Source organism: Endozoicomonas sp. 2B-B (assembly GCF_053470045.1).
Window position 1 is genome coordinate 230,685 of record NZ_JBLZMU010000001.1, and the last position, 57,426, is coordinate 288,110.

Annotated in this window: 57 protein-coding genes (2 of these 57 running past the window's edge); 31 read left to right on the plus strand and 26 right to left on the minus strand. The window is 48.6% G+C overall.

Translation table 11 applies throughout. The annotated features are described in order from the left end of the window. Positions 1-315, plus strand: partial view of a type II toxin-antitoxin system ChpB family toxin gene (locus tag ACOMHB_RS00855; RefSeq protein WP_448215116.1) — the 3' portion only. It extends 27 nt beyond the left edge of the window; only the last 315 of its 342 coding nucleotides appear in the window; the start codon falls outside the window, past its left edge; it ends in the stop codon at positions 313-315. A gap of 159 nt (positions 316-474) precedes the next feature. Then, positions 475-1,140, plus strand: coding sequence for a YiiX/YebB-like N1pC/P60 family cysteine hydrolase (locus ACOMHB_RS00860; protein WP_448215117.1), 666 nt, complete (start codon positions 475-477; stop codon positions 1,138-1,140). A gap of 12 nt (positions 1,141-1,152) precedes the next feature. Here the strand turns inward: ACOMHB_RS00860 and speB are convergent, their stop codons facing one another. From speB to speE, 4 genes are read right to left on the minus strand one after another with little or no spacing between them, the layout of a single operon-like run. Beyond that, positions 1,153-2,079, minus strand: coding sequence for an agmatinase (speB, locus tag ACOMHB_RS00865; RefSeq protein WP_448215118.1), 927 nt, complete (start codon positions 2,077-2,079; stop codon positions 1,153-1,155). 4 nt (positions 2,080-2,083) lie between these two features. Then, positions 2,084-3,013, minus strand: coding sequence for an adenosylmethionine decarboxylase (locus ACOMHB_RS00870; protein WP_422136102.1), 930 nt, complete (start codon positions 3,011-3,013; stop codon positions 2,084-2,086). Then, positions 3,013-4,995 (minus strand): biosynthetic arginine decarboxylase, encoded by a 1,983-nt coding sequence (gene speA / locus ACOMHB_RS00875; protein WP_448215119.1) that lies wholly within the window; start codon positions 4,993-4,995, stop codon positions 3,013-3,015. Before speA ends, ACOMHB_RS00870 begins: the two co-directional genes overlap by 1 nt. Continuing rightward, positions 4,988-5,866: a polyamine aminopropyltransferase gene (speE, locus tag ACOMHB_RS00880; protein WP_422139410.1), complete on the minus strand. Its 879-nt coding sequence runs from the start codon at positions 5,864-5,866 to the stop codon at positions 4,988-4,990. The genes speA and speE overlap by 8 nt, the downstream gene beginning before the upstream one ends. A 466-nt stretch (positions 5,867-6,332) precedes the next feature. Here speE and ACOMHB_RS00885 point away from each other — a divergent pair, with 466 nt between their 5' ends. Continuing rightward, positions 6,333-7,598, plus strand: coding sequence for an ATP-binding protein (locus ACOMHB_RS00885; RefSeq protein ID WP_448215120.1), 1,266 nt, complete (start codon positions 6,333-6,335; stop codon positions 7,596-7,598). A 72-nt stretch (positions 7,599-7,670) separates the two neighbouring features. On the opposite strand, the gene ACOMHB_RS00890 is transcribed toward ACOMHB_RS00885, so the two are convergent. Beyond that, positions 7,671-7,826 (minus strand): hypothetical protein, encoded by a 156-nt coding sequence (locus tag ACOMHB_RS00890; protein WP_422136106.1) that lies wholly within the window; start codon positions 7,824-7,826, stop codon positions 7,671-7,673. Positions 7,827-7,904: 78 nt separating this feature from the next. On the opposite strand from ACOMHB_RS00890, the gene ACOMHB_RS00895 reads away from it, so the two are divergent. Next, on the plus strand, positions 7,905-8,387 hold the full coding sequence (locus tag ACOMHB_RS00895; RefSeq protein ID WP_422136107.1) for a DUF29 domain-containing protein: 483 nt from the start codon (positions 7,905-7,907) through the stop codon (positions 8,385-8,387). A 47-nt stretch (positions 8,388-8,434) separates the two neighbouring features. Here the strand turns inward: ACOMHB_RS00895 and oppF are convergent, their stop codons facing one another. The 10 genes from oppF to ACOMHB_RS00945 form a co-directional block, all read right to left on the minus strand. After that, on the minus strand, positions 8,435-9,460 hold the full coding sequence (gene oppF, locus ACOMHB_RS00900; RefSeq protein WP_448215121.1) for a murein tripeptide/oligopeptide ABC transporter ATP binding protein OppF: 1,026 nt from the start codon (positions 9,458-9,460) through the stop codon (positions 8,435-8,437). After that, a complete protein-coding gene (gene oppD, locus ACOMHB_RS00905; RefSeq protein ID WP_448215122.1) occupies positions 9,457-10,452 on the minus strand; it encodes an ABC transporter ATP-binding protein in 996 nt (331 codons plus the stop codon). The genes oppF and oppD overlap by 4 nt, the downstream gene beginning before the upstream one ends. Before the next feature lies 1 nt (position 10,453). Then, positions 10,454-11,374: an oligopeptide ABC transporter permease OppC gene (gene oppC, locus ACOMHB_RS00910; RefSeq protein WP_448218587.1), complete on the minus strand. Its 921-nt coding sequence runs from the start codon at positions 11,372-11,374 to the stop codon at positions 10,454-10,456. 42 nt (positions 11,375-11,416) lie between these two features. Further along, a complete protein-coding gene (gene oppB, locus ACOMHB_RS00915) occupies positions 11,417-12,343 on the minus strand; it encodes an oligopeptide ABC transporter permease OppB (RefSeq protein ID WP_448215123.1) in 927 nt (308 codons plus the stop codon). Between the two features lie 176 nt (positions 12,344-12,519). Beyond that, positions 12,520-14,157, minus strand: a complete 1,638-nt coding sequence (locus ACOMHB_RS00920; RefSeq protein WP_448215124.1) for an ABC transporter substrate-binding protein — start codon at positions 14,155-14,157, stop codon at positions 12,520-12,522. A 662-nt stretch (positions 14,158-14,819) separates the two neighbouring features. Next, a complete protein-coding gene (locus ACOMHB_RS00925; protein ID WP_317144210.1) occupies positions 14,820-15,410 on the minus strand; it encodes a YhgN family NAAT transporter in 591 nt (196 codons plus the stop codon). Between the two features lie 157 nt (positions 15,411-15,567). Further along, a complete protein-coding gene (locus ACOMHB_RS00930) occupies positions 15,568-16,041 on the minus strand; it encodes a hypothetical protein (RefSeq protein WP_448215125.1) in 474 nt (157 codons plus the stop codon). A gap of 66 nt (positions 16,042-16,107) precedes the next feature. Further along, the gene (locus ACOMHB_RS00935; RefSeq protein ID WP_448215126.1) at positions 16,108-16,329 is read right to left on the minus strand and encodes a hypothetical protein; all 222 of its coding nucleotides are present in this window, start codon (positions 16,327-16,329) and stop codon (positions 16,108-16,110) included. A gap of 118 nt (positions 16,330-16,447) precedes the next feature. Beyond that, a complete protein-coding gene (locus ACOMHB_RS00940) occupies positions 16,448-16,987 on the minus strand; it encodes a gamma carbonic anhydrase family protein (RefSeq protein ID WP_448215127.1) in 540 nt (179 codons plus the stop codon). Continuing rightward, a complete protein-coding gene (locus ACOMHB_RS00945; RefSeq protein WP_448215128.1) occupies positions 16,984-17,274 on the minus strand; it encodes a DUF2442 domain-containing protein in 291 nt (96 codons plus the stop codon). The genes ACOMHB_RS00940 and ACOMHB_RS00945 overlap by 4 nt, the downstream gene beginning before the upstream one ends. A 277-nt stretch (positions 17,275-17,551) precedes the next feature. On the opposite strand from ACOMHB_RS00945, the gene prlC reads away from it, so the two are divergent. Both prlC and ACOMHB_RS00955 read left to right on the plus strand, forming a co-directional pair. Then, the gene (gene prlC, locus ACOMHB_RS00950; RefSeq protein WP_448215129.1) at positions 17,552-19,600 is read left to right on the plus strand and encodes an oligopeptidase A; all 2,049 of its coding nucleotides are present in this window, start codon (positions 17,552-17,554) and stop codon (positions 19,598-19,600) included. A gap of 116 nt (positions 19,601-19,716) precedes the next feature. After that, positions 19,717-19,974 (plus strand): YheV family putative zinc ribbon protein, encoded by a 258-nt coding sequence (locus ACOMHB_RS00955; RefSeq protein WP_422136118.1) that lies wholly within the window; start codon positions 19,717-19,719, stop codon positions 19,972-19,974. Between the two features lie 135 nt (positions 19,975-20,109). On the opposite strand, the gene ACOMHB_RS00960 is transcribed toward ACOMHB_RS00955, so the two are convergent. Next, positions 20,110-20,760, minus strand: a complete 651-nt coding sequence (locus tag ACOMHB_RS00960) for a hypothetical protein (RefSeq protein WP_448215130.1) — start codon at positions 20,758-20,760, stop codon at positions 20,110-20,112. Positions 20,761-22,023: 1,263 nt separating this feature from the next. On the opposite strand from ACOMHB_RS00960, the gene coxB reads away from it, so the two are divergent. Genes coxB through ACOMHB_RS00980 form a run of 4 tightly spaced genes read left to right on the plus strand, consistent with a single transcriptional unit; the run spans position 22,024 to position 26,297 of the window. Then, on the plus strand, positions 22,024-23,208 hold the full coding sequence (coxB, locus tag ACOMHB_RS00965; protein WP_448218588.1) for a cytochrome c oxidase subunit II: 1,185 nt from the start codon (positions 22,024-22,026) through the stop codon (positions 23,206-23,208). A gap of 11 nt (positions 23,209-23,219) precedes the next feature. Next, positions 23,220-24,821, plus strand: a complete 1,602-nt coding sequence (gene ctaD / locus ACOMHB_RS00970; protein ID WP_448215131.1) for a cytochrome c oxidase subunit I — start codon at positions 23,220-23,222, stop codon at positions 24,819-24,821. Continuing rightward, on the plus strand, positions 24,821-25,390 hold the full coding sequence (locus ACOMHB_RS00975) for a cytochrome c oxidase assembly protein (RefSeq protein ID WP_448215132.1): 570 nt from the start codon (positions 24,821-24,823) through the stop codon (positions 25,388-25,390). The genes ctaD and ACOMHB_RS00975 overlap by 1 nt, the downstream gene beginning before the upstream one ends. Before the next feature lie 10 nt (positions 25,391-25,400). Next, the gene (locus ACOMHB_RS00980) at positions 25,401-26,297 is read left to right on the plus strand and encodes a cytochrome c oxidase subunit 3 (protein ID WP_448215133.1); all 897 of its coding nucleotides are present in this window, start codon (positions 25,401-25,403) and stop codon (positions 26,295-26,297) included. Positions 26,298-26,347: 50 nt separating this feature from the next. On the opposite strand, the gene ACOMHB_RS00985 is transcribed toward ACOMHB_RS00980, so the two are convergent. Then, positions 26,348-26,563 (minus strand): twin transmembrane helix small protein, encoded by a 216-nt coding sequence (locus ACOMHB_RS00985; RefSeq protein WP_422136123.1) that lies wholly within the window; start codon positions 26,561-26,563, stop codon positions 26,348-26,350. Positions 26,564-26,702: 139 nt separating this feature from the next. Here ACOMHB_RS00985 and ACOMHB_RS00990 point away from each other — a divergent pair, with 139 nt between their 5' ends. From ACOMHB_RS00990 to ACOMHB_RS01030, 9 genes are all read left to right on the plus strand, one after another. Beyond that, positions 26,703-27,485, plus strand: coding sequence for an SURF1 family protein (locus ACOMHB_RS00990; protein WP_422136124.1), 783 nt, complete (start codon positions 26,703-26,705; stop codon positions 27,483-27,485). Next, on the plus strand, positions 27,482-28,642 hold the full coding sequence (locus tag ACOMHB_RS00995) for a diacylglycerol/lipid kinase family protein (protein WP_448215134.1): 1,161 nt from the start codon (positions 27,482-27,484) through the stop codon (positions 28,640-28,642). The genes ACOMHB_RS00990 and ACOMHB_RS00995 overlap by 4 nt, the downstream gene beginning before the upstream one ends. Positions 28,643-28,797: 155 nt before the next feature. Then, positions 28,798-30,135, plus strand: a complete 1,338-nt coding sequence (locus tag ACOMHB_RS01000) for a diacylglycerol/lipid kinase family protein (protein WP_448215135.1) — start codon at positions 28,798-28,800, stop codon at positions 30,133-30,135. Positions 30,136-30,287: 152 nt separating this feature from the next. Then, positions 30,288-31,466 (plus strand): diacylglycerol/lipid kinase family protein, encoded by a 1,179-nt coding sequence (locus ACOMHB_RS01005; protein ID WP_448215136.1) that lies wholly within the window; start codon positions 30,288-30,290, stop codon positions 31,464-31,466. A gap of 194 nt (positions 31,467-31,660) precedes the next feature. Next, positions 31,661-32,869: a diacylglycerol/lipid kinase family protein gene (locus ACOMHB_RS01010; RefSeq protein WP_448215137.1), complete on the plus strand. Its 1,209-nt coding sequence runs from the start codon at positions 31,661-31,663 to the stop codon at positions 32,867-32,869. Positions 32,870-32,896: 27 nt separating this feature from the next. Continuing rightward, the gene (locus ACOMHB_RS01015; RefSeq protein WP_448215138.1) at positions 32,897-33,502 is read left to right on the plus strand and encodes an SCO family protein; all 606 of its coding nucleotides are present in this window, start codon (positions 32,897-32,899) and stop codon (positions 33,500-33,502) included. Positions 33,503-33,518: 16 nt separating this feature from the next. Continuing rightward, a complete protein-coding gene (locus ACOMHB_RS01020) occupies positions 33,519-34,604 on the plus strand; it encodes a COX15/CtaA family protein (protein WP_448215139.1) in 1,086 nt (361 codons plus the stop codon). Further along, complete coding sequence (gene cyoE, locus ACOMHB_RS01025; RefSeq protein WP_422136131.1) at positions 34,601-35,518, plus strand: heme o synthase; 918 nt, start codon at positions 34,601-34,603, stop codon at positions 35,516-35,518. The genes ACOMHB_RS01020 and cyoE overlap by 4 nt, the downstream gene beginning before the upstream one ends. Before the next feature lie 92 nt (positions 35,519-35,610). After that, a complete protein-coding gene (locus tag ACOMHB_RS01030; RefSeq protein WP_422136132.1) occupies positions 35,611-36,273 on the plus strand; it encodes an SCO family protein in 663 nt (220 codons plus the stop codon). 49 nt (positions 36,274-36,322) lie between these two features. On the opposite strand, the gene znuB is transcribed toward ACOMHB_RS01030, so the two are convergent. The 5 genes from znuB to ACOMHB_RS01055 all read right to left on the minus strand — a co-directional run bounded on the left by znuB (position 36,323) and on the right by ACOMHB_RS01055 (position 40,730). After that, complete coding sequence (znuB, locus tag ACOMHB_RS01035; protein WP_422136133.1) at positions 36,323-37,105, minus strand: zinc ABC transporter permease subunit ZnuB; 783 nt, start codon at positions 37,103-37,105, stop codon at positions 36,323-36,325. Continuing rightward, positions 37,098-37,955, minus strand: coding sequence for a zinc ABC transporter ATP-binding protein ZnuC (znuC, locus tag ACOMHB_RS01040; RefSeq protein WP_448215140.1), 858 nt, complete (start codon positions 37,953-37,955; stop codon positions 37,098-37,100). Before znuC ends, znuB begins: the two co-directional genes overlap by 8 nt. Continuing rightward, positions 37,952-38,437, minus strand: coding sequence for a Fur family transcriptional regulator (locus ACOMHB_RS01045; RefSeq protein ID WP_422136134.1), 486 nt, complete (start codon positions 38,435-38,437; stop codon positions 37,952-37,954). Before ACOMHB_RS01045 ends, znuC begins: the two co-directional genes overlap by 4 nt. Positions 38,438-38,506: 69 nt before the next feature. Then, complete coding sequence (locus ACOMHB_RS01050; RefSeq protein ID WP_448215141.1) at positions 38,507-40,051, minus strand: C2H2-type zinc finger protein; 1,545 nt, start codon at positions 40,049-40,051, stop codon at positions 38,507-38,509. 268 nt (positions 40,052-40,319) lie between these two features. Next, positions 40,320-40,730, minus strand: a complete 411-nt coding sequence (locus tag ACOMHB_RS01055; RefSeq protein ID WP_422136136.1) for a DUF2782 domain-containing protein — start codon at positions 40,728-40,730, stop codon at positions 40,320-40,322. 158 nt (positions 40,731-40,888) lie between these two features. Between ACOMHB_RS01055 and polA the strand changes: the two genes are divergently transcribed. Continuing rightward, positions 40,889-43,627: a DNA polymerase I gene (polA, locus tag ACOMHB_RS01060; protein ID WP_448215142.1), complete on the plus strand. Its 2,739-nt coding sequence runs from the start codon at positions 40,889-40,891 to the stop codon at positions 43,625-43,627. 808 nt (positions 43,628-44,435) lie between these two features. On the opposite strand, the gene yihA is transcribed toward polA, so the two are convergent. Further along, the gene (gene yihA / locus ACOMHB_RS01065; protein WP_422136138.1) at positions 44,436-45,059 is read right to left on the minus strand and encodes a ribosome biogenesis GTP-binding protein YihA/YsxC; all 624 of its coding nucleotides are present in this window, start codon (positions 45,057-45,059) and stop codon (positions 44,436-44,438) included. Positions 45,060-45,659: 600 nt separating this feature from the next. Here yihA and ACOMHB_RS01070 point away from each other — a divergent pair. From ACOMHB_RS01070 to ACOMHB_RS01100, 7 genes are all read left to right on the plus strand, one after another. Continuing rightward, positions 45,660-46,268 (plus strand): c-type cytochrome, encoded by a 609-nt coding sequence (locus ACOMHB_RS01070; RefSeq protein ID WP_422136139.1) that lies wholly within the window; start codon positions 45,660-45,662, stop codon positions 46,266-46,268. A gap of 318 nt (positions 46,269-46,586) precedes the next feature. Then, positions 46,587-47,282, plus strand: a complete 696-nt coding sequence (locus ACOMHB_RS01075) for a thiol:disulfide interchange protein DsbA/DsbL (RefSeq protein WP_448215143.1) — start codon at positions 46,587-46,589, stop codon at positions 47,280-47,282. Positions 47,283-47,347: 65 nt separating this feature from the next. Beyond that, a complete protein-coding gene (locus tag ACOMHB_RS01080) occupies positions 47,348-48,220 on the plus strand; it encodes an endonuclease/exonuclease/phosphatase family protein (RefSeq protein ID WP_448215144.1) in 873 nt (290 codons plus the stop codon). Continuing rightward, a complete protein-coding gene (locus ACOMHB_RS01085; protein WP_448215145.1) occupies positions 48,217-48,780 on the plus strand; it encodes an adenylyltransferase/cytidyltransferase family protein in 564 nt (187 codons plus the stop codon). The genes ACOMHB_RS01080 and ACOMHB_RS01085 overlap by 4 nt, the downstream gene beginning before the upstream one ends. 8 nt (positions 48,781-48,788) lie before the next feature. Beyond that, complete coding sequence (locus tag ACOMHB_RS01090; protein WP_448215146.1) at positions 48,789-49,403, plus strand: NUDIX domain-containing protein; 615 nt, start codon at positions 48,789-48,791, stop codon at positions 49,401-49,403. After that, positions 49,375-49,974: a hypothetical protein gene (locus ACOMHB_RS01095; RefSeq protein ID WP_448215147.1), complete on the plus strand. Its 600-nt coding sequence runs from the start codon at positions 49,375-49,377 to the stop codon at positions 49,972-49,974. Before ACOMHB_RS01090 ends, ACOMHB_RS01095 begins: the two co-directional genes overlap by 29 nt. Before the next feature lie 10 nt (positions 49,975-49,984). Continuing rightward, positions 49,985-50,326 carry a hypothetical protein gene (locus tag ACOMHB_RS01100; RefSeq protein WP_448215148.1) on the plus strand — a complete coding sequence of 114 codons (342 nt, stop codon included), beginning with the start codon at positions 49,985-49,987 and terminating at the stop codon, positions 50,324-50,326. Between the two features lie 5 nt (positions 50,327-50,331). Here ACOMHB_RS01100 and def read toward each other — a convergent pair whose 3' ends face one another. Then, entirely contained in the window at positions 50,332-50,940 is a 609-nt protein-coding gene (gene def / locus ACOMHB_RS01105) for a peptide deformylase (protein ID WP_448215149.1), read from the minus strand. A gap of 160 nt (positions 50,941-51,100) precedes the next feature. Here def and ACOMHB_RS01110 point away from each other — a divergent pair, with 160 nt between their 5' ends. The 3 genes from ACOMHB_RS01110 to ACOMHB_RS01120 all read left to right on the plus strand — a co-directional run bounded on the left by ACOMHB_RS01110 (position 51,101) and on the right by ACOMHB_RS01120 (position 54,778). Beyond that, the gene (locus tag ACOMHB_RS01110; protein ID WP_448215150.1) at positions 51,101-52,690 is read left to right on the plus strand and encodes an FGGY-family carbohydrate kinase; all 1,590 of its coding nucleotides are present in this window, start codon (positions 51,101-51,103) and stop codon (positions 52,688-52,690) included. Positions 52,691-52,722: 32 nt separating this feature from the next. Further along, entirely contained in the window at positions 52,723-54,372 is a 1,650-nt protein-coding gene (locus ACOMHB_RS01115) for a hypothetical protein (protein ID WP_448215151.1), read from the plus strand. Positions 54,373-54,508: 136 nt separating this feature from the next. Then, positions 54,509-54,778, plus strand: a complete 270-nt coding sequence (locus tag ACOMHB_RS01120; protein ID WP_422136151.1) for a hypothetical protein — start codon at positions 54,509-54,511, stop codon at positions 54,776-54,778. Between the two features lie 68 nt (positions 54,779-54,846). Here the strand turns inward: ACOMHB_RS01120 and znuA are convergent, their stop codons facing one another. Together znuA and ACOMHB_RS01130 are read right to left on the minus strand one after the other, a co-directional pair. After that, positions 54,847-55,839 carry a zinc ABC transporter substrate-binding protein ZnuA gene (znuA, locus tag ACOMHB_RS01125; RefSeq protein WP_422139433.1) on the minus strand — a complete coding sequence of 331 codons (993 nt, stop codon included), beginning with the start codon at positions 55,837-55,839 and terminating at the stop codon, positions 54,847-54,849. Between the two features lie 257 nt (positions 55,840-56,096). Then, positions 56,097-56,276, minus strand: coding sequence for a hypothetical protein (locus tag ACOMHB_RS01130; protein ID WP_317144168.1), 180 nt, complete (start codon positions 56,274-56,276; stop codon positions 56,097-56,099). A gap of 280 nt (positions 56,277-56,556) precedes the next feature. Here ACOMHB_RS01130 and uvrD point away from each other — a divergent pair, with 280 nt between their 5' ends. Continuing rightward, positions 56,557-57,426 carry the 5' end (the start) of a DNA helicase II gene (gene uvrD / locus ACOMHB_RS01135; protein ID WP_448215152.1) on the plus strand. 1,284 nt of this gene lie beyond the right edge of the window, so the window shows 870 of its 2,154 coding nt (coding positions 1-870); the start codon lies at positions 56,557-56,559; its stop codon lies beyond the right edge, outside the window.

Genomic DNA, 57,426 nt, shown 5'->3' on the forward strand with positions numbered 1-57,426 from the left:
GTCCGGGTGAATCTAAACCCAGTGTCGGGATCTGAAGTGCAGGGAGAGAGCCGACCTTGTCTTGTACTCTCCGTAAACGCATTTAATCGCTTGGGCTCTATGCTGGTTGCCCCAATTACCCAGGAAGGTAATTATTCCCGTGTGCAGGGTTTTACTGTTCCATTGATGGGAACGGGAACAGAGACTCAGGGAGTGGTGCTCATTAATGGTGTGAGGATGATTGATCTTGGGGCAAGGCAATCAAGGAAGGTTGAGAGCGCCCCTGAAACACTGGTTAATGAAGTCCTGGCAAAGCTTCAAACTGTTATTGAGTAGCGTCCTGTGACAAAACGAATCAGAAATAGAAGGACGGATCATCCAGGGAAATTGTAAGGTTCTGTGTTCTGGAGCTTATGAATCTTTCGGCGGCTGAGGCTGCAGAAAACCTGAATATTTCCAGAAATCTCTCATCAGGTTTCATGAGGATTTTGATAAATGACTGAGCAGCCAAACGCAATTTCCATTCCAGAACTGCAAAAAGGCGACCTTCTGTTTCAACTGCGCAAGGGAGGAGAGCTGGAGTGGGTTATCAGCAGACTGTTTGCCGGTTACAACGGCATGGCTCTGAATCATGTCGCCATTGCTATGGAAGGCGGGGAGCTGGTTGAAGCGGTCATGCCAAAGGTTCAGACAGTAAGTCTGAATCAGTTTATCGACAAATCCGTATGTGATGGACTGGGGCGGCCTTGCATTCTGATGGCTCGTCTCAAGTCTCCATGGCTTGCTTTAGTTGATGAAGCGTTGGCCTTTGCTGATGAGCAATTGCACTCGCCCTATAACAGAAACTTCTCTCCGGAGGGTCATGCTCAATCCGATATCAGTGACCGAGCCTGGTACTGCAGTGCTCTTGTTTTGGAAGCGTTCAGGTCTGCCAACAAGGGAGAGCCGGTATTTCCGGAAACCCCCATGGGGTTCCGTGATCTGGAAACCGGAGAAATATTCCCCTACTGGATAGACTTCTATCAGAAGATGGGACAGCCGATACCTGAAGGAGAGCCAGGCTCACACCCTGCCCTGCTGTCATGTTCCGATAAGCTTGAAGTGGTCAGAGTGGTAGGACAACTCCCTGCCAGGCAGAGCACCAACGGGCAGCTTGCCTGAGCCGGATGGTTGTCAGGTGGCTTTTGATTGGGCTGCCTGAAGATAAAGCATCTCGAGAGCAATCGTAGCACCAGCCAGAGCGGTAATATCGGCGTGATCGTAAGCCGGCGCGACTTCAACCACATCCATGCCCACAATATCCAGACCTTCAAGACCTCTGAGCAGCTGTAAAGCCCGGTCCGAGGTCAGGCCGCCACAAACCGGGGTTCCGGTTCCCGGAGCAAAAGCCGGGTCCAGGCAGTCGATATCAAAGGTCAGGTAAACACGGCGATTACCTGTTCTTTTACGTATATTGTCAATTATCTCTGCCACTGAGGTAATGTTGACGTAACTGGCATCCAGAATATTGAAGGGGGTGTTCTTGTGATCGTAATTGGTTCGAATACCCACCTGGGTCGAAGCCGAGGTATCAATCAACCCTTCAACCTGGGCATGATAAAACATGGTTCCGTGGTCGAACTTACCACCCTGGTCATAGTCGTCGGTATGAGCATCAAAGTGAATCAGTGCCAGAGGTCCATAATGTTTGGCGTGGGCTCTGAGCAAAGGCAGGGTAATAAAGTGATCGCCGCCAAACGTCAGCATACGTTTGCCAACAGACAATAACCGGTCGGCATGTTGGAACAGGGTATCGCTCATATCCTGTGCGTTGCCGCATTCAAAGACCAGATCACCGCAGTCAGCCACAGAAAGATGATCTTTCAGGCTGAAGAACCAGGGCCAGCGTTTGCCCTCCCAGGTCAGGTTGACTGAAGCCTTGCGAATAGCCTCAGGACCAAAGCGAGCGCCGCTGCGCCCTGTAGTCGCCAGATCAAACGGAACACCGGTAATGATCAGGTCTGTACCAGACTGAACAGGGTTGAAATCCATTGGCAGCCGCAGAAAGCCAAAGGCATTAGCGTAAAGGGAGTGGTCTTCCTTCTTTGTCAGCGTAGTCATGATCTTATCCCGTCAGCTCCACGGCCTGCAGTGAGCGCTGCTCTGTGTGCTGGTAATGATTAAAACTCATTTCATAGCCACAGGCCAAAGGCAGAAGGCATTCTGTCAGGCAGCTGAACTCGCCATTTTCCCGCAGGGGAGCTGGTGCATTAAAGCCAATCAGGTCCCAACTGCCCGGGCGCAGGGCTTCCAGCAGACTTTCCAGAATAGCAGCGTCTTCCATATTCAGGTTGGTCTCAAAACTGACATAGGAGCTGTCTTCCTGAGGTGTGATATGGAAAGTGGCGTAACGATCACCTCTGATGGCGTTGAGAGAATAACCAAAAGGTTCAAAAAGCCAGTCACTCAGATCAAAACCGGGCAATATTTCTTCCAGTCTGAGTAGTTTTCGGATACCTTCAATCGTTTGCCCTTCACCGCGCAGATATTGAGCGCTCTCACCTTTGATGTGATACATCAGTAACTCACTGGTCTGGTCATCGGCCCTGGGCTGGTAGGGACGATTCAGATGGAAGATATAGTTGTGATGACTGTCCAGACTGCCAATACGAAAAGCACTACCTTTCAAATCAGATTGAATCCGGTGAATATCCTCTTCAAAAGAGGTTTTCTGCAGATGTGAAAGGTACTCATTTTTGCGCTGAAAGCTGGCAAACAGAATGTGTTCGTCAGCCACATGTTCCAGAAAAAACAGGAAGGCATCGACCAGAGTTGTGGTTCCACAAGTCAGCATCAGGAAGCGGTCTTCCCAGACAAAGAGGCTGGATTCAGACAGCAGGTAAGCGTCGCAGTAGTCATTGCTCAGGGTCGTCAGAATGTCCGCCTGAGCCTTGGCTACCATATCGGACCAGAAGTTTTTGCCCAGCCCACGCAGCGAACCGGCTTCAGTCGCTATAATGACTTCTACTTTTTTTTCAGAGCCTTCGAAGAACATCACAGCTCAATTCCTCCCAGGTGTTCAAGGTAGGTGTAACCCTTCAAGCCCGCTTCCAGCTCTGCCAGCACAGAGGCCCGGCTGGATTCCGGCAGATACTCTTCCACCAGTTTCTTGTAGGTATGCAGGAAGCTTTCCGGCTTCAGATTGACGTACTTAAGAACATCTTCCACTGTGTCTCCGGTCTGGAAATCAAACATCTCGACTAATCCCAGTTCCGTGACACGAACAGATACCGTGTCGGTGTCGCCAAATAAGTTGTGCATATCACCCAGAATTTCCTGATAGGCGCCAATCAGGAAAATACCAATCATATAAGGCTTATCCGGGTGCCACTCAGGTACCGGCAGAGTGGTTTCAATGCCCTGACCATCAACGTACTGGTCGATGGTGCCATCGGAGTCACAGGTAATATCCAGCATAACGGCCCGCTTTTCCGGCGGACGGTTCAAGCCGGAAAGTGGCAGCACCGGGAAAACCTGATCAATCCCCCAGGCATCGGGTAGAGATTGAAACAGTGAAAAGTTGACATAGAATTTGTCAGCCAGTTTTTCACTCAGCTCATCAATCAGAGGTCTGTGAGAGCGGTTTTTATGAGACAGACGTCTGGACAGCTCATAACAAATTCTCAAATTAATACTTTCTGCCCAGGCTCTTTGCTCAAGATCCAGCAGACCGATTCCGAACTGTGTATGAACCTCTGAAAGGTCACTCTGAGTGTCGTGGAACAGCTCAACCAGTGCCCGTTGCTCAACACCTTTCACCAGATCTTGCCAGGAGCGCCACATGTTATGGAGAAGTTGTGGGGCCTCTTTGCCCGGTGCATCAGGTTCTTCCGGCTCGTAGCTTTCAACACCCACTACGTCGGTGATCAGGACGGCATGGTGAGCCGTCAGGTTTCTACCCGACTCGGATATAATCCTGGGTACAGGAATGGCCTGTTCGGCGCAAAGGTCTCCCAGGGTATAAACGATATTGTTCGCATATTCCTGGAGGCTGTAGTTCATGGAGCAGTTACTCTGGCTTCGGGTTCCTTCGTAGTCCACAGCCAGACCGCCACCCACGTCCAGACAATGGATCGGTGCACCCAGGCGATACAGTTCTGCATAAACTCTCGCGCATTCGCTGATGCCCTTGCGTATATCACGAATATTCGACATCTGGGAGCCCAGATGGAAATGCAGCAGCTGCAAAGAGTCCATGTTGCCACTGTCTTTTAGTCGCTTGATGACATTCAGTACCTGGCTGGCAGACAGACCAAACTTGGATTTCTCGCCACCACTGGCCTGCCATTTTCCCTTACCCTGGGAAGCAAGGCGAACACGAAGCCCCAGTCTTGGGGTGACACCGAGTTCTTTGGCTTCTTTCAGAACCATTTCCAGTTCGGTGATTTTTTCCAGAACGATATAGACCTGATGCCCCAGTTTTTCACCAATCAGTGCCAGACGAATGTATTCCCTGTCTTTGTAGCCATTGCAGACAATGACAGAGCTGGCACGCTTGGCCATGGCCAATACCGCCAGCAACTCAGGTTTACTGCCAGACTCAAGACCCAGTTGGCGATCCTGCCTGGCGGCCTGGCTTTCCAGAATCTCTTCAACCACGGCTCGCTGCTGATTCACCTTGATGGGGTAAACCGCAAGGTAATCATTGCGATAGCCATATTCTCCAATGGCCTGGTTAAAGGCGTCACACAGTGTGTTAACCCGATCGTGGAGAATCTCCGGGAAACGTACCAGGATCGGTAATGATGCACCTTTGCGGACCAGTTGGGCGGCAATATTATTGAGACTGACTGCCGGTCTGCCCCTGGGCAGATAAACGACTTCACCATCGTCGTTAATATCGAAGTATCCCTGGCTCCAATAGCGGGCGTTGTACGTGGAGCGTGAGGCTTCAACGCTCCATCCGCTTTCTCTGATCACCGCGTCAGGGTTGTTTATCGGGCCTTCCGGAAAGCCGGGCATCACTGGGTTAGTCATTGACCTTCTGTATCGCCTTTTCTACGTATCCGGGCAGAGCAAAAGCTGCCTTGTGGATAGCGGGAGTGTAATAATGTGTTTCGACACCGCAGGCTTCAAAACGTTCAGTCACCGTTGCCAGAGAAACGTGACGGGCTTCGGGATTGTCGGAGCCCCAGGCAAAGGTCATGATACCACCTACATAAGTGGGTACAGCGGCACTGTAGAAGTAGCAGTCCTTCATATAATGGCCCAGACGACGGCTGGTGGTCTCTACTTCATCCAGTTGCATAAAGCAGACGCCGTTCTGAGCGACAAAGATGCCACCTTCTTTTAGCAGACGTTTGCAGCCAGCATAAAACTCTGTAGAGAACAGCACTTCACCGGGACCGATGGGGTCTGTACAGTCAGAAATGATGACGTCAAAGCTGCCGTCAGGTGTTTTTTCACAGTCACTGACAAAGTTGATGCCATCGTCAATCACCAGTTGGGCCCGTGGGTCTTCGTAAGCGCCAGCGGAGTGATCAGGCAGCCATTTTTTACACATATCGACCACTGCGCCATCAATCTCAACCATAGTGACGTGTTCAATGCTTTTGTGCTTGAGCACTTCACGCAGGATACCACCGTCACCACCACCGATGATCAGAACACGACGGACGTTACCGTGAGTCAGGATCGGCACATGGGTCATCATTTCGTGATAGATAAACTCATCTTTTTCTGTAGTCTGGATAACACCGTCCAGTGCCATCATGCGACCAAACATCTTATTGTTGAATATGACCAGATGCTGGTGTTCGGTTTTTTGTTCGAACAACATCTCATCGACGGAAAAGCTCTGGCCGTAGCCATTATAGAGGGTCTCAAGGTATGTGTTGTCTTTTAGCATGATGCCTTTCCTTTTAAAACCAACCTTCAATAACGGGAAGGTCCAACCAGCCAGTCAGGACAGGGATAGAGAAACTGGAAATTAAGAACCAACAGTGAATGGGAAGCACTTATTAAGCGTTTCACTCTGCCGGAAGGCTCGATCGTTGATCAAGCTCAGGGCTGTTTAGAATGCGCGAATTAAACCCTTGAAATGCCCAGATGACAACCCCTGAAACATAATTAATCAGTACGCTTCAGGGGTGATGTCGGGTTTTCAACCATTCAGTCTGACCGGCTTGCGGAGCCATGGGCTTCGTCCCAAACCAGCTGACAGGCAATATGACTGAGTGATTTAAATTCATTATATCTTTATTGGAAATCCATTTTAGTCTTAACTAAAATCCATAATAGTCTTAAATGAAATCCATTTTAGTCTTAACTAAAATCCATAATAGTCGGGTTTAAAATCCATTTTGGTCGAAAATATGCCCTACATTACCAGAGCTCTTGAACGGTACCTTCAGGAATGTCTGACTGATACACCCGTAGTGGTGATAACCGGCCCAAGACAGTCTGGAAAGACTACTCTGAGCAAGCATCTTCTGGAGCTGCCCGAGCTAATAGAAAAGGGTAGTTATCTAACTTTGGATGACGAGAATATTCTATCCATTGCCCGTGATGATCCTATTGGCTTGCTGCGTCATCAATTACGCCCTGTCATTATTGATGAAGTTCAGAGGGCTCCTGAACTGGTACGTACTATCAAATTGTTAGTAGATGAAGATCGTCAGCCTGGTTCTTTTATTCTGACCGGCTCTGCTGATCTTATGACGCTGCCCACACTGGCAGATTCTCTGGCTGGTCGAGTTGAGTTCGTGACCCTGTATCCGTTCAGTCAACCTGAGCTGCAACAGTCTTTATTCAGCAGTGATGAAAACGATATTATTAAACAACTCTTGTCTCCAGATTTTGTTCCAAAGCCCTTGATTTCTTTTGGATACGATGACGTTATCCCGGCGATTGTCTGCGGCGGTTATCCTGAAGTTCAGCAACGTTCACCAGGACGGAGGGCTCGTTGGCATCTTTCCTATAGCGATGCCATTGTTCGGCGAGATATCAAAGAAGTGTTCCAGCTGCAAAAGCTGGATGAAATGGCTCAACTACTGAAACGGTTAGCCTCTATTTCATCAAATGCTTTGAACTATGCCAGTCTTGGAAAGGCTGTGCAGATGGATATTAAATCGGTACAGAAGTATGTTTCGGCATTGGAAAATCTTTATCTGGTGAAGCGAATTCCCGGTTGGCATCGCAATGAGCTGAAACGAAGTGTCAAGCAGGCCAAAATACATTTTGTGGACACTGGACTGCTTTGTGCGCTGAGAGGTATCAATGAAGATTCGCTTCAGGCTGATAAAAACCTGATGGGTCCAATGATGGAAACCTGGGTTTGCTCAGAATTGCTAAAAGCTATCGTTGTCAGTGATGAGGACTGTCAATTGTTCCATTACCGTGACAAAAACAAGCGAGAGGTGGATTTTATTTTGTCCGGACGTAGCGGACGAGCGACAGGTATTGAAGTGAAAGCAGGCTTAACGATTAAGAAGGAAATGTTTGCGGCTCAGGAAATGCTGATAAAAACAGGATGTATTCAACGAGGTGTTATCGTCTATAACGGAGACAGGGTACTACCCTTCTCGGATCAGCTAGTGGCTGTGCCAGTCAGTTACCTGTTTTGTTCTGCAGGTTTATGAGAAAGGGAGCCATATCTGCGTCAGCAGATATGGCAAGAAGTAAAGATTCAGGCCTTGGGACAGGCACCGCAGTCAGCAGCGCTTTAGTGTAAGGATGACGGGGGCGACATATATCGGCTCGGCTTTGGCGGTCTCTACTTCATTACCCAGGTACATCACCAGTACCCGGTCACTGATGTGCTTGACTACGCCCAGGTCATGGGCAATAAAGATCAGTGACAGCCCCATCTGTAGGAATCTTTCTTCAGTTCGCCTTTGCTCCCCTTTTTGTTTTTGCCTAAAGTGGAAGAGCAATGGAGGTAGCTTATGGAAAACCTGTACGAAACTGACTTTTATCGCTGGAAAGAGCAACAGAAAGATCACTTGATCAACCGGCGCTTTGATCAACTTGATCTGGAGAGAGTCATTGAGGAGTTTGATGATATGGGCAATGATCGAAACACCCTTCGATCCAGGCTAACGACTCTCTTGCTGCACTTGCTCAAATACCAGTACCAGACTCAAGTCATTAATCCGGTGCTTCCAGAGCCTTATAACTGCCGTAGCTGGAAAGGCACTATCCGGGAACAGAGGGAACAGCTGGTCATTCTGCTTCAGGACCGTTCCCACTTGAATCATAAAGTCTGTGAGGTATTTGACGACGCTTACGCCAGTGGTAAGAAACTGGCTATTCAGGCCATGAATGATTACGTCCAGCCCCATCAGAGACTGGATGAGAGCAGTTTTCCAGAGAGCTGTCCCTGGGATTTTGAGCAAATCATGACAGAGAATTGGTTGCCGGAAGGCTAACTGCTCACCTGTCTAATGGCAGGTGAGTCGTCTTGCCGTTCAGTTAATCAGGCTTTGGGACAGGCCGCAAAATGCTGGTTGCCAACATCCATCAGTTTTGGACGATGCTCGGCGCAGCTGGCTTCTGCTATCGGGCAGCGGGTCCTGAAGACACAGCCGCTGGGTGGGTTGATAGGCGATGGCAGTTCACCTTCCAACAGTTCAATCTCCTTCTCTTTTTCCATTTTCGGATCAGGGACAGGCACCGCCGACAACAAAGCTTTGGTGTAAGGATGACGGGGGGCATCATACATCGGCTCGGCCTTGGCGGTCTCTACCTCATTACCCAGGTACATCACCAGTACCCGATCACTGATGTGCTTGACTACGCTCAGGTCGTGGGCAATAAAGATCAGTGACAGTCCCATCTGTTGCTGAAGCTCTTTCAGCAGGTTAACCACCTGTGCCTGGATGGACACGTCCAAAGCACTTACCGGCTCATCACAAATCACCAGTTTCGGCTTGAGAATCAGTGCCCGGGCAATACCAATACGCTGACACTGACCACCAGAGAACTCGTGGGGATAACGGTTAATAACATTAGGCAGCAGGCCCACCCTGGTCATCATTTCACGAACCCGGGAAAGAATCTCATCTTTCGAGAGATCCGGGTAATAGTTGTGAAGAGGCTCGGCAATGATATCGCCTACGGTCATTCTCGGGTTCAGTGACGCCAGAGGGTCCTGAAAAATCATCTGGATATCCTTGCGGATACTTTTCATGGCTTTTTCCGGTAGCCCGGCAATATTGTCGTCCTGCCAGAGAATTTTACCCTCCGTAGCCTTCACCAGACCAATGATCGAGCGGGCCAGTGTTGATTTGCCGCAACCGGACTCACCTACGACACCGAGGGTTTCTCCTTCGAAGAGATCAAAACTGACACCATCAACGGCTTTGAGGACCGGGGATTTCTCCCAGGGCCAGTTTTTGGCTTTATGAATCGGGAAATGAACCTTAACATCCCGAACTTTCAAAATAGGCTGAGGGCTCTCTATAGCTTGCTGAGGGCTTTTTATAGCTGGCTGAAGGCTCATGCTGCCACCCCCCTGCCGGAAGTATTTACGGGGTTGTCGGGTGTCCAGAAACAGGCTTTTTGACGACCTTCGCCAAAGCTCTCCAGTGGCGGCGCTTCCTGCTGGCAACGTGGTATGACGTGGGGGCAACGCTCCTGGAAAGGACAGCCCTGTGGAAGGCTCAACAGGTTCGGAGGATTGCCCGGAATAGTGGGCAGAGTTTCACCCTCTGTATCCAGTCGTGGAATCGCACCCAGCAGGCCTCGGGAGTAAGGATGACGAGGATCATAGAAGACCTCGTTGGTGGTGCCATATTCCATGGTACGGCCGGCGTACATCACCAGTACCTTGTCACAGATGCCGGCCACAACCCCCAGGTCGTGAGTGATCATAATGATGGCGGTGTTAAACTCGGTCTTCAGCTCATTCAACAGCTCCATGATCTGGGCCTGAACGGTGACGTCCAGTGCGGTGGTCGGTTCGTCAGCAATCAACAGTTTGGGACGACACAGCAACGCCATGGCAATCATAACCCGCTGACGCATGCCGCCTGAAAATTCATGGGGATACATATTCATTCGCTTGCGAGCCTCAGGAATTTTTACCGCATCCAGCACTTTTACGGATTCTTCAAAGGCTTCTTTTTTGCTTATGCCTTCGTGAAGTTGTAAAACTTCCATTAATTGAGGCCCTACTTTCATGTAGGGATTCAGTGAGGTCATGGGGTCCTGGAAGATCATGGAGATCTTTTGGGCACGAATACGGTTCAGCTCTGTTTCACTCAGACCGAGAATGTTCTGGCCCTCAAATTTGGCAGAACCCTCAATAATGCCGTTTTTGGCGAGCAGTCCCATGAGGGCAAAAGCGGTCTGACTTTTACCTGACCCGGACTCTCCTACCAGACCCAGTGTTTCGCCGGCGTTCAGAGAAAAGGTCATATTGTTTACGGCTGTGACATCCCCGTCGGGTGTCGTAAATCGAACCCGCAGGTTATCGACATCTAATAGTTGCATATCAACGATCCTTCGGGTCCAGGGCATCACGAAGCCCGTCGCCAATAAAGTTGAAACAGAACAGGGTAATCACCAGAAAAGTGGTCGGGAAGGCCAGCTGCCAGACCGCCACTTCCATAGAGATGGCGCCTTCGTTGACCAGTGCGCCCCAGCTGGTCATGGGTTCCTGTACACCCAGTCCCAGGAAGCTCAGGAAGGATTCAAACAGAATCATTCCGGGCACCAGCAGGGAGGCGTAAACCACCACAATACCGAGCAGGTTAGGAATCAGGTGACGGAAAATAATCTGGCTGGAATTGGCGCCACTGATGATGGCTGCTTCGACAAACTCCTTGCTCTTCAGGCTCAGGGTCTGACCCCTGACGATACGCGCCATATCCAGCCAGGAGACGGCCCCTATGGCAATAAAGATGAGCAGTATGGAGCGTCCGAAGAAGGTGATCATCAGGATAACCAGAAACATAAACGGAAAAGACTGAAGAATTTCCAGGGCCCGCATCATCAGGTTATCAACACGGCCACCCAGGAAGCCCGCCATGGCACCGTAAATGGTTCCGATAATAACGGCCACCAGAGCCCCCAGTGCACCCACCATGAAGGAGATTCGTCCGCCTTCAAGGGTCCGTACGAAAAGGTCCCGGCCGAGGTGGTCGGTACCAAAGAAATGTCCGGTTTCCATAGAGGGTGGTGCAGCCATATTGGCCCAGTCAATTTCTTCATAAGTGAACTGACTGGCCGCAGGGCCAAAGATAATGAGCAAGGTGACCGCTGCCAGAACAATCATACTGGCGACAGCGGCCTTGTTACTCAGAAAGCGTCGGCGGGCATCGGCCCAGAGGCTGCGCCCTTCAATCTCCAACCGCTCGTTGACAAGCTGTTCGGAGAAGTTTTCCACAGCCTTGTGGCTCTCTTTTTTCACCATGTTATTCACAGTGCCGGTTTTCATGGAAATAGACGCCATGGTTTAACCCCCCACCCTGATTTTTGGATCGATCAGCCCATAGAGAATATCGACGATAGCGGTGAACAGGATGGTCAGTGAACCAATGATGATCGTCAGTCCCAATACCAGTGAGTAATCCCGATTCAGTGCTCCGTTGACAAAGTGCTGGCCCATGCCCGGCAGGCCAAACACGGTTTCAATCACCACTGAGCCGGTGATAATGCCGACGAAAGCCGGACCCAGATAAGAAACAACAGGCAGCAATGAGGGTTTCAGGGCATGTTTGAGAATAATGTGATGCTTTGGCAAACCCTTGGCCCTGGCAGTACGAATAAAGTTGCTGTTCAGGGTTTCAATCATGCTGGAACGCATGATTCGGGCTATTGCCGCTACATAAAGAATACCCATGGCGGCGACAGGAAGAATCATGTTCTGCCAGCTACCATCGTTCCAGCCACCCGCAGGCAACCACTTCAGGCTGATGGAGAAGATCAGTACCATCAGTGGCGCAATCACAAAAGAAGGAAGTACGACGCCCACCATGGAGAACGTCATAATGGTGTAGTCGATCCAGGAATTTTGCTTCAGGGATGCCAGAGTTCCCAGTCCAACCCCGACAATAACGGTGAATAAAAACGCCAGTGAGCCAATGGTCAGGGAAACCGGAAAGCTCTGGGCCACCAGTTCGTTAACAGTGTAATCCTTGTACTTGAAAGACGGTCCCAGGTCGCCCTGCAGAAGGTCTTTCAGGTAATAGGCAAACTGTTGCCAGAGCGGCTTGTCGAGGTGGTACTTGGCTTCAAGGTTGGCCAGGATCTCCGGTGGCATATTGAAATCGCCCGTGAAAGGGCTGCCCGGAGCCATCTGCATCAGAAGGAACGACAAAAGAACGAGAATGAACAGTGTCGGAATCGCAACGCCGATGCGTTTCAGAATAAATATAAACATAGGTACACTCTTTGTTAGTCTTAGACGACTATGTGTCCCTGACTGTATGTAAAACTTGTTTCCATGCAGGAGAGGCTGTTACCAAGCCTCCGGTTGACCGGCTTCAGTCCGGCAACCGGAGGTTTTGCGACATCCCTCAAGAGCGTGGGAACCAGGGGTTTTCCACGCCAGAGAGATTAATGCTTCTTGATATACAAATCTCTGGTGTAAACGTTGTCCTCAACATTGCTCATTGGGTAACCACCGACGTATGGCTTAACCAGTCGGCTGGTTACGTATTGGTAGATAGGAGCGACAGGCATCTCATCAGCCAGAACTTTCTCGGCTTCAGTGTAGAGATGGGAGCGCTCTTCGTCGCTGGTCACAACTCTGGATTCCGCCATCAGCTTGTCATACATCTCGTTAACAAACCTGGAGTCATTCTGACCGTGGGTGGAGGTATTCAGATCCAGCATGGTAGAGGCTTCATTGTAGTCGCCGATCCAGCCGCCACGGGCTACTTCGAACTTGCCGTCGTTTCGGGAGTCGAGGAATGTTTTCCACTCCTGATTAACCAATGTTGTTTTCACACCCAGTGGCTTCCACATCTGGGAAATGGCGATAGCGATTTTTTTGTGAGCTTCGTCAGTGTTGTACAGGATTTCCAGTTCCAGCGGCTTGTTTGGGCCGTATCCAGCTTCAGTCATCAGGCGTTTGGCTTCTGCATTACGCTCTGCCTGGGCCATTTTGCTGTATTCAGTGGTTGGTGGTACAAAGCCGCTGATGGTATCAGGGGTGAAGGTGTAAGCAGACTTCTCACCCTGACCTTTCACGTATTGGGTGATCGCATCACGATCGATGGCGTAGGACAGAGCCTTACGAACACGGGCATCGTCAAAAGGTTTACGTTCCGTGTTAAAGCTGTAGTAGTAGGTACCCAGGTATGGAGTTACCTTCACTTCACTGGGTGCCTGCTTTTTCAGGGACTTGAAGTGTTCAATAGGAATCACGTAAGTCATGTCCATTTCGCCGGCCTTGTAGCGGTTCAGCTCTGGAGTGTTCTGGAGAGGCAGGTATGTCACCTTGTTGATAACGGTTTCATTATTGTTCCAGTAGTTATTGTTACGCTCCAGAACGATTTTTTCGTTTACACGCCAGTCAGCCAGTTTGTATGCACCGTTGGATACCATGTTGCCCGGGCGGGTCCAGCTGTCTCCCAGCTTTTCAACAACTTTCTGGGGAACAGGGAAAGTGGTCTGGTGAGCCAACATTTTGATGAAGTAAGGAACAGGCTGTTCCAGAGTGACCTGAAAGGTTTTGTCGTCAATAGCTTTAACGCCCAGACTGTCTGCTGGCTTCTCGCCTTTGACAATAGCAGAAGCGTTAACGATGGTTGGGATTTCCATGAACCAGGCATAACGGGAGGCTGTTTCAGGATCAACCGCGCGCTGGAAAGCAAAGACAAAATCGCCCGCTGTTACCGGGTCACCATTGGACCATTTAGCGGTGTCACGAATTTTAAATGTAAATACTTTATTGTCTTTGGAAACAGTCCAGCTTTCAGCCTGTCCCGGGATAGTGTTGCCTTCAGCATCCTGAGTTACCAGGCCTTCAAACAGATCTTTGGTGATGTTAGAACCTGGAACACCTTCTACTTTCTGAGGATCGATAGAAGCAGGTTCTGAGCCGTTACCGCGGACCAGTTCCTGGGCCTGTGCCAGCTGTGTGCCTGCTGGAACGATAGCGGCGTTGGCACTGGTGACGGCCATGAGGCTGGCGGTCAGAGTCAAAGCCGGAATACCGGCAAGTGTCAGAGCCTTGAACGGCTTCTTCATATTGTTGTCCCCTTCATTCGATGACCGGTCTGATAACGGTCAACGCATAATTCTGATTGGAGTTATGGTAATGGGCGGGTGTTGTTGCTGCTGACGGATGTGTCAGAGCAAGACGAGTAACACACGATCCTGTGTATTGCCGTTTTATAACACCTTGTTCAATGTTCTCAACCTGAGTAAAGAGTCATCTACTGGTGGTTGTTTTTATTTGATGGACTACTGTCGTCAATTCCGCCGGGTGTAGCATTGATCCCGAAAAACAGATCACGGAAATCTTCCCCAGCCCTGGTCATCGTCTCTTCGGATTATGTGTTTTTAATACAGAAAAACCGAATCACAGTGGTCGGGTAACCGAATATAACTAAAAGTTGTAAAAAGGATCAAGAAGGTTTTTGAACGTAAGTGCGTAAAAATTGAATCGTTCAAAAAAGTTAGACTTGTTGAAATTTACAAAAATACAGATGAATAAACTTACTTTTCTTTGATCTATGGTTATAAGTTTTTTTCATAAAGGTAATGAAGTTTTTTTATGCTGGCGAAGTTACACTTTTTTTACAGCGCAGCAGGCGATAAGTATTTTGTATGGAAGATATAAATTAAGAATAATTTCACGGGTTCTGACGTTGGAGGCTGACATGTGACAGCCTCCAAGCGGTTGGGAATCATCCCAGATATTTGGCAATACCATCCATAAACATTTGCACAGAAAGCATCACCAGAATCATCCCCATCAATCGCTCAATAGCGAATACACCACGGTTGCCCAATACTCTCATAAATTGATTTGAGCACATCAGGATGGCTGCGGATGCAGCCCAGGCGATCAGCAATGCCGTCACCAGTTTAGCCTGTTCTCCCGGGTGCTGATTACCCAGCAGAATCAGGGTGGCCAGTATGGAAGGACCGGCAATCAAAGGGATGGCCAGAGGTACGATGAAAGGCTCGCCATCGGGGGTGTCACCCATGATGCCACCCCCTCGGCTGGGAGGGAAAATCATCTTGATGGCGATAATAAAGAGGATAATCGCCCCTGCAATACTGACCGCTTCCTGCCTGAGATGGAGTACCTGCAGCATGGCATCACCGACAAACAGGAAAATCACCAGAATCAACAGGGCGATCAGCATTTCCCGCATCAGAATTTTGACCCGGCGCCTGGGGGGCACAGCTTTTAGAACAGAGATAAAGATTGGCATATTGCCGAGCGGATCCATAATCAGGAACAGCAATATGGCTGTGGAGTAGATTTCCATCGGTTCAGCTTAAACTCAGAATTAGAATAAAAAAATTGAGCGGGCTTATAACATCTGGCCTTTAAAAAAACCAATCCTGATTTGTCGGTTTTACACGACAAAGCCCGGCCATTAAAATCTGGCGGGCTTTTTGTGGAGGGTAAGTTTTCGGAAGTGATTAGTTTTGTGTATTGGGAATTCTCTGACGAATGAGTAACTCGAGCCGATCAAAACGCTCATCGACCTTGTCGAAACGCTCATCGACCTTGTCGAAACGCTCATCGACCTTGTCAAAACGGCGATCGACTTCGTCAAAGCGCTTGTCATGTTCGTCAAAGCGCTTGTCATGTTCGTCAAAGCGCTTGTCATGTTCATCAAAGCGTTGGCGGGTTTCCCTGACGAACTCGTTGTGTTGTTCATCCGCCCTTTTGAACCCTGCGTGGGTAGCTTCTGTCAATGCGGCTATGCAGGCTTTCACACCAGCGAGATCCGTCTTCACCCCGGAAACATCTAACTTCAATCCGGCAATATCATGCTGATTAGTGAGTTCGATGTTTTTTATATCTGCACACACCCTGGCCAGACTGTGCACATCTGCGTCAAGGCTTCTATGCTGGATTTCAAGCTTTTCAAGTCTTACTTCTAGGGACATGAATTATGGAACCTGTTTACGTGAATGGAGCTGACAGCATAGCAGCCCCAGTCAATCTGCATAGGCTCAAATAACAAAATTCTTTTGGCTCAGCAACAATGCCAGTCTGGCCTGTTTATCTTTCATATATCCAGAATGCTGTTCAGCGGTTTGGGCGCTGAGGTTTTCATGAAATTTCTCAGCCTGCTTTTCAGCGTTGTAGATTTCCTGCTTGTCCAGTTGGCTGTCTGCGATCCAGTGGGACTGTTGAGTGGCTGCTGTGTTGATGGGCATGATGGCTTCGCTCATGGTGAATCTCCCCAAATCATGTATTGATATGGGAAGATTAGGTCTGGATAGTTCAAGCGTCTGTAATACTTTGGGCGAAAATAAATTTTAATTATATTAAATTTATTTTTAATAACCTTTAAAGGCCCAGGTATTCGTTTTTCAACTTCACATAGTTGTCCGCACCGTAAGAGAATAAGGCCTTCTCTTTTTCAGTGATCGGGCGAGCCTTCTGGGCTGGATTGCCTTTGTATACAAACCCGCTTTCCAGTCGCTTTCTCGGTGGCACCAGGCTGCCCGCAGCGACAATCACTTCCTCCTCGACCACAACGCCATCCATCACCACGGCCCCAATGCCAATCAGGCAACGATTGTGGATCGTACAGCCATGCAGGGTGACCTTGTGACCGACCGTCACTTCATCACCAATAATCAACGGATAACCATCAGGGTTAAAAGCGCTGGCATGGGTGATATGCAACACCGAACCGTCCTGAATACTGGTGCGTGAGCCGATGCGGATGCGATGCATATCTCCGCGCACCACCGCCATGGGCCAGACGGAGCTGTCTTCACCAATTTCTACGTCGCCCAGGATCAGAGCGGTTTCGTCAATAAATACCCGGTCACCCAGTGTTGGGGTATGACCTCTGAAGGTTCTGATGGATTGGCTTGTCATAGTGTTTGGCTTCTTTGCTTGCTCTTGGTCTGGGCTTTAAGAGGAAAACGGTCAGGAGATTCAATCATTGTTTCAGTAAGATCAACATCAATATCTGGCCAATAGAAGTGACCTTTTCTGAGTTCTTCAACGTTGATGATTGCGCTAACTGGCTGGTCCTTGAACCATGGAAAATCTTCGTAAGACATGAACAGCTCTTTGCCACTGGTCAATAGCCAGATGCCATGAGATGAGATATTTGTCACTTCAGTTCCGGAAGTGCATATTCCATGCGTTGATGATGGCATAGTGCTTCTCCTTGATCAGTTTCTCAATCTCTCAGAAAAAACGATACCCCTTCTTCTTGAATACAGTTGGACTCATCTCATGCCTCAATAGTTTCTCAGACAGGGAAAGTTAGAACAACAATTGCTCAAACTGAAAGAAAGTTATGCCTTTTAGACAACTATTGTCGCGAAGCAGAACGCTTTCAAGTATTGCATTGTCCTTGAAAACCGATAATCCTGCACCCATAGACATAAAAAGAACGATCAGTTTGGACAATAAACAGCGAGCATCTGAATTATGAGCAACCCACTGCTGGAAAACTGCGAACTGCCTCCTTTTGCCAAGATTAAACCAGAGCATATAAAACCGGCTGTAGAGACCATTATTGCCGAAAGTGAGCAAGCGGTAGACGCACTTCTGGCAGATAAAAATCAAACCTTCAGCTGGAAGACGCTTCAGGAACCCATGGACAGTCTGGGAGACAGGCTTAATCAGACCTGGTCACCGGTGGGTCATATGAATGCTGTCGTCAATACCGATGAGCTAAGAGATGCTTACAATGCCTGTCTTCCCCTGCTTTCCGAATATTCAACATGGCTGGGTCAGAATCAGGATCTCTATCAGGCCTATCTGACGCTGTCTGAGTCAGAGGGGTTCGAGAATCTGGATAAGGCTCAGAAAAAAGTCATTACCGATAATCTGCGGGATTTCAAACTGGCGGGTGTTGCCCTGCCGCAAGAGAAAAAAGCTCGTTATGGCGACATTCAAAAACGTCTTTCTGAACTGACCAGTAAGTTTTCTGACAATGTTCTGGATGCCACCATGGCCTGGTCCAAACTGATTACCGATGAATCAGAGCTGGCCGGCCTGCCTGAATCCGCATTGGCAGGCGCCAGACAGTTGGCTGAGTCCAAAGGTCACAGCGAAGGCTGGATGCTGAATCTGGATTTTCCGAGCTATTTTCCGGTGATCACCTACGCAGACAATCGTGAGTTGCGGGAAGAGGTTTATACAGCGTTCAGTACCCGGGCATCGGACCAGGGTCCGAATGCGGGTGAATTTGATAATTCAGGCAATATTAATGAAATCCTCAAGCTACGTCAGGAGCTGGCCGAACTGCTGGGGTTCAACAACTATGCGGAATACTCACTGGCGACCAAAATGGCTGACTCCACTGACAAGGTCGTTGCGTTTCTGGAAGATCTGGCCAGTAAGAGCAAGCCTCAGGCAGAAAAAGAACTGAATGAACTGAAAGCCTTTGCCAAAGCAGAACACGGTGCTGAAGATTTGCAGGCCTGGGACATTGGCTACTATGGCGAGAAGCTCAGACAGCAGCGCTACGCTATTTCTCAGGAAGAGTTGCGTCCCTGGTTTCCGTCAGAAAAAGTAGTGAATGGCATGTTCTCTGTCGTGGAACGCCTATTTGGAATTACCTTTGACAAGGTCACCGACGTTGAAACCTGGCACAAAGATGTTGGCTTTTTCAATGTTATTCGCGATGGCGAAGTGATTGGTCGTTTCTACCTCGACATCTATGCCCGTGAACACAAGCGCGGTGGTGCCTGGATGGGTGAGTGCCGGGTGCGTCGCAGGATTGGCGACAAAGTTCAGCTGCCAGTGGCTTACCTGACTTGTAACTTCACGCCACCCGTTGGTAATCAGCCAGCCCTGCTGACCCATGATGAAGTTGTGACCCTGTTCCATGAGTTTGGTCACGGTTTGCATCACATGCTGACCCGGGTCGATTATTCTACCGTATCCGGAATCAATGGCGTAGCCTGGGATGCAGTCGAGCTGCCCAGCCAGTTTCTTGAGAATTGGTGCTGGGAAGAAGATGGTCTGGCTTTGATCTCCGGCCATTTTGAAACGGGCGAGCCTCTGCCTGAAGATAAACTGGATAAATTACTGGCCGCTAAAAACTTCCAGTCCGCCATGATGATGGTGCGTCAGCTGGAGTTCTCATTGTTTGATTTCAAACTGCATAAAGACTTTTCAAAAAGCGTGAGTGAAGGGAAAACGGTTCAGGCGGTATTGGATGAAGTTCGCGGTCAGGTCTCTGTGGTTATGCCTCCGGCCTTCAATCGTTTCCAGCATGGCTTCAGCCATATCTTTGCTGGAGGATATGCGGCGGGCTACTACAGCTACAAATGGGCTGAGGTATTGTCTGCGGATGCTTTCTCCCGATTTGAAGAAGAGGGTATATTCAACCGCCAGACCGGTGAGTCTTTCCTGCATGAAATTCTGGAAAAAGGCGGTTCTGCGGAGCCCATGGAGCTGTTTGTAAATTTCCGGGGCCGGGAGCCAGAAGTGGATGCTCTGTTGCGCCATTCGGGTATCTCTGCCTGAAAAGAGAATTTTGAATGAAAGGCTCTGAGATCATGGGATCTCGGGGTCTTGGTATTTCTTTATGTGCTATAGGCATTTATGCGCTGTGGCACCTGTTTGCTGTAGGCCTCAGAGCTATGACAACGAAAAGATTTATTGCCGGAGCCGTCTGTCCATCCTGTGGTCAGCAGGATTCGGTGAGGATGTACACCGAGAACGGTGAAAACTATCGCGAGTGCGTGGAATGCCATTATTCGGATGTGATGGAAAAAGATCCTTCTCTTGCGGGGAAACCACCAGTGACGAGGGTCTCCCCAGAAGACAGGAAGTCGGATGATGATGCTAAAAAGGAAAGCGCTGTTCAGATCGTAAGAATACTGGATCAACAACCCTGAGTTCGAAATCAGATGTTATGATAAACCCTCACAGCTGTGCTGCTTTGCAAATGCGCCATGGCTATTGGAGTTTAACAAGCGATGTTCAAATACAGTCCTCTGCATTAACCTCTACTTCATCGTCAGTGCCCCGGATCAGGCTGCTGACGTAAACTTCAGTTCAATACCCATACGGCTGGACAGGCAATTCCATTTTGACCAGGCCGTTACCCACTGCTCCGGATTGCGGTTGTTGACGAAATCCTTGAACATGCGATCGTTATAAAGCTCCTGCGAACGAATCATGTGCCTGACCGTCTGCTCAACGATTTTGTCCAGCTCATTGCCAAACTCTTCACCCAGAATGGCATGAATGATCAGGTTGGCCCAGGTCATGTTCATCGGGATCAGGGGAGAGCCGATTCGAGATAGGTAACTGTCGTTTACTTCCTCAATCAGTCGATGCGTAAAGTAGGCTTTATCCAGCAGATCAAACAGCCCCACATTATTTTGGGACTGCAAAACCGGTGCCAGAAAGTTCTCTTCGGCAATGCTTAGAAAAGGGGAAATGAAAGCCTCAATGTCCAGTTCCTTTGAAGCCTGATCCAGCGCTTCAAGAAAGTCAGGTACATGATCAATGTATTCAACTGCAAACTTCAGCAGTGTCTCACTGGCCATGTCGTCGGGAAGTTCGATTGTGTGGTGCAACTGCTCCACCTGTTGACAGACAAGCGACTGAAGGTGGCTTGAGCCCTCTTCATGCTTTCGGGCACAATCGATCAGATTATTAATTGCCTCTACGTCCATGATTGTCTCCGTTGCGGTTGCTATTAATTTGGGTACTGCAACGTCACCGTGAAGGTGTTAAAAAGACCATAGTACCAATAAGAACTCAAGCTTTTTTAAATACCTCTTTTTCATAATACAAAGATCTTTTATTCATTAAATTAGAATTTAAAAAAGACTGTAAATTACGACAAAAATGAAAAAGTGCAAGCACTTGTGCAGTCAAAAAAATGACACACTACATATGCTTAAACAGGCTTTAAAAATGGGTTCTGACCTGCCCACTTCGAGGTGTAAAAAAATATATCGTTAAGAAGCTGAATGGATGTTTGTATCCGTAATAGGTGTCACAAAGTTGTGTCGACCCAGTAAGAGTGATCGAAGAAAGTCTAAATAGGTATTTTTTCCATTGAATTCACGTTACCTTATTTTAAACGACAAGTGGCAATTTTTTATTAAAGGTATTTTTTGACAAGACTCTTTTCATTTTGTGCAATCATGTTGTTTAATGAGGTTCTGGGACTATACTTGATGAGCGATCATTGTCAGGTTGAATGAATCACTCAATGCGTCTCACGGGTATTGTTATTTGCAGGGTGTTCCTGTGCAGTAGGTTTTGCAGGTCGGGTCCGAAGTAGTATGACGTTGTCGGTTACTTAGCGCTCTCTTGCGATTGAATATTGGCACTTTGACTTTCCGCAGATAGCCTGAACCGGGTTGTTTTTTTCTCCACAGCGAAAAAGAAATAACAGGTAGACGGTTGGCTGAAATCTCTGTAAATCAGCAGCTCTGGTAGTTAGCTCTGATAGTTAAAGTGTATTGCAGTTTTTCTGGCAAGATGCTGTGTGGCTCCTGTCCGGTAACGACAACTAGTCAAGTCAGTAAGCATTGCTCGGGGATGTCCGGATGCTTGCTGCCCCGTCGCCTCTGAAAGCAAGACTTGGGTCTGCTGAACAATAATAATAAGTCACCGCCTTGTCTGGGCGGACAGTCAGGGGATGTAAGGGAATGATGCAGCACGCACTAGCTCTCTTTCTTTTGATAAAAACTGCCATGAACGGGACGAAAAGCATGAGCGGTAAATATCGCCCATCCCGGATGGTGCCAGTGGCGGGGTTCCGGTATGGTGCCATTTTTCGAATAGTCCGGTCGTTATTGTCGCTCGGATTAGGAAAAGTTCTGGTTTCTTCCACTTGTTTAACTTCCAGAAAACGACCCTCTTCTATTGTTTCCGGGGGAGACGGTCAATACTTTCTGGTTTTTCTGACCACACTATCAGGTTTTATGATGCCCAGCCATCTGTTGGCTGATTGGAAAGTCAATATGACCGAGGGGGTTACGGCAGTCAGTCGTTCGGTTTACGACTTGCACATGACCATATTTATTATCTGTGTGGTCATTGGCATTGTGGTATTCGGTGTTATGTTTTACTCCATTTTCATGCACCGTAAATCAAGAGGCGTTAAGCCCCATCCCTTCCATGAAAGTACGATTGTAGAAATACTGTGGACGACCATCCCACTATTAATTCTGGTGGGCATGGCGATTCCGGCAACAAAGACACTGATTGATATTTACGATACGGATGAAGCTGAAATTGATATCAAAATTACCGGGTATCAATGGAAGTGGCAGTATGAGTATCTGGGAGAAGGAGTGTCCTTCTTCAGTAATCTCAAAACTACACCGGAACAGATTTATAACGTTCGCAGCAAAGACCCCAACTATCTTCTGGAGGTTGACGAACCACTGGTATTACCTGCGGGTAAAAAGATCCGTTTCCTGGTTACTGCCGCAGATGTTATTCATTCATGGTGGGTACCTTCATTCGCCGTTAAACGGGATGCTATTCCGGGTTTTATTAACGAAGCCTGGACCAACGTCGAACGTCCCGGAATTTATCGTGGTCAATGTGCAGAACTGTGTGGGAAGGATCATGGCTTTATGCCCATTGTAGTGGATGTCAGGTCACCGGATGACTATGAAGACTGGTTGTCAGAGAAGAAAACACTGGCCGCTAAAGAGCGTGAGTTAACCAGTAAAAACTGGACTATGGCCGAGCTGATGGAGCGCGGAAAAAACACCTACGAAAGAGTCTGTGCGGCCTGTCACCAGGTCAATGGTGAGGGTATGCCGCCCCTGTTTCCTGCTCTCAAAGGATCAAAAATGGCTGTTGAGAAAGATCAGGTCAAAGCGCATATCGATATTGTCGTGAACGGCAAGAAGGGTACCGCCATGCAGGCCTTTGCTGCCCAGTTGAGCGAAGTCGATCTGGCGGCAGTCATTACCTACGAAAGAAATGCCTGGGGTAATAATACCGGTGATCTGGTCACGCCGAAGCAGATTCTGGAATACAAAAATACCGGGGAGTACAAAGCGACGGATGCTGAAGCTTCAGGCGGGTCTGCTGCCGTCAGTAAGCCAGCGGTGAATGAGCCGAATACTAATACACATCAGGCTGGACTGTGAGGAATGCAACCATGACTGCTGTGACAGACACATGCGCAAATGACAAGCCAAGCGAGCATCATGACCAACACGGTCCTGCCAGGGGATTGATGCGCTGGGTGCTAACCACGAACCATAAAGATATTGGCACCATGTATCTCTGGTTCAGTTTTATTATGTTCCTGACCGGCGGTGCTATGGCGATGGTTATCCGGGCGGAACTGTTTCAACCAGGGATGCAGATCGTTGATCCCGGCTTCTTTAACCAGATGACCACCATGCACGGTCTCATCATGGTATTCGGTGCGGTCATGCCTGCCTTTGTCGGCCTGGCTAACTGGATGATTCCATTGATGATCGGTGCGCCAGACATGGCGCTGCCAAGAATGAATAACTGGAGCTTCTGGATTCTGCCTTTTGCAGCCGTGATGCTGATCAGCACACTGTTTATGGAAGGCGGCGGTCCAAACTTTGGCTGGACATTCTACGCACCGCTGTCAACCACCTATGGACCGCCGTCAACCACCTTCTTTATCTTTGCCATCCACATGCTGGGTATCTCGTCCATCATGGGGGCGATCAATATCATCGCCACCATTCTGAACCTGCGGGCACCCGGCATGACCATGATGAAGATGCCGCTGTTTGTATGGACCTGGTTGATTACTGCGTATCTGCTGATTGCTGTTATGCCGGTACTGGCCGGTGCTGTGACTATGATGCTGATGGACATCCACTTTGGCACCAGTTTCTTTAACGCCGGCGGTGGTGGCGACCCTGTTCTGTTCCAGCATATTTTCTGGTTCTTCGGACATCCGGAGGTGTACATCATGATCCTGCCTTCCTTCGGGATTGTGTCAGCCATTCTGCCAGCATTCGCCAGAAAACCCCTCTTTGGCTATACGTCAATGGTCTATGCCACCGCAAGTATTGCTTTTCTGTCGTTTATTGTCTGGGCGCACCATATGTTTACCGTAGGTATTCCGCTGGTGGGTGAACTGTTCTTTATGTACGCCACCATGTTGATTGCTGTGCCTACCGGAGTGAAGGTCTTTAACTGGGTTACCACTATGTTCAGGGGCGCCATGACCTTTGAAACCCCCATGCTGTTCAGTATTGCTTTTGTGGTGTTGTTTACCATTGGTGGTTTCTCTGGGCTGATGCTGTCTATTGCCCCTGCTGACTTCCAGTATCACGACACCTATTTTGTCGTGGCTCACTTCCACTACGTACTGGTACCCGGTGCAATTTTTGCCATCTTTGCTGCGGTCTATTACTGGTTGCCCAAATGGACAGGTCATATGTATGACGAGACGCTGGGCAAGACGCATTTCTGGCTGTCCTTTATCGGTATGAACCTGACCTTCTTTCCGATGCACTTTATCGGGCTGGCGGGTATGCCTCGCCGTATTCCGGATTATGCCCTGCAATTTGCCGACTTCAACATGATTGCCAGTATCGGTGGCTTTATGTTTGGAACCACGCAGCTGCTGTTCCTGTTTATCGTGATCAAATGCATCAGGGGCGGCGAGAAAGCCAAGGCTCAAAGCTGGGAAGGTGCAGAAGGTCTGGAATGGAGCCTGCCTTCGCCAGCACCTTACCATACCTTCACCACACCACCGGACGTGAAGTAATGAGTGAGAAGGATGATACCCCGGCCGACCTGTCGCGGAGAACTGTCATCAAGACTGGCTTGGTGGCTGGCGGTATGTTTGGTTTCGGCTTTGCCATGGTTCCCATATACGACGTGTTTTGTAAGGTAACGGGACTCAACGGCAAAACCGATCCGAATCCATACCGCTACAATGCCGAAACGGCTGAGGTGGATACCAGCCGGAAGGTGAAAGTGCAGTTTGTGGCAACCAACAATGCTGAGATGAGCTGGGACTTCAAACCCAGCGTCACAGAGGTGGTGGTTCACCCCGGGCAGGTTGGCGAGCTGGAGTTCTTTGCCCGCAACCCGACCAGCGAACGAATGATCGGTCAGGCCATTCCCAGTGTTTCACCGTTTCAGGCTACCAACTATCTGCACAAGGTAGAGTGTTTCTGCTTCACCACCCAGACATTGGAAGCAGGCGAAGAAAAAATCATGCCGCTTAGAATTATTGTGGATCAGGCATTACCCCGGCATATCACCAAACTAACGTTGTCGTACACCTTGTTTGATGTGACGACAATGGGAGAGAGGACACTGCCGTCCTGAGGAGATTCTGATGGCTCAAGAAGGTGAAGGTACCTATTATGTTCCGGCCCAGAGCAAGTGGCCGATCATTGCCTCGATAGGTCTTTTTACCATGCTGTTGGGTGCAGGCATGATGATGAACGACATGTCTGCCGGGGTAAAAGATTCGTTTGCACATTATGTGTTTTTCGGCGGCTCCCTGATCATGGCCTACATGATCTTTGGCTGGTTCAGTAATGTCATCGAAGAGTCCCGCAAAGGTCTTTACAGTGACCAGATGAACCGCAGCTTCCGCTGGAGTATGGGCTGGTTTATCTTCTCCGAAGTCATGTTCTTTGCGGCTTTCTTCGGAACGCTCTTTTATATCCGTTACTTTGCCGTTCCCTGGCTGGCCGGCGAGGGAGACGGTGCTTCCACTCATGAACACCTCTGGCCAGAGTTTGAAGCGGACTGGCCGCTGATGACCAACCCGGATAATGAAACATTCCCGGGAGCCCGTGGGGTCATCGATCCATTCCATCTTCCTCTGCTGAACACCCTGTTACTGGTCGCTTCCAGTATTACCCTGACGATTGCACACCATGCCCTCAGAAAGGCGGAGAGAACCAAGGTGAAGGTATGGATGATTCTCACCCTGATTCTGGGTTTTACTTTCCTTTACTTTCAGGCTGAAGAATACGCTGAAGCCTACAATGAGCTTGGGTTGACCCTGAGCGCGGGTATCTATGGCTCAACGTTCTTTATTTTGACGGGTTTTCACGGGGCACACGTCACCCTGGGTGCCATAATGTTGCTGATCATGCTGATTCGTATCTATAAAGGGCATTTTGAGCCGGATAACCATTTTGCTTTTGAGGCATCCAGCTGGTATTGGCACTTTGTTGATGTGGTCTGGCTCGGCCTGTTTATCTTTGTTTATCTGATATGAGGAGAGCCCGACATTTCCGGGAAGAGGTGGAAACTAACGACTTTCGTCGTTTAGCGGTACAGCCAGGGAGCGTTACTGTGAACATCTCCAAACAGCCAGGCCACCACAATGATCAACATGATCAGGGCGGTCAGGCCAACCCGGGCGGTGAGTGAATTTACCAGTTTGGCGGAACCGCCATCACCTTTAAGTAGAAAGTACATGCCTCTGCCCAGGCAGAAGAGTACGGCAAGAAAAAGAACAACAATAATAATTTTTAACCACATATTACGCTCCCTGCTGATGCCTGAGTTGATGAAAAACGGTTTGCTTAACCGATTGTTAAATCAATCTGTGTCGCACATGTTTTTTCTTACATTAAAGGCATTCAGATCAGAATAACAGCGGAGTTTGGTAGAGCACCCGATGTTGAAGTATAGCTATCGATCCCTTAAGAGCTATCGCGTTAAGTTGTCGCTATTGGTGTTGCTGCTTTTGCCCCTGCTGATCAAACTGGGGTTCTGGCAGATGTCCCGATACCAGGAGAAGCTTGAGCTTGAGCAGACCCTGGCAGAACGACAGACCATGCCCGCTCTCAGCCTGTCTGATATCAGCCGCTACTCTGATGCCATGTATCTGCCAATAAACGTCCGTGGTCGCTTTATTTTCGGTCGGGCTTTTTTTCTCGATAACCAGATTCACGAAGGTCGTGCCGGTTACGACCTGATCATGCCTTTTCTGGCCAATGATGGTCAGTACTTGTTGGTCAACAGAGGCTGGATACCTGCTCAATCCAGAGACAGTTTGCCGGAAATCAAGACACCTGATGGAGAACTTGAGTTAACGGGCAAACTCTATCGGTTATTGGGGAATCCGTTCACGCTGGGTGAAGATATCTGGCATGAAGAGTGGCCCAAACGTATTCAGGCCATCCACTTTGACCGAATGGGGGAAGCATTGGGGCAGACGCTACCTCTATATATTCTGAAGCTGGAACAGAATCAGCCCGGCGCTTATCTGATACGCCCCCTGACAATGAAAACTACCTCTCAGAAACATCTCGGCTACGCTATTCAATGGTTCCTGATGGCTCTGGTCCTGCTCTTTCTCTATCTCTGGCAGATGCTATGTTCAGGCTTGGGTCAAAGCCAACAAAAGCACCATAAAGAGGTGTCCGCAGCTGATGCAAAAGAGGATGATTCACTGTGATTAGCAGAATTTTTTGTTTATGTGGCCTGCTGTTTTTTATATTCCTTATTCCGGAAAATGGATTTGCAGAAATTCGCCACGCCTGTTTTATTGTTAATCCCACCAGTAATAATGGCCAGGGGGAAAAAGTCTGGGACAGTATTAAGGAAGCCCTCGACCATTACCAATACTATAAAGCAAGCGGCTCTATGGACCAGGCTGCTTCTCTGGTAGGGCCGACATATGAAGTGTCTTTTACGGAGCACCCTGGTCATGCAACGGAACTGGCACTTCGGGCATACCAGAACTGGCAGCAAGGGCAGCACGCTTATGGAGATCAGTTATTGATCGTTGCCGTTGGCGGGGATGGCACTGTCCATGAGGTGGTTCAAGGTTTAGAAAATCGTCAACAGCAAGTCGTTATAGGGGTTATACCGGCGGGTACGGGGAACGATATAGCAAGAACACTTCGTTTGGGTAATCCCATGCATGCCCTTCGGAGTCTGGTTTATGGAAGACCTACACCTTTTGGTGCCTACAAAATTGAAGGTTGTCAAAGAGGAACTTGCGAGAAGAAAACGGTTTTGGCAGTGGATGAGTTTGATCTGGGTGTGACGGCTCAGGCGACAAAAAAGAAAAACGAACACGACAGTGGCGAGCGACCAAGCCGACTGCTGAGATGCTCTCCCAGAAGAATGGTCTATACAATGTCAGCCCTCAGTTCAGCAATGAGATGGCATGCACCTACAGTCGATTGCAGTATTGATGGCGGTAGCAGCTTCAATATCCCCCTGAATCTGCTGGCAGCGGGAACTGGGCCAACGATTGGAGGTGGAGTGAGACTTTTTAATGGTATGCGTCCGAACAGTGACCAGGGACAGATGCTCTACAATCAGCGGAGGGCTCACCCGATTTCGACACTTTTTCAGATGACCATGCAGAGATTATTCAATCGGTCAGCTCTGCAACAGACTTGGTTTACTCAAATGGACATTGGGCACGGTCAGGCACCTCAGAATATTCAGGTTGACGGTGATATTTTGCTGCAAACCCCGGCACAAGTAACCTGGGTGCCAGAAGTATTCCAGTTTATGAGACCCCCTGAACCCGGTGATTTCGGTTATGAGGCAATGCGTCGTGAAGAAGAGCTGACTTTACTTGAATTTTTTAAACGTTAAGCAGGGCTTGAACATTACACGGAAAAACTTCGTCTAAGCTGTCTAATGGTTTTTAATGCTGGGTCCTATGGCAGATGGAGACATCAGTCTTCTGGAAGCTGGCAAAAACCACATAAAAAAAGTCCCGATACTTACAGAAAATAGGATGGCTCAACGTGACTGGCAGAATTTTTTATTTATATGGACTGCTGCTTTTTGTATTTCTTGTTCCGAAAAACGGATTTGCGGTGATTCCGGGAAACCCATATCCAGAGATTCCGAAAAGCATATTGGCAGATATCCGCCACGTCTGCTTTATCGTTAATCCAGCCAGTAATAATGGACAGGGTGCGAGAGTCTGGGAAAGTATTGAACAGGCTGTCAATCATTATTTCACAGCAGTAGGCTCACAGGACGAGGCTGCTGCTCAGGATCGAGTGACATTTGAAGTGTTTTTTACGGAATATGCAGGTCATGCAACGGATCTGGCAACGCAAGCTCATCAGAACTGGCAGCAGGAGCATCAGGAGCAGCGGGAGCAACAGGAGCAGGAGCTGCAGGGGGACGAGCATAAATTATTAAAGAAGAAGTTATTATATTATAAAGAAGCCGGGAGGAAGGCGTTGAAGTCCGCCTCGGCCAGGCAGTTATTAGAGAATCAGTTGTTAATTGTTGCAGTGGGTGGGGACGGCACTGTGCATGAGGTGGTTCAGGGTTTAGAAGCTCATCGACAACAAGTTATTATTGGGGTTATACCGGCGGGTACGGGAAACAATATAGCAAGATCACTTCAATTGCGTGACCCGATGCATGCCCTTCGGACACTGGTTTATGGAGCCGTTCAACCTTTAGGTGCGTATAAAATTGAAGCTTGTGAAAGAGGAAGTTGCCAGAAGAAAACGGTTCTGGCAGTCAATGAGTTTGATCTGGGAGTGACGAATCAGTTAACAAAAAGGAAAAATGATTACGGGAGCGGTGAACGATCGGGTCGACTGATGAGTTACTCACCCGGAAATATGATCTATCCACTCTCAGATCTCGCATCAGCAATGAGATGGAATACACCTATGGTCAAGTGCAGCATTAATGGGGGTAGCAGATTCCATATCCCTCTGAATATACTGGCCGGAGGGGTCACGGGGCCTATAATCGGAGGCGAATTTGGCCTTCAGGATGGTGTCAGAGCAGACAGTTCGCAGGGGGAGCTGCTTTATGGTGAGAAGTGGGATCCCCCCTTTTGGGCACTTGTTCAGGTGGCTATGCAGAGATTATTCAATTGGTCAGGCCTCAAACGGGCTCAGTTTAATCAACTGGACATTGAGCACGTGAAGGAACCACCTCCGGATATTCAGGTTGATGGTGATATTTTACTGCAAACACCGGCACGAATAACCTGGTTGCCGGGAGTGTTCCATTTTATGAGACCTCCCGTATATGGTGATTACGATTATTTTGACATGTACTTTGAAGAAGCCGAGGACGAAAGAGCGAAGAAAAAGCAGGATTCCATGTAAATTTTGAGTATTGCAGTGGGACTATTTCTCAGAAACACCTCGGCTACGTTATTCAATGGCTGGGTCTGTGTCTCCGGTAAATGCCTCTGTCGGGCCCGGACAGAGCCAACAAAAACAGTTACCCGTGACTGACAGAAAGGGGATGGTTTACTGTGAATAGTCGAGTTTATTATTCATATGTTCTGCTGCTTTTTGTATTTCTTATTCCTGTAAACGGATTTGCAGCGATTCGCCATGCCTGCTTTATCGTCAATCCTGCCAGTAATAATGGTAAAGGTTGGAGGGTTTGGGACAGAATTGAAGAAGCGGTCGACCAGCACTACACAGCAGTTGGCTCACAAGACCAGGCTGCAGCTGCGCTACAAGCGACATATAACGTTTTTTTTACAGAACATGCGGGTCATGCAACGGAACTGGCAATGCAGGCATATCTGGACTGGCAGCAGGGGCAACATGATCAGGAAGATCAGTTACTGATTGTTGCTGTTGGTGGCGATGGCACTGTCCATGAGGTGGTTCAGGGTCTTGAAGGTCAACCACAAGTTGTTATTGGTGTTATACCGGCGGGTAAGGGAAACGACATTGCGAAAACACTTCGTTTGGGTAAACCGATGCATGCCCTTCGGACATTGGTTTATGGCACTCCTATGCCTTTTGGTGCCTACAAAATTGAAGGTTGTGAAAGAGGCAGTTGCGAGAAGAAAACGGTTCTGGCAGTGAATGAGTTTGAGCTGGGTGTGATGACCCAGACGAAAAAAAAGAAAGATGAACACGACAGTGGTGAGCGACCAAGCCGACTGCTTAGATATTCACCAAGAAGTATGGCCTATCCAATGTTAGCCTTCAGTTCAGCAATGAGATGGAATACACCCAATGTCAGGTGTCGTTTTGATCGTGGAAGCTATCATGATATCCCCTTGAATTTTCTGGCAGCGGGGACAGGGCCGACGGTAGGAGGCGGACTTACCCTTTGTAACGATATGGGTCCGTCCAGATTCTTTGGAGAGCTGCTTTATAATCAGCACAGGACTCATCCTGTTTGGACACTTATTCAGATTAACATGGAGACAAGCACGCACCTCATTTGGAGACTTATCAAGATGACCATTGGGAGATTATTCCACTGGCCAGGTATGCAGCGGCTTTGCTTTACTCAACTGAATATTGAAAACGAGGTTGAGACACCTCTGTCTATTCAGGTCGATGGTGATATTTTACTGCAAACACCCGCACAAGTGACCTGGCTGAGGGGGTTGTTTCAGTTTATGAGACCTCCCGAACATGGAGAACTCGGTCATGCCCTGATGTATCTTGATGAAGTGGAGGATTAAAGAGCCAGGAAAAAGCAGGGTTCCATTTAAATTTTCAGTGTGGCTATCAGACTATTTCTCAGAAAAACCTCAGCTAAGCTATCCAATGGTTTTTAATGGCTGGGTTTGTATCTATGGCAATTGCCACCGCCAGGCCCGGATCAATGCCAACAAAAACAGGTATCCGTGACTGACAGAAAAGGGGATGGTTTACTGTGAGTAGTCGAGTTTTTTATTTATATGTCCTGCTGCTTTTTGTGTTTCTTATTCCTGTATATGGATTTGCAACGATTCGTCACGCCTGCTTTATCGTCAATCCTGCCAGTAATAATGGTAAAGGTTGGAGGGTCTGGGACAGAATTGAAGAAGCGGTCGACCAGCACTATACAGCAGTTGGCTCACAAGACCAGGCTGCAGCTGCGGTACAAGCGACATATAACGTTTTTTTTACAGAACATGCGGGTCATGCAACGGAACTGGCAATGCAGGCATATCTGGACTGGCAACAGGTGCAACACGATCAGGAAGATCAGTTATTGATTGTTGCTGTTGGTGGCGATGGCACTATCCATGAGGTGGTTCAGGGTCTTGAAGGTAAACCACAAGTTGTTATCGGTGTTATACCGGCGGGTAAGGGAAACGACATTGCGAATACACTCCGATTGCGTGACCCGATGCATGCCCTTCGGACATTGGTATATGGCGCTCCTATGCCCTTTGGTGCCTATAAAATTGAAGGTTGTGAAGGAGGCAGCTGCGAGAAGAAAACGGTTCTGGCAGTGAGCGAGTTTGATCTGGGTATGGCGACCCAGATGAAAAAAAAGAAAGACGATCACAACAGTGGTAAACGACCAAGCCGACTGCTCAGATACTCACCCGGAAGTATGGCCTCTGCAATGTTAGCCATCAGTTCAGCGATGAGATGGAATACACCCATAGTCAGGTGCACTACTGATAATGGCAGGTTCAATATTCCATTGAATTTTCTGGCCGCGAGTACAGGGCCAACGTTCGGAGGTGGAATTGCTCTTTTTAACTATATGCTCCCGATCTGTACGCGGGGAAAGCTGCTTTACAGTCATCAGAAGACGCATCCCATTTGGACACTTATTCAGATGACTATGGAGAGATTACTCAATTGGTCAGGTCTGACTCGGACGACTATGCAGAGATTACGCAATTGGTCAGGTCAACGGGAGCTTGTTTTTACTCAATTGGGCATTCAACATCAGGATGAGACACCGCTGTCTATTCAGGTCGATGGTGATATTTCACTGCAAACACCGGCACAAATAACCTGGTTGTCGTCAGCGTTCCGGTTTATGAGACCTCCCGAATATGGAGAACTCGGTTATGCCCTCATGGACCTTGACGGAGCCGGGGATGATCCGGATTCCTTTTATATTTTGAGTGCAGAAATGTGACTATCTAATCAACCGGGTATTATAAGAATGAAAAGAGTAAAGAAAGCAAAAAGTCGCTGGCAACTGGCTCTGGTTATTCTCATGCCTTCTCTGGCAATGGGTTTGGCTTGGTACTTTTATTTCTTTGGAACACAGTTTGTGCCGGATGGTCGTACGAACAAAGGTGAACTGTTGTTACCCCCTGCCAGCTTCCAGAGTATGACGCTTGAGAAAAATAATGAAATGTTTGATCTGCAGGGGCTGGAGGGACGTTGGGGGGTTCTGGTGTTTGGTGACGATGCCTGTTCTGATCAGGCCTGTCAGGAAGCGCTCTATCAAACCCGTCAGGCGCATCTGGCGCTGGGTAGAGACAGTGACCGGGTCGTTCGGGTGTTCATTTCTTCCTCATCGAATCCTGAATTAAACAAGCGTTTACTCAGCGAACACCCTGATCTGATCTGGTTAGGCAGTCGTAAAGAATCGGTGTTGAAGGCTCTGGGTAAAAACCCGGGTGAAAAAAGAGAATGGCCAACCAATGGCTTTTACATCGTTGACCCCCTGGGGAATATCATGATGAAGTATCAGCCAGGGCAGTACGGTGGAGATTTATTAAAAGACTTAAGGAAGTTGCTTAAAGCATCAAACATCGGCTGACATTGAAAGGTGTTCTATGACGACAGCGTCTATTAAAAAAACAAGAAGCCAGACAAAACGACAGAGAACGGGTTTTTATCTCTCCCTGTTTGCAACCTTGCTGGCCGCTGTGGTTGTCGGGTTAGGGGCTTATACACGACTGGTTCACGCAGGACTGGGTTGTCCTGACTGGCCAGGTTGTTATGGCTTCCTGACAGTACCTGAAACAGCGCAGGAAATAGCCATAGCGGAAACACTCTTTCCCCATGCCCCGGTAGAGGTCGACAAAGGCTGGGCTGAAATGGTGCATCGGTATGTCGCAGGCTCCCTGCTGCTGCTGGTTTTGATGATCGCCATTCAGGCCGTCCGGAACAGGAAAGAGCCGGGACAGCCATTAAAACTGCCTTTATTGATTCTGGGGCTGATTATTCTGCAGGCGGCTTTCGGCATGTGGACTGTGACATTAAAGCTCTGGCCCCAGGTGGTGACCGCTCATCTTCTGGGTGGCTTTGCTACCTTTAGTTTGTTGTTTTTACTGACCCTTCGTTTATCCGGATTGGTTTGGCCAAAACTCCCCTCCTCTGGCCAGAGAGATCGGCTGCGAGGCTTAGCCGCTGTCGGACTGCTGGTGTTGATTTTACAGATCACACTGGGAGGCTGGACCAGCTCCAACTACGCCGCCCTGGCCTGTCCTGATTTTCCTATGTGTCAGGGGCAATGGCTGCCTGAGGCTGATTTTGCCGACGGTTTGAATGTCAGCCAGTCTATTGGTCCGAATTATCTGGGTGGAAAAATGGACTCTGAAGCCCGGACTGCTATACATCTTTTACACCGATTAGGGGCACTGGTGACTACGGTGTTTCTGCTGTTCCTTTTTGTACAGGTACTTCGATATAGTAATACACAGTTGTCTAATAACCGAAACAGCCTGAGAGTGCTGGCCACTTTGATGCTTCTGGCTCTGCTGCTACAGGTCATTTTGGGGGTCAGTAACATCCTGGGCAGCCTGCCACTTTCAGTGGCAGTGGCCCATAATCTGGGAGGTGCTGTTTTGCTGTTGACACTGGTGGCTCTCAACTTCCGTATGAACATATCTGAAGGATTCAGTGAGGTTCAATCATGAGTAAGGTCATTCAAAAGAGCAGTAGTGCATCCCTGCAGGAATCCGCTCACTGGCGTGATTATCTTGAGCTGACCAAACCCAGGGTGGTCGCCCTGATGGTTCTGACGGTAGTGATTGGTATGTGCCTGGCAACGCCGGGCATGGTGCCCCTGGATATTCTGCTGTTTGGTAATCTGGGCATTGCTCTCTCGGCCGCTTCCGCTGCGGTGATCAATCATGTGGTCGATCGACAGATTGATGCGGTTATGGCCAGAACCCACAAGAGACCGGTAGCCACAGGGCGTGTTGAGCCACTTCAGGCTTTGTTGTTTGCCTTTACTCTGGGTGTGCTGGGCATAGGGATTCTGGTGTTTCTGGTCAACCCTTTGACCGCCTGGCTGACACTGGCCTCACTGATGGGTTATGCCGTGATTTACACTCTGATTTTAAAGCGTGCTACTCCACAGAATATTGTCATTGGCGGGATTGCCGGTGCCTCCCCTCCCCTGCTGGGATGGACGGCAGTGACCGGACACTTTGAAGGACACGCCCTGCTGCTGGTCTTGATTATTTTCGCCTGGACGCCTCCTCACTTCTGGGCTTTGGCTATTCATCGCAAAGCTGAATATGCCAGGGCGGACATTCCCATGTTGCCGGTGACTCATGGAGAGGCATACACCAAACTGCATATTTTGCTGTATACAGTGATCATGATTCTGGTCAGTGTTCTGCCTTTCCTGACCGGCATGAGTGGTACTGTTTATCTGGCGGGTGCATTGATTCTCGGGGGGCGCTTTCTTTACTGGGCTATTGCTCTGTTGCGAGAAAGCAGGCCCCATGCCGCCATCAAGACGTTCAAGTATTCCATTACCTATTTGATGTTGCTCTTCGTGGTATTGCTGGTGGATCATTACACGTTCTATTTGTGGCTTTAACAGGCATAGGCTTGAAAGCAGCCACAGTTTTTTTCGAGCTGTATACGAGCCGAGGGCTTTTTTTATGAGCTCAGGGCTCCAGAGGATTGTCCATGGAATCTGGGATCAGAAACAACGTGAATAAAACAGTATTGATTCTGGTGGCCATTGTTGCGGTCATTATGGGTCTGACGTTCTACAAGTACACAAACAAGCCATCGTTGACACTGGAAGAGTTACAGCGAATGGGTACAGTGGTTTTCGACAAGCCACGCACCTTTGAAATGAAGGGTATGGTGGATAACAAGGGGCAACCTTTTACCCAAGCCAATCTCGAAGGCAAATGGTCCCTGGTGTACTTTGGTTACACCTTCTGTCCGGACATCTGCCCTACTACGCTGGGTCAGTTGAACCAGATGGATAAGCTGTTGAAGAACGATAACCCTGAAATGGCAAAGAAAATGCATTATTTCATGGTGACAGTAGATCCACGCAGGGACACAGTAGAGAAGCTTAATGGCTATGTCCCACATTTTAACCCTGATTTTGTGGGTGTGACGGGCTCCCAGAAAGCTATCCATAACCTGGCCGTGCAAATGAACATCCCCTACACACCGGTCATCGATCCGGAAGATGAATACTATCTGGTGGATCATGGCGCTAACCTGGTCATCATCAATCCAAAGGGGGACTACCACGGCTTTATCCGCCCGCCTCTGGATTCAGAAAAACTGACACGGGTAATGGTGGGTGTTGATGAGCTGTACCAGGAATAACTCTGTTATCGGTTATCAAGCTTCCGGGCCAGGAGGACTGGCCCATCGGTCAGCTGCGTTTGAAACTCAGACCCAAAACAAAAATCAGGAAGCTACAGACGACAACGGAAGGTCCTGACGGTGTATCCAGTTGCCAGGATGCAGTCAGTCCTCCTGCCACGCTCAGCAAGCCTATGATGCCAGCAATAATAGCCATCTGTTCCGGTGTTCGGGAAAACCTCTGGGCTGTTGCGGCCGGGATAATCATCAGTGAAGTGATCAAAAGCACACCAACAATTTTCATGGCCACAGCAATCACAAGGGCCATCAGTAAGGTCAGAATCAGTTTGGTTCTTCGCACCGGAAAACCTTCAACCTGGGCCAACTCTGCATGAATAGTCATGGCCAGAAGAGGTCGCCACAGCAGGGCCAGAGTGATGAGAACCAGTGCGCCGCCGCCGTATATCCAGAACAGGTCTGTGGGTGAGGTCGCCAGAATGTCTCCAAACAGGTAGGACATCATGTCGATCCGGACGTTCTCGGAAAAACTGATCGCAACAAGACCCAGAGAAAGGCTGCTATGGGCAAGAATCCCCAGGAGTGTATCGGACGCCATTTTTTGTTGTTCCTGCAGCGAGACCAGGAGAACCGCAAGAAACAGCGAGCACACTACAATGGCCAGATTAAGATCAACATCGAGCAGCAGCCCCAGGGCTACGCCCAGAAGTGCCGAATGAGAGAGGGTATCGCCAAAGTAGGCCATCTTTCTCCAGACGACAAAACAACCCAGAGGCCCTGCCACTATAGCAACCCCTGATCCTGCCAGCAGTGCGGTAAGGAGCAGTTCAGACATGAGTGCTCCCGGTGTTTTTCTTGTGAATGATATGACCATCAACAGTATGTTCGTGGTCATGGTGGTGGGCGTAAACAGCCAGTTCCTCGGACTCTCCACCAAAAAGTTTCAGATAGGCCGGGTGTTGACGAACCTGATGAGGGTGACCTGAGCAACAGAGGTGCTGGTTAAGGCAAATGACCCGATCTGTTGAGGCCATCACAAGATGAAGGTCATGGGAGACCATTAAGACAGAGCAGCCGTCTTTCAGCTCAGGGTTATTGCCATTTCTGAGTTCGGTGATCAGGTGATAAAGCTCTTTCTGACCATTGACGTCTACTCCCTGAACCGGCTCATCGAGCACCAGAAGATGAGGTTTGTTGAGCAGTGCCCGGGCTAACAATGTTCTCTGAAGCTCTCCGCCTGAAAGCGAATGAACCGGTGAGTTGATGACGTGGGTTACTCCGGTTCTTGCCAGTGCCGAACGAATCTGTTTTCCTGATTGTCCGGTCAGAGAAAGAAAGCGTTTAACGCTCAGGGGCATGCTTTCGTCAACATGTAATTTTTGTGGCATATAGCCGATACGCAGGCCTTCTTTCATGGTCCGGCTACCGGAATCAGGTGTCTGCAGGCCCAGAACAACTCTGACCAGTGTCGTTTTACCGGCCCCGTTCGGTCCTATCAGGGTCACGATTTCACCCGCTTTTACGTCCAGAGAAATATCGGAAACGACTTCTCGTTCCCGAAACGCAACATGGATGTTGTTCAATCTGATTAACGTCTCTTCAGACATAGGTGTATTCAGATCCTTTGTGGTTACTGTTTTATGGCCAGACGTTTTTTTACAGGCAGAGGCTTGGTCTGAACTCATAATGACTCTTGGAATTTCTGGCAGCTTGAGCACAAACCTGTGAGTTCAATCGCAGTGTCAACGATCTTGAATCCCTGATCAGAGGCACAGGAGCTAATCGACTGGTTAATGGCCTGATGATCGATTTCCTGTGTCACGCGGCACTTCTCGCAGATAAGAAAACAGCTGTTATGTTTTATGCCGGGATGCGGGCAGCCAATAAAAGCGTTAAGAGAGGAGAGACGGTGAACCAGGCCCTGCTCCAACAAGAAGTCCAGGGCGCGATAAACCGTGGGGGGTTGAGCTACCCGCTCTTCCTGCTTCGTCAGTTGGGCAAGAATCTCATAGGCTCCAACGGGTTGATGGCTCTGCCAGACCAGTTCCAGTACTTTCTCACGGAGATGGGTCAGCCTGACTCCCCTCTGTTGACAGAGTATACGAGCCTCCTGCAAGGCTTCTGATATACACACATGATGGTCGTGATGCTGGTGGACACTGATCATGATAATGAAAGGTAGCTGGTGAACGATGTTATATTATAACCAAACTTCTATCCATAATCGAAAGAGTATTCATTTCGAACCGGGCGGGAGGTCAATTTCGTCAGAGCTGACGGGCTGATTCTGATTTTCAATTCTCTGGCGTTTGCGTTTTGGCTCCTCGCTATGCATCCTGCGACCGTGGGCATTAAGGCTGGCAGAAGAAGCAAACCGGCGATTACAGTCTGGTTTGTCACAGGCATAGGGCTTTTCCATAGTATGTTTACTGCGAGTGTGGGTATCACGCTCGGTTGCAGTAACGAACTGGCGATCACAGTCTTGCTCGCTACAGGCATAAGGCTTTTCACTGGCATGCACCCTGAAAATGTGGGCATCACGGTCGCAAATAAAAGCGAATCGACGATCACAGCCTGGATCGATGCAGGCATGGGGCTTTTCCCTATTATGCATTCTGCGAAAGTGCATGTTGCAGTCGGAATTGGAAATGAACCGGCGATCACAGTTTGGATTGCTGCAGGCATAGGGTTTTTCCATAGTATGCATCCTGCGAATATGTCTATCACGCTCCGTTGCAGAAGCGAACCGGTGATTACAGTCTGGATAGGTGCAGAGATGAGGCTTTTCCCTGGCATGTATCCTACGAATGTGGGCATTGCGGTCGGAAATAACAGCGAACCGGCGATTACAGTAAGGATCGGTGCAGGCATGAGGCTTTTCCCTGCCATGTATCCTGCGAGCGTGGGCATTTCGGTTGGAAACAGAAGTGAACCGGCGATTGCAGTCTGGAGCGATGCAGGTATGGGGCTTTGCTGTTTCTGAGGCGGCTTCGGGGAAATTGGCTTTTGTAGGGGTATCAAAGTAGAATTCGGGGTGCTCACAAAATGATTCACCACAAGTACGGCAAGGCTCGATATTTTCATGATGGTTTTCTTCTGTCTCCGCGTTTTCTGATGTGTCTTCGCTCGTGCCTTCATCCTCATTTTCCTGATTCTTGGTATTCTCAGGACTTGATTGGCCTTCATTGCCTGTCGCTCCTTCACTGTTTCCATCACCGGGCGAGGCTCTGCTTATTTGGCTTTGATCATCGGAACAGCGCGGCAGGCAGTAGCGGGTATCAGGCTTTAAGGGTGTCTCCTCGTGAGCTGGCTCTTCATATCGAATATTTGCATCATTGGAGTCATCAGGCTCATTCCCACTCTCTTCAAAGACATACCACTCGATAGTTTCATCCTCTCCGTCCTGTTTACCCTCACGTACCTGCCCATCTGTGCATTCCCAATAGCTGCGAAATAACTTCGGCCATCTGCCCTGTTTGTAAGCTTCAGTCCCCGAGTCAAACTCAGGGAATACACTCTGCCCGGCAAGGGACACTGAAGTTGATGATGGGAGTGATGCGTTGAATTTCAGTTGTGAAATACTCTGGGGAGATAGTCCGAGCTTGATGCTTTTGGTGGGCTGGAGCCGGACACGGGCTGGATCCTTGTTCCCGAAACACAGCTGTTCTCCCTGGATTTTCGTAGTTATGCAATGTGTGTCAGGGAATGGAAGGACATTCGCTTCTTTGAGGTATATTGCTTGCGTGGATGTGACCTCAACAAAAAGTTGTTGGGTGGTCAAAAGTGTTCTGCCGTGCGCCATAAAAAAGGCAAGATATTCGTCCATGCTGTAGCAATTTGAGCTGACTTTGCTGAAGGCCGCGATCCAAATCAGCAAGAATTTTTTTACAGCTTGCAATGTTCGAGTTTTCCTTTGAATGTAAGTTGAAAACTCAGGTTAGACAATCTTGGTGATAGTGAGGCGTTTTAAGCAGAAATCATTGCAAAATCGTGAACAGGTAGCAGCCTGACGGGAATCCCGCACCCACTGAGAGTAAAGGCTTAGCCATCTACTCCCATTTAAAAATAGTCCAGGATGGAATCAGCATTTCGGGTTTGGTGGGATCTATAAAGTTACCCATATGATCCGCTGCGACCAGATAGTAAGGTTCGCCAAACTCGGGGGTGACATGGATCCCGTAAAGAAAGCCATTAATTCGGTATTCCTTTATGATTCCTTGGCTGCCGGGACGAATGACTACGGTAGTGTCATCCCTTTGCTCAAGATCTTCCGGACGCAGGTTTTTAGGAATTTTTTCAAAATCTTCCTTGCTGATCGTTGTCGATTCAGGTTGAACGACTTTGGGAGGCTTTTCCAGAGCAGCTTCTGTCGGGTTGGATGACGGTGGAGAGTTGGCGCAGCCGAGAAGAAATAAAGACATGATTGCAGCAAAAGCCATTGAACCTGTTACTGATTTCATAGCATGCCCCAAGTAATAACCATGTGTCCGTTTGCAAAAAGAGATTAAAATAGCAGTCTACTCCAATATTTGGGAGGCTGTAGCCGATGGTGTTCAGTTATATAAATGTCTGAATGCTACTTTTGCGACAGTCTCTTTAACCAGAGATCAATTCAGCAATGTCAGACCAAGCCAATCCGCCCCTTGTGCTCGTAGATGGATCTTCTTACCTCTATCGGGCTTTCCATGCTTCAGAACGAGCGAACCTGAGAACATCAGACGGTCGTCCAACAGGTGCTATCCGTGTGATGACGAACATGCTGAAGAGTCTGCTTAAGGAGTATCCGGGCAGTCCTGTAGCGGTCGTCTTTGATGCCAAGGGGAAAAACTTCCGGCATGATCTGTACGAGGAGTACAAGGCAACCCGCAAGCCTATGCCGGACGATCTGCGCTCACAGGTCCAACCGATTCACGAAATGGTTCGAGCCCTGGGTATGCCGTTGTTGATGATTGAGGGTGTGGAAGCAGACGATGTCATTGGCACTCTGGCAAGAGAAGCCACTGAGAAAAAAATTGCTACCGTCATCTCAACCGGTGACAAGGATATTGCGCAATTGGTTTCTGAGCATGTCACTTTGATCGACACCATGAACGATACCCGTACTGATCTGGATGGCGTTGTGGACAAGTTTGGTATTCCAGCGCACCTGATTATTGATTATCTCGCCCTGATGGGAGACTCCAGTGACAATATTCCCGGCATGCCAGGGGTTGGTCAGAAAACCGCTTTGGCTCTGTTACAGGGGATTGGCAGTATTGACGAGATTGCCAAACGTCTGGATGAAGTCCCTGCCCTGGGCTTCAGGGGCAGCAAAAATTTTGCTCCCAAGTTTGAAGAGCACCAGGATATTGTGCGGCTTTCCCGGGATCTGGCCACTATCAAAACCGATGTCCAGCTGCCTGTTGCAATTGAGGACCTGAAAGCGGAACCGGTAGATAAAAATGCTTTGCTGACTCTCTATAAAGAGTATGAATTCCGTTCCATGATCGCTGAACTGGAAAAAGACATGGACGGAGGCGTAGAAACTGGGTCGGCCAAGCCAGCTGTACACGCTGAATATGAGACGGTTCTCGATCAAGAGACTTTTGGCCGCTGGCAGAAAATATTGAATGACTCGGAGCTGTTTTCTTTTGATACCGAAACCACCAGTCTGAATTATATGGAAGCAGAACTGGTTGGACTCTCTTTTGCTGTAGAAGCGGGTAAGGCCGCCTACGTTCCGGTGGCCCACGACTATGTTGGCGCACCCGGTCAGCTGGATAGAAACTGGGTGCTGGAGCAGCTAAAACCGCTACTGGAGAATCCTGAAAAGAAAAAAGTAGGCCAGAACCTGAAATACGATAAAAGTGTGCTGGCTAACTATGATATCAGTCTGGAAGGTATCCATTGGGATACCATGCTTGAGTCCTATGTGCTGAACTCAACCGCTACCCGCCATGATATGGATAGCCTGGCTCAGAAGTACCTCGACCATCAATGCATCTCTTTTGAAGAGATTGCAGGCAAAGGTAAAAAGCAGCTCACTTTCAACCAGATTGATCTTGAAATAGCGGCGCCCTACGCGGCGGAAGATGCCGACATTACCCTGAGACTGCATGAAACGATTGCCCCTCAACTGGAGCATGAGCCGTCTCTGTACTCTGTATTTCGTGATATAGAAATGCCCCTGGTAGCTGTTATGTCGCGGATGGAAAGGCAGGGAGCCCGAGTTAATGGCCACCTGCTGGCGCAGCAGAGTATGGAGATTGGCGAGCGTCTACATGAGCTTGAAAAGCAGGCTCATGATGCAGCGGGAGAGCCTTTCAACCTGGCGTCTCCCAAACAATTGCAGGCGATTCTGTTTGAGAAGCTGGGTCTGCCGGTCATCAAGAAAACACCGAAGGGGCAAGCTTCCACCGCTGAAGAAGTGCTTCAGGAGCTGGCACTGGATTATCCCCTGCCAAAACTTCTGATTGAACATCGTGGCCTTAGCAAGTTGAAGTCGACTTACACCGACAAGCTGCCCCAGATGATCAATCCGGCCACTGGGCGAATTCATACTTCTTATCATCAGGCGGTGACAGCAACCGGTCGTTTGTCCTCCTCTGATCCTAACCTTCAGAACATTCCTATTCGTACCGAGGAAGGACGCAAGGTTCGCCAGGCCTTTGTCGCTCCTGAAGGCTATCAATTGATTGCTGCTGACTACTCACAGATAGAGCTGAGAATCATGGCTCATCTTTCTGATGACGCCGGTTTGTTGGAAGCCTTTGCGCAGGGTCTGGATATTCACAAAGCCACAGCTGCGGAAGTCTTCGGCGTTGCGCTGGATGAGGTCACTTCAGAGCAGCGCAGAAGTGCCAAGGCGATTAATTTTGGTCTAATCTACGGAATGTCTTCTTTCGGACTGGCCAAACAGTTGGGTATTTCCAGAAAGTCAGCACAAGAGTACATCAACCTTTATTTCGATCGTTACCCTGGTGTGCTTCATTACATGGACCGAACCAGAGAGTCTGCCAAAGAAAAAGGGTATGTTGAGACCTTGTTTGGACGCAGGCTCTACCTTCCCGAAATCAATGCTCGCAATGGTATGCGTCGTCAGGCAGCGGAGCGGACTGCGATCAACGCCCCCATGCAGGGAACAGCGGCAGATATCATAAAAAGAGCGATGGCTCATGTGGATCAGTGGCTTTCAGAGAGTGAATTGGATGCCAGAATGGTTATGCAAGTCCACGATGAGCTGGTGCTGGAAGTAGCAGAGGATCAGCTGGAGATCGTAAAAGCCGGTGTTGTGGAAAAAATGTCCCAGGCTGCAGACCTGAAGGTTCCCCTGGTGGTAGAAGCGGGCTCCGGATACAACTGGGATGAAGCTCACTGATGCATCAATGAGGGTAATGTTTCCACGAAAGATTTGAAGATGTGAAAAAAATATTATTTTTTTTCACATCTTCGGGAACTTTTTTGAATTTTGATTGTCTCAGTATATGTAGGGAGGCGAAAAGCCTTTCTGCAAACTCCTTGTGTGTTTAGTGTTGGCAATAAAAGCAACGCTGTGTTTCCCGACACAGTCTGCGAGGAACCGGTTACCTCCCCCCTTGGTAGCCGGTTTTTTTTTCCTGATGACCTGTCAGAAAAAAAATCAAAAATATTTTCATCTATCGGGAACTTTTTAAAAATTCAGTTGTCAAAAGTTGTATAGCGAGGCAAAACCTTGTTACCAAGTCCTTGTGTGTATGTTGTGTGTATGTTGTGTGTGTGTTGTGTGTGTTGTGTGTGTTGTGTGTGTTGTGTGTGTTGTGTGTGTTGTGTGTGTTGTGTGTGTTGTGTGTGTTGTGTGTGTTGTGTGTATGTTGTGTATGTTGTGTGTGTTGTGTGTATGTTGTGTATGTTGTGTGTGTTTAGTGTTGGTATTTAAAGCAGTGCTGTGTTCCCCGACTAAGCCTGCAATGAACCAGTTACCGCCCCCCCCTTTGGTAACTGGTTTTTTTTTGCCTCGAAGAGCGTCAGGCATTGGACGAGTCTCGTTTGGAAGCTGGATTTACAACTGTAAGGTTTCTGTTCGGGTCGATAGTCCGATGTGAGAGAAATTCCCCTCCCTTTTCTCTCACTGCAATCTGTGTGTTTGATCTCTCCTTGTCAAGGAGCTTGGCGCTCCAGCCATCTTCCCCCGTTGGCTGGAGCTTTTTTTATTCCAGCGCTTCGTCATCCAACAGCAACCAGGTATCCAGACGTTGTGCCAGTTGATCAACACCGGTTTTCTTAAGGGCAGAAAAAAGTTGTATCGAAATTTGCGGATATTCCGAGAGTTCTCTTTTCAGGTTGTTCAGGGCCTGTTTTGCGACACCGGACTTCAATTTGTCACTTTTGGTTAAAAGAATATGCAGTGGCATTCTGGATTCAATGCTCCACTGGAGCATCATTCGGTCAAATTCCTTCAGAGAGTGGCGGATATCAACCAACAGTACGAGACCCACCAGAGATTCCCGGTTGGTTAAATAATCATCAAGATGTTTTTGCCATTCGATTTTCACAGCTTCCGGTACTTTGGCGTAGCCGTAACCGGGAAGATCAACCAGATGGATGCTCTCTTCGATATTGAAGTAGTTGATCAGTTGGGTGCGCCCGGGAGTTTTACTGGTACGGGCAATTTTTGAGCCCGTCAGGGTATTCAGCGCACTGGATTTACCTGCATTGGAGCGACCAGCAAAGGCAACTTCCCTGCCATTGTCGGGCGGGCACAGTTTCAGCTTGGGAGCGCTGGTCAGAAATTTGGCCTTGCGATAATTTAAACCGGTTCTGGTTTCACTCATGTGTCAGACCTGTCAGGTAGCTCCCCAGGAGCCTGACCGAGAATAGACTGCCCTACTGCGGCGGCAGCAAATTGGTCTGAAAATCCGCTTTTGTTCGTCAAATAGCTCGCTATTCTCCTCACAAAACCGAATTTTCATCCTCAATTTTCTGCCGTCCTCGCTACGGGCGCTAGTCTCGGTCAGGCTCCTGGTCCGGGAGTTTCGCTATAGAAATGAAAAGTTGGCGCAATTTTGCTTGACTTGTGGGGCAAATGGAATAGCCGCGAAGTATTTGCCGACAATTGGCAACCGCTGGTCGCAGGCTAAATGCCCCCAAAAAAAACAGTTTGTCTGAACACTGGCGAATTTACTGGGCTCAACGACCTATCGGAAAATAGCATTAAGGTATATAATGGCCATCGTTTTGAGGCATATGCAGCCATTTTAATCCAGCTTTTTCAGAATAGAGGCCGAGCACAGGTCGAAAAAAGTAGCTGAATAAAGAGGATGTTTGTAAAGACAGAGGGGTCTCCGCCTTTACAATCAGACGCTGAGCAGCTGACTGGAAGGGTTGGGATAATAACAGTCACTCATGGCAAGTGCCGTAGCTGGGTCAGGTTAATGAAAAAAGTTATTTTCGGTCTGGTAGTGTCCTTGGGGGTATCAGGTGTGGCATTTGCGAAGGGGGATGCAAATGCTGGAAAAGCCAAAGTGGCAACCTGTACCGCCTGCCATGGAGCAACAGGTGTAAGCCTGGCGCCCAATTTCCCCAATCTGGCAGGACAGGGCGAACGCTATCTGGTTAAACAGATTTCAGACATTAAAGCCGGTAACCGGAATGTTCCGGAAATGGCGCCTTTTGTAGGGCAGCTTACAGAACAGGATATCGAAGATATTGCTGCTTTCTATGCGAGCCAGCCTGCGCCAAAGGGGATAGCCGATCCTCAACAGGTGGGGCTGGGTGAACAGCTGTACCGCTTTGGTGATCAGAAGAAAGGCATTCCTGCTTGTGCAGCCTGTCATTCTCCAACGGGTCAGGGTAATTCCCTGGCAGGCTTCCCGAAAATCAGTGGTCAACACGCTCAATACACCGCCAAGCAGTTGCGTGATTTCCGAGAAGGTGAGCGTGTTAATGACGGTGATACCAAAGTGATGAGAAGCATCGCTGAAAAACTGAGCAACAAAGAAGTAGACGCTCTGTCGAGTTACATCAGTGGTCTGCGGCAATAGCGGCGGCTGGTTGAGCAGAACTGATGTCTGGCGATTCAGCCGTAAGCACAAAAAACGGTTTGCAATGATAAGTTGTAAACCGTTTTTTTATGATTGGAAGAAAGGTAGAAAAATTTTTCTTTGTATGGGCTTTTTAACGTAAAAAATTTTTTATCAATAGTCCGACATTCAACAAGAATTTGCCTTGAAAATACCTTATCTTTCCTGATCGATACGATAGGATAACAGAGAGGGTTACCTCTGCTTGGACTCACTGCCCAGACTTCTGTTAACTTGTCACTCTGATAGATCATTATAAAAGCCTTGGAGTGTTTTTAGATGCCAAAACAACTGAAATTTTTATGGTTGGCTCTGGTTTTGCCATTAATGGCGCAGGCTGCTGTGCAAGACAAATATAAGGAAGGTCAGGACTATCGGGTACTGCCTGATCCGGTTCAGACTTCAGTGAAGAAAGGCCAGATCGAAGTGGCTGAAGTCTTCTGGTATGGCTGCCCACACTGCTACACTCTGGAACCCATTGTTGAGCGTTGGAAGCCTTCTCTGGAAAAAGACACCCGCGTTCTTCGTACGCCCGGTTTCTTTGGTCCAAACATCTGGAAAACCCATGCCCAGCTTTACTACACCTTGGAAACCATGATACCTGAAGAGAAAAAACTGAACGAGATACACAAAAGTATTTTTGTTGAAATCCAGAATAGAAATAATCGTCTTGGCGACGTAAAAACTATGGGTAATTTTCTTCAGGAGCGCTACGGCATTAATTCCAAGCAGTTTGCAAGCTTCTATAATTCCTTCGGAGTTCTGAACCTGATGAATCAGGGGGGGGCAAAAATCAGAGGTTATCATCTCAATGGTGTTCCAGCTTTGGTAGTCGATGGCCGATATGTAATTGAGCCCAGAGTTGGGTTGGAAAACATGCCCGTTATTGCTGACTTCCTGATCAAGAAAGTGCGTGATGAGCGTGCAGCCCAGCTGAAGCCTAAGGTTAAGGAAGAGTCAAAGGCAAAAAGCTGAACATTTTGACCTCTTCGACAAAATGGATGCCGGGCTGACCAGCATCCAGAATTCAGGTTTAACTGATGCCGATTAGAGCTTTCAAGGGGGCCTTGTCTTCTCGCTTGAAGAGGGACAGAGCTCCGGGATCTGTTCACTGCAGTGAGCTGGTCTATAACCCCCGATCACAAAAGCCCGGACACATTCGTCTACTGAGTTTTAATATCCAGGTAGGCATCAACACCCAGCAATTTCGTCACTATCTGACTCGCAGCTGGCAACATCTGTTGCCTCATTCCAGACGCGCAAGAACACTGGATCAGATTGCTGCCGCCCTCCCTGATTTTGATCTGGTAGCTCTTCAGGAAGCCGATGGTGGCAGCCTCAGAAGTGGCTTTATCAATCAAACCGAATACCTTGCCCTGAAATGCCAGTTTCCCTATTGGTATCACCAGTTGAATCGGAATCTCGGAAAACTGGCGCAGCACAGTAACGGATTGCTGAGCCGATACAAACCCATCATTCTTGAGGATCATAAACTGCCAGGATTGATTCCCGGACGGGGAGCTATCGTTGCCCAGTTTGGTGACCAGGGGGATCCTTTAGTTGTGGCGATGATGCATCTGGCTCTCAGCCAGAGGGCCAGAAATAATCAGCTTTCTTATATCAGGGATCTGGTCAGAACTTACAATCATGTGATCCTGATGGGCGATATGAATACCCACGCTGAACAACTGCTAAACAACTCACCCCTGAAAGATACTGACTTGCAGGCTGTTCACTCAGAACTGAACACTTTTCCCAGCTGGCGTCCCAGTCGTTCACTGGATCATATTCTGGTCAGTCCTTCCCTGACAGTGCATCAGGTCGGTGTACTGAATCTGCCAATTTCAGATCATCTGCCCATCGCAGTCGAAGTGGAAGTACCGAAGAGTGTCATTTTGGAAACAACATCATGACCGCCAGGAAAATAGGAGTTTTGGGTTCTGCTTTTAATCCGCCGACGTTGGGGCATCTGGATGTATTGGAACAGGCCCGACAGCAGTTTGACCTGATATTGCTGGTGCCCAATGCTGCCCACGCTTTTTCCAAGTCGATGTTACCGTTTCATCATCGGGTGGCCATGTGCCAGCAGCTGGTGAATGCGGTACAACTGCCTCAATGTCAGATAGAAGTCTCAGACATTGAGCAGAAAATGCTGGCAGATAATCCCGAAAAACCGGTATATACCTTTGATTTGTTGGAACTCCTGGAGCAGAAATACCCCGGGGATCAGCTGGGTTTTATCAGAGGGCCCGATAATGCCGATCCCCGGATCTGGAAACGCTTCTATCGGTCTGAAGAGATTGAACAACGCTGGCAGGTCTTTACTGCACTGGAACGACAGAATATTCGAAGCACTCAGGTAAGAGAGCTGTTAGTTTCAGGAAGTTCTGACGATAACAACAAGGAAGCCGTGGCTGCTTTGCTCTTGCCTTCGGTTCATGATTACATTCTTCAGCATCATTTATATCAATAAGGTGTGCCATGAAATTATCTGGTCTGGGAGTCGAAGACGCTCATGTTGAAAGTGAAGAGCGAGTCTGGTCTGGATTTCTGAAGCTATGCCGATATAAAGTCAGGCATGCCCTTTTTCAGGGGGGGTGGAGTAAGACTCTGGTTCGGGAAGCGGTTTTGCGAGTGCCATCTGTGGGTGTACTTCTCTATGACCCTTTTCTGGAAAAAGTCGTACTGGTCGAACAGTTTCGCATAGGCCCTCTGATGAGCGATGATGACCCCTGGTTGCTGGAAATTGTTGCGGGCATATCCGAGCCGGGTGAATCTCTGGAATCGGTTGCCATTCGTGAAGTGAAAGAAGAAGCCGATTGTGAAGTGAAGCATCTTTTACCGGTATCCAATTTTTACGTCAGCCCCGGCGCAACCAATGAACGTTTCATGCTCTATTGCGGCATTGTTGATGCCTCATCGGCAGGTGGGGTTTACGGACTGCCGGAAGAAGGCGAAGATATCAGAGTGCATGTGTTGGCAGTAGAAGAAGCCTGGCAGATGGTTGAAGATGGTCGTATTTCCAACGCTCCGGCTATCGTTGCCCTGCAATGGTTAAGGTTGAACCATGGAGAACTTAAAGATTATGTTCAATGAAGCCAGGCCCGGATTTTTAATACTGATTCTAACTGCAGTGCTGGCCCTGACAGGCTGTCAGTATGCAGGTTTTAATGACTCAGGTGGTCTGGGTGGTACGGCCGCTTCTTCAGGTCTGTATCGTGAAGGTCTGCCAGGTACCGCTAATTGGGCCGTCCTGCCTTTTATCAATCACAGCGAAGCCTCCAGTATCACTACTCAGGTAGAAAGAATACTGATGGTTAATTTGCCTTCACGGGGTATTGAAGAAGCCCGCTTGTATCCTGAGTCAGAAGTGACGACTGCCTCAAAATCGCTGGAAGCGGCTCATCGCTATCAGAATGGCAAACAGTGGGCTATGCAAAATGATATCAGCTTTGCAATTGCCGGTGAGATTTTCGAGTGGTACTACGATGACAGTGGCAGGCCCAATGTTTCTATGGGACTGACGGTTATTGATATCCGCAGTGGTGAAGTGATCTGGGATATAAACGGTGCCAGTGAAGGCTTGCAGGGTGACGATCTGTTTGATATCAGCCGGGGTTTGATATCCGATTTGCTAGAGTCTTTACCTATCAACCGGCGTATTTAGGAGCAGCAGGATGCTATACGCACTCAAAGATGAGAAAGGTGAAATTCAGGCGGTTGCTGACCAGCCGCTGACTGACGATTGGGAAATCGTCAATCTTGAAGATGAAGCCGTCCATAACTTCCTGCAACGAAACCCGACCATCGGTGGCAAGGTCATGCAGGCGGCGGATGCCGACTTTATCCGGGTACTTGAAGATTTGATTGACCTGCTCATTGATAAGCAGATCATTCAGTTTACCGAGCTGCCAGATCCGGTTCAGAAGAAGTTATTGAACCGTCGCCGGTATCGTGAAGAGTTACGTGATCAGGATGATACGACCCATCTGATTGATGGCGGCGATGAGATCTTCTAGTTTTATCAGCACCTATTAGAAATCTGGCCGCGCGTCGTCTTGCGGGCATTTTCTGTTGGCCAGCCTTCTGCCCATTCTTCCTGATACTCAATCGACTGATTGGGAATTATCAGACTTTTATCTTCCACCCTCACAGGGAAAAGCTTCCCGTTAAGGTGATCCAGTTCATGCTGCATTATCCGGGCAGTAAAGCCTGAAAGGTTGCTTTCCTGCCGCTCTCCGTGTTCGTTATATCCAACCACTGTGATGCTTTCAGGGCGCTCAATCCAGGCTCTCATGCCCGGAACTGAAAGGCAGCCTTCCCAGGTCCAGCAGGTATTTTTACTGAAATCGGTGATTTGTGGATTGATCCAGAATGCAAAAGGGATGTCCGGAGCCTGTGGATATCTGAACCGGTTAAGTTCTGAAATACCAACACTGAGAACACGGGCGGGCCAACCTATCTGGGGGGCGGCAAGTCCTACTCCAAGGGTACTTAATTGCTTCAGCTTGAGAATCTCAAGGTTGTGCTGAAAGTCATCTGAAGTTATTTCTCTGACGTCGACCTGGGGTTGTTCCTGAAACAGCAGAGGGTGGCCCATGAGTAATACATTTGGATCTTGATTCAGTCTCATCACAATAGATTCCGTAATAAAAATACGCTGTCTGTTTTATAGCCTAATATTGATTCAGCAAAATAGCCCGAGGAGCTGTGTGTCTATGTCAGGAACCTATATACGCGCCAAACATTCATCATCCCCGAAGTCATCTGCGAGGGTTCTCTGACAACAACTTATGCAACATTTCTACATAGGCGTCGATGTCGGCTCCGGCAGTGCCCGGGCGGGATTGTTCAATGCAAAGGGAGAGAAAATTGCCCTGGCCGTCAGTCCAATCAGGCAGTTTCGCCCTGCCGCAGACTTTGTTGAACAATCGTCGTCTGATATCTGGGAACAGGTCTGCAAGGTTGTAAGCACCGTTTTGAAGGATTCAGCTATCAATCCGGAACAGGTAAAGGGCATCGGGTTTGACGCAACCTGTTCCCTGGTCTCTGTTGATGCAAATAATAACCCTGTGACCGTTTCGCCCACAGAACGGGATGATCAGAATATCATCATGTGGATGGATCACCGGGCATTAACCGAGGCAGCCGAAATCAATGCCACCAACAGTGAGGTTCTGAAGTTTGTCGGTGGCGAAGTCAGCCCCGAAATGGGACTGCCTAAACTGAAATGGTTAAAACGTCACCTGCCGAAGCATTATGAACGCACTGCACGTTTTTTCGACCTGTCGGATTACCTGGTTTACCGCTCCAGTGGCAAGGACCTTCGGAGCACTTGTACCAAGGTGTGCAAATGGACTTATCTTGCCCACGACCAACGTTGGGATACCTCTCTGTTTCAGCAGCTGGATCTGGAAGACCTGATTGTCGATGAAAAAATCGGTCAGACAATCATTGATCCCGGTTCGCCTGCTGGACAGCTGACTGATGAAGCAGCAAAAGAGCTGGGGCTGACAACCAGTACCATCGTTTCAGTTGGCATGATTGATGCCCATGCAGGAGGGCTTGGCATTATTGGCGACCAGCCTGAATCAACACTGGCCATTATTGGCGGAACTTCTTCCTGTCATATGGCCGTTAGCAGCAAACCTGTCTTTGTTGATGGTGTCTGGGGACCATATTGGGGTGCTATGGTGCCGGGCCTGTGGCTGAATGAAGGAGGACAGTCGGCCGTCGGCTCTCTGATCGACCACGTTATCCGCGACCATGCTTTTTATCCTGAACTCATGAAACTGGCTGAGCAGCAAAAGCGCAGTACATATGAGATTCTGAACCAAGAGGTGGCCCGCCTTGAGTCTGAAAATCCCCATTTTACCGCCCATTTCCATCTGCTGGGCTACCATCATGGCAACCGTTCACCTCGGGCTAACCCTTATTTAAAAGGCATGGTTTCAGGCTTGTCATTAAATGAGGACCTGACCGAACTGGCTAAAATTTACATGGCTGCTATCCAATCAGTGTCCTACGGCACACGTCATATCATTGAGACAATGAACAATGCCGGGCATCAAATAAATCGCATACATATGTGTGGCGGAGTTACAAAAAATCCCTTGTGGCTTCGTGAACACGCTAATGCGACGGGTTGCGAAATCATCCTGAGTAAAGAGGACGAAGCGGTGATCCTTGGTTCTGCCATGCTGGCGGCAACGGCCTGCGGTGATTTTGCCGGGTTAAAGGATGCCATGTCCGCTATGTCATCCACAGGCAAGGTTATCAAACCCCAAACATCAACCCGGGCTTTTCATGATGCCAAGTACAAGGTTTTTCAAGAAATGTTCGAAGACCAGATGAAGTACAAAAACATTATGAGTGAATTTTAATCAGACAAAGACGGCCTAAGGAGGTTTAAATTGTGACTGCTTTAACCCTGACCCTGCCTGAGAAAAGACAACCTGTTGCCCTGCAAAATAAAGAAGTCTTTGTTATTGCAAATGGCGATCTCAGGGATACTGCGAATCAGACATGCTGGGATGTTCAGCAGTCTTTTGAGAGAAAACTGGAGGCGGTCTTGAAAGAGAAGTTTGATTTCAGTGCCCGCCGCGCCCATCCCGTAAAAGAGGAACAGGGACACGGATTCATCAGCAACCAGCGTGAAGGCTCTGATGTTCTGGCCTCGATTAACCCTGAGGCTCCGGTTATTGTGCTGATGACCGCGTGGCAATACTCGCATCACATAGCACCCTCTCTGGTTCATCACAGGGGCCCTATCCTGTTGCTGGCTAACTTCGATGGCACATGGCCCGGTCTGGTGGGGGCATTGTGTATGGCTGGCACCCTGACCAGTCTTGGCAAAGATTACAGCCGCCTGTGGTCCGAAAACTTTGATGATGATTTCTTTTACATGGGTCTGCAAGCCTGGCTGGAAAGCGGACAGATTGAACACGATACCTCCTACCTGAAAGAGATCACCAAAGAACACCCTGTGACTGGCACTGAAGCCGGTAAAATAGGTCAGCAGGTGGGAGAATACATTCTCGAAAACAAGGAGATTATGGGACTTTACGACATGTTCTGCATGGGCATGATGAACGGCGTATTCCCACAGGAATGCCTGGTCAGGATTGGTATGCCCATTGAGGCATTATCCCAGTCCGCGCTTTTGCACGACATGAGTCTTGTTTCAGAAGAGCTGCGTGAGGAGTGTTTGCAATGGTATGTCGATCGCGGTATGGCCTTCAAATTTGGTAGCGATGCTGCCACCGAGCTGACCCGCGAGCAGGTAAAAGAGCAGTGCGCCATGATGATTGCCATGGCTCGTGCGACCAAACGTTTTGGCCTGACAAGCGTTGGGGTTCAGTATCAACAGGGTTTGAAAGACAGTTGTGCTGCCTCGGACTTTGCAGAAGGTGCCATCGGCTCAACCGCCCGCTTTCCGATTAAAGACGACAATGGAGACGTGATTTCCGAAGGCAAGCCCATTCCCTGCATTAACGAGGTAGACATGGGGACCGCTATTCCACAAACCATGCTGTTTCGCCTGCTCGACAGTCTGGGTCTGCCATCGGAGACAACGCTGCACGATATTCGCTGGGGCAGTGAGTTTGAAGGTACATTTTATTGGGATTTCGAAATTTCCGGCTCTGTACCTTTCGAACACATCAAGGGGGGAATCGGCGGTGCTATCGGTCACCGACAGCCTGCCATGTACTTCCCCTTAGGCGGCTCTACGGTGAGCGGCCAGAGTAAAGCAGGCAGGTTTGTGTGGGCTCGAGCGCACTATGAGGGTACAGACGTTCACATGCATATCGGTACCGGTACGGCCTTCGAACTGCCTCAGGAAGAGTTTCAGCGTCGTCTTAATGCAACCTGCAAAGAGTGGCCTTTGATGAACTGTGTACTGGACGGAGTGGGTCGTGACGACCTGATGGCGGGTCACCAGAGCAACCATATTTCTATTGCCTATGTGCCGCAAGAAAATCTGAAACAAGTGATTCAGGCATTTGCCACACAAGCCCTGACTCAAAACATACGTGTTCATTTAGCTGGCGATATTGCCATTTGAAACTCTGGCAGAGGTGTGACATTAGGGCCAGCTAATGAATAAGATAATCCTTGAGTAAAGGTTTTATCTGTGGATAACCTGTTAAAAGATGTGGAAAAAACTGTCATTGATGTGTGCATAAATGCAAGGAGGCGTTATGAAACTGGAAAAGTGTCCCTGTTGTCTGGGCGAAGCAGAGTTGGCCAGCATGATGGTTGGGGACACTGAAATGTGGCAGGTGACCTGTTCAAGCTGCGGGTTATCCACAGAGCTGGATGATGACCAGACCTTTTCGGAAGAACGATGGAATCTGCGTCTGGAGCGTTCAAAGTTGAAAATGTGGGTAACCCTGCTGGCTTCCCTGCTGCCTTTTCTGGCAGTAGCCGCGTTTCTTGGTGGCAGTTTTATGGGGCTCAGGCTTCAGTAAATACCCCGATCACCTGTCAATTGCAGGTTCACGGGGCTCTTTTTAACGGGGCTCTTGTTAAATTGTAATTACTGCTTCAGGCAGCTGACGATGGTGTTGGTCAAACTGTCCATAAACTCGATATAACCATCAGGGCCGACAGCGACATCTGTGGCCAGAGGGTCGAGCACAGCAACATGGGCGTTGGTGTCTTCAATGATCCTGTCAATATAAGCAGGCTGGAACTGCGGTTCACGGAAAACGCAGCTATTACCGGCTTTTTTAAGCTTCTCTTGCAGATGAGTCAGATGTTTCGCACCCGGCTGCTGTTCCGGGTTTGCAGTGAAATGATCGACAATATTCAGCTCGTAATGCTTCTGAAGGTAACCATAAGCATCATGGAAAACGAACATGGGCTGATTATGGTAGTCAGTCAGTTTGCTGATGTTGCGCTTATCTGCTGCCTGTACCGCTTTTTTGAATGCGTTGTAATTATCTGTGTATTGCTTTTTATGCCCAGGGTCCAGCTCACTCAGCTTCTCTGACAGGGTTTTGGCTATCGCTATGGCGTTATCGGGGCTTAGCCAGATGTGGACGTCATACTCGCCGTGGTGATGATGGCTTTCCCCGGCATGGTCATCATGGTTCTCATGATCATCATGATCTTCTCCGGCATGATCATCGTGGTTTTCTCCACCATGATTATCATGGTTCTCTTCTTCGCCTTCATTAATTTTCAGAAGCTTTAACTCACTTTCCTGCATTAAAGGCACGGAGGTCGCTTTTATTGAACCTGACAGGGTTTTATCCAGAAAGACTTCCATATCGGGTCCGACCCAGAAAACAAAATCGGCTTCATAAAGCTTTCTGGCGTCTGAAGGCTTCAGGCTGTAACTGTGGGGAGAAGCACCAGCAGGAAGTAACACGTCAGCAGAAGTAACACCTTCGGTGATGGAAGCCGCAATCAGTTGTAAAGGTTTAATAGAGGTCAGTACTTTGGGCGGTTCATTGCTCCAGACCGACAAAGAGAGAAAAAGGCCAGCCAGCCAGAGTATTATCTTTGGTTTTCTTGAGGAAATCATAGGGAGGCAACTGTATCAGTATCTAAAACAAACGTTATACTATAACACTTCTGGTAGTAAATGCCCGTGTTTTTCTAACAAATCGATTTGTTGTTTGTTTTCTAGCTCGCAAATAAGATGGTTAATGGCTGCTAAACAGACAACGGCAAGAGAGTCAGATTATATCAGGATTGCGATAGAGAAAGCGGTGGGAAAGTAAAATCTGGAATGGTCAGCAAAATCTCAGCCCCTTGATAAGGGGCTGAAAAAATGAATGGTCAAACATCACCCCAGTAGCTGTCGCCGAAGAACGAGCTGAGTTTTTTGGTTTCTTTTCTGTCTTCCAGGGCCCTTCGAATCTGCAGTGCGCGCTTTGAACCTTTATTAGGTAAATCGTCTCGAACAATTTCTTCTTCCTGAAGATAATCTTTCTTAAGCTGTATATCTTTGTTAGCCATGGCGGCACCTCTTTGTTCTTTTTGATTTTTATTGTTTTTATGATGCTTTCTGACAGTTACGAAATTATGAAAAATGTTTGAGAAGAACAAGAGAAAAATACGACAAAGTGTGTGAGATATGTCTCACGTTAGTGATTTTTAGCAGAATTGTCTTAAACCTTCGTCCAAACGAGAGTTTACGACGATGTTGCTAAAACCTTGTACAATTCCTTAACGGCTCTGGTTGCGCATTGAGCAGCCGGACTGCATGGTTTTTATCTAGCTGGAAAGAATGCTGTCTATGGACGTAACCCCTATCATTGACTCCCTGAACGATGCCCAGCGACAGGCGGTCACAAGTCCTCCGGGTTCACTGCTGGTTCTGGCAGGAGCTGGCAGTGGTAAAACCCGGGTACTGGTGCATCGTATTGCCTGGCTGATTCAGGCTGAAGGCATGTCGCCCTACTCCATTATGGCAGTGACTTTTACCAACAAGGCAGCGGCAGAGATGCGAAGCCGTATCGAAGAACTGCTCGGGATTCCACCTCGTGGCATGTGGGTTGGAACTTTCCACGGGCTGGCTCACCGGTTGTTGAGGGCTCACTTTAAGGATGCAGGCTTGCCTGAGAACTTTCAGATACTCGACAGCGATGATCAGCTGAGGGTGATCAAACGTCTGATGAAGGCCATGAACCTTGATGAACAGAAGTGGCCTCCCCGTCAGGCCCAATGGTACATTAACAGCAAGAAAGATGAAGGGCTCAGACCTGACTATATCGATCCGGGTTATGATCCTTTTGAAAGAACCATGCTGGATGTTTACCGGGCTTATCATGACTATTGCAACCAAACAGGTGTTGTTGATTTTGGTGAGCTGCTGCTACGTTCACATGAGCTCTGGCTGAAAAGACCGGATATTCTTCAGCACTATCAAGAGCGATTCCGTTACCTGCTGGTGGACGAATTTCAAGATACTAACGCCATTCAGTATGCCTGGTTGAGGATCTTGACCGGTGATCAGGACAAAATGATGATCGTCGGTGATGACGATCAGTCGATCTATGGCTGGCGTGGTGCCCGTATTGAAAACATACGACAATTCTCAAAAGACTTTCCGAAAGCCCAAACCATTCGTCTTGAGCAAAATTATCGCTCTACCAGTAACATCTTG

Coding starts and splice junctions, on each gene's coding strand:
- ACOMHB_RS00860 (WP_448215117.1), top strand. CDS start 475: ATGACTGAGCAGCCAAACGCAATTTCCATTCCAGAACTGCAAAAAGGC.
- speB (WP_448215118.1), bottom strand. CDS start 2,079: ATGACTACGCTGACAAAGAAGGAAGACCACTCCCTTTACGCTAATGCC.
- ACOMHB_RS00870 (WP_422136102.1), bottom strand. CDS start 3,013: ATGTTCTTCGAAGGCTCTGAAAAAAAAGTAGAAGTCATTATAGCGACT.
- speA (WP_448215119.1), bottom strand. CDS start 4,995: ATGACTAACCCAGTGATGCCCGGCTTTCCGGAAGGCCCGATAAACAAC.
- speE (WP_422139410.1), bottom strand. CDS start 5,866: ATGCTAAAAGACAACACATACCTTGAGACCCTCTATAATGGCTACGGC.
- ACOMHB_RS00885 (WP_448215120.1), top strand. CDS start 6,333: ATGCCCTACATTACCAGAGCTCTTGAACGGTACCTTCAGGAATGTCTG.
- ACOMHB_RS00890 (WP_422136106.1), bottom strand. CDS start 7,826: ATGGGGCTGTCACTGATCTTTATTGCCCATGACCTGGGCGTAGTCAAG.
- ACOMHB_RS00895 (WP_422136107.1), top strand. CDS start 7,905: ATGGAAAACCTGTACGAAACTGACTTTTATCGCTGGAAAGAGCAACAG.
- oppF (WP_448215121.1), bottom strand. CDS start 9,460: ATGAGCCTTCAGCCAGCTATAAAAAGCCCTCAGCAAGCTATAGAGAGC.
- oppD (WP_448215122.1), bottom strand. CDS start 10,452: ATGCAACTATTAGATGTCGATAACCTGCGGGTTCGATTTACGACACCC.
- oppC (WP_448218587.1), bottom strand. CDS start 11,374: ATGGTGAAAAAAGAGAGCCACAAGGCTGTGGAAAACTTCTCCGAACAG.
- oppB (WP_448215123.1), bottom strand. CDS start 12,343: ATGTTTATATTTATTCTGAAACGCATCGGCGTTGCGATTCCGACACTG.
- ACOMHB_RS00920 (WP_448215124.1), bottom strand. CDS start 14,157: ATGAAGAAGCCGTTCAAGGCTCTGACACTTGCCGGTATTCCGGCTTTG.
- ACOMHB_RS00925 (WP_317144210.1), bottom strand. CDS start 15,410: ATGGAAATCTACTCCACAGCCATATTGCTGTTCCTGATTATGGATCCG.
- ACOMHB_RS00930 (WP_448215125.1), bottom strand. CDS start 16,041: ATGTCCCTAGAAGTAAGACTTGAAAAGCTTGAAATCCAGCATAGAAGC.
- ACOMHB_RS00935 (WP_448215126.1), bottom strand. CDS start 16,329: ATGAGCGAAGCCATCATGCCCATCAACACAGCAGCCACTCAACAGTCC.
- ACOMHB_RS00940 (WP_448215127.1), bottom strand. CDS start 16,987: ATGACAAGCCAATCCATCAGAACCTTCAGAGGTCATACCCCAACACTG.
- ACOMHB_RS00945 (WP_448215128.1), bottom strand. CDS start 17,274: ATGCCATCATCAACGCATGGAATATGCACTTCCGGAACTGAAGTGACA.
- prlC (WP_448215129.1), top strand. CDS start 17,552: ATGAGCAACCCACTGCTGGAAAACTGCGAACTGCCTCCTTTTGCCAAG.
- ACOMHB_RS00955 (WP_422136118.1), top strand. CDS start 19,717: ATGACAACGAAAAGATTTATTGCCGGAGCCGTCTGTCCATCCTGTGGT.
- ACOMHB_RS00960 (WP_448215130.1), bottom strand. CDS start 20,760: ATGGACGTAGAGGCAATTAATAATCTGATCGATTGTGCCCGAAAGCAT.
- coxB (WP_448218588.1), top strand. CDS start 22,024: ATGATGCCCAGCCATCTGTTGGCTGATTGGAAAGTCAATATGACCGAG.
- ctaD (WP_448215131.1), top strand. CDS start 23,220: ATGACTGCTGTGACAGACACATGCGCAAATGACAAGCCAAGCGAGCAT.
- ACOMHB_RS00975 (WP_448215132.1), top strand. CDS start 24,821: ATGAGTGAGAAGGATGATACCCCGGCCGACCTGTCGCGGAGAACTGTC.
- ACOMHB_RS00980 (WP_448215133.1), top strand. CDS start 25,401: ATGGCTCAAGAAGGTGAAGGTACCTATTATGTTCCGGCCCAGAGCAAG.
- ACOMHB_RS00985 (WP_422136123.1), bottom strand. CDS start 26,563: ATGTGGTTAAAAATTATTATTGTTGTTCTTTTTCTTGCCGTACTCTTC.
- ACOMHB_RS00990 (WP_422136124.1), top strand. CDS start 26,703: ATGTTGAAGTATAGCTATCGATCCCTTAAGAGCTATCGCGTTAAGTTG.
- ACOMHB_RS01015 (WP_448215138.1), top strand. CDS start 32,897: ATGAAAAGAGTAAAGAAAGCAAAAAGTCGCTGGCAACTGGCTCTGGTT.
- ACOMHB_RS01020 (WP_448215139.1), top strand. CDS start 33,519: ATGACGACAGCGTCTATTAAAAAAACAAGAAGCCAGACAAAACGACAG.
- cyoE (WP_422136131.1), top strand. CDS start 34,601: ATGAGTAAGGTCATTCAAAAGAGCAGTAGTGCATCCCTGCAGGAATCC.
- ACOMHB_RS01030 (WP_422136132.1), top strand. CDS start 35,611: ATGGAATCTGGGATCAGAAACAACGTGAATAAAACAGTATTGATTCTG.
- znuB (WP_422136133.1), bottom strand. CDS start 37,105: ATGTCTGAACTGCTCCTTACCGCACTGCTGGCAGGATCAGGGGTTGCT.
- znuC (WP_448215140.1), bottom strand. CDS start 37,955: ATGAGTTCAGACCAAGCCTCTGCCTGTAAAAAAACGTCTGGCCATAAA.
- ACOMHB_RS01045 (WP_422136134.1), bottom strand. CDS start 38,437: ATGATCAGTGTCCACCAGCATCACGACCATCATGTGTGTATATCAGAA.
- ACOMHB_RS01055 (WP_422136136.1), bottom strand. CDS start 40,730: ATGAAATCAGTAACAGGTTCAATGGCTTTTGCTGCAATCATGTCTTTA.
- polA (WP_448215142.1), top strand. CDS start 40,889: ATGTCAGACCAAGCCAATCCGCCCCTTGTGCTCGTAGATGGATCTTCT.
- yihA (WP_422136138.1), bottom strand. CDS start 45,059: ATGAGTGAAACCAGAACCGGTTTAAATTATCGCAAGGCCAAATTTCTG.
- ACOMHB_RS01070 (WP_422136139.1), top strand. CDS start 45,660: ATGAAAAAAGTTATTTTCGGTCTGGTAGTGTCCTTGGGGGTATCAGGT.
- ACOMHB_RS01075 (WP_448215143.1), top strand. CDS start 46,587: ATGCCAAAACAACTGAAATTTTTATGGTTGGCTCTGGTTTTGCCATTA.
- ACOMHB_RS01080 (WP_448215144.1), top strand. CDS start 47,348: ATGCCGATTAGAGCTTTCAAGGGGGCCTTGTCTTCTCGCTTGAAGAGG.
- ACOMHB_RS01085 (WP_448215145.1), top strand. CDS start 48,217: ATGACCGCCAGGAAAATAGGAGTTTTGGGTTCTGCTTTTAATCCGCCG.
- ACOMHB_RS01090 (WP_448215146.1), top strand. CDS start 48,789: ATGAAATTATCTGGTCTGGGAGTCGAAGACGCTCATGTTGAAAGTGAA.
- ACOMHB_RS01095 (WP_448215147.1), top strand. CDS start 49,375: ATGGAGAACTTAAAGATTATGTTCAATGAAGCCAGGCCCGGATTTTTA.
- ACOMHB_RS01100 (WP_448215148.1), top strand. CDS start 49,985: ATGCTATACGCACTCAAAGATGAGAAAGGTGAAATTCAGGCGGTTGCT.
- def (WP_448215149.1), bottom strand. CDS start 50,940: ATGAGACTGAATCAAGATCCAAATGTATTACTCATGGGCCACCCTCTG.
- ACOMHB_RS01110 (WP_448215150.1), top strand. CDS start 51,101: ATGCAACATTTCTACATAGGCGTCGATGTCGGCTCCGGCAGTGCCCGG.
- ACOMHB_RS01120 (WP_422136151.1), top strand. CDS start 54,509: ATGAAACTGGAAAAGTGTCCCTGTTGTCTGGGCGAAGCAGAGTTGGCC.
- znuA (WP_422139433.1), bottom strand. CDS start 55,839: ATGATTTCCTCAAGAAAACCAAAGATAATACTCTGGCTGGCTGGCCTT.
- ACOMHB_RS01130 (WP_317144168.1), bottom strand. CDS start 56,276: ATGGCTAACAAAGATATACAGCTTAAGAAAGATTATCTTCAGGAAGAA.